This is a genomic window from Acinetobacter sp. ANC 3929, from assembly GCF_000369405.1.
In the GTDB taxonomy this organism is placed as follows: Bacteria; Pseudomonadota; Gammaproteobacteria; order Pseudomonadales; family Moraxellaceae; genus Acinetobacter.
On sequence record NZ_KB849998.1, the window covers coordinates 669,615 to 727,285 of the forward strand.

At 41.1% G+C, this 57,671-nt stretch carries 54 protein-coding genes and 2 pseudogenes (2 of these 56 cut by a window edge); 26 read left to right on the forward strand and 30 right to left on the reverse strand.

The annotated features are described in order from the left end of the window. A protein-coding gene (locus F909_RS13145) for an HPF/RaiA family ribosome-associated protein (protein ID WP_004803557.1) crosses the window boundary here: on the reverse strand, positions 1-160 show its 5' portion. Its footprint begins 215 nt before the window's first position; 160 of the gene's 375 nt are visible here — the first part of the coding sequence; its start codon is at positions 158-160; its stop codon lies off the left edge, out of view. Between the two features lie 370 nt (positions 161-530). Between F909_RS13145 and F909_RS13140 the strand changes: the two genes are divergently transcribed. The 3 genes from F909_RS13140 to F909_RS13130 all read left to right on the forward strand — a co-directional run bounded on the left by F909_RS13140 (position 531) and on the right by F909_RS13130 (position 2,761). Next, positions 531-1,256: an outer membrane protein OmpK gene (locus tag F909_RS13140; protein WP_005147735.1), complete on the forward strand. Its 726-nt coding sequence runs from the start codon at positions 531-533 to the stop codon at positions 1,254-1,256. 135 nt (positions 1,257-1,391) lie between these two features. Then, positions 1,392-1,940 (forward strand): GNAT family N-acetyltransferase, encoded by a 549-nt coding sequence (locus tag F909_RS13135; RefSeq protein ID WP_005147737.1) that lies wholly within the window; start codon positions 1,392-1,394, stop codon positions 1,938-1,940. Between the two features lie 83 nt (positions 1,941-2,023). Then, positions 2,024-2,761: a hypothetical protein gene (locus F909_RS13130; protein WP_005147739.1), complete on the forward strand. Its 738-nt coding sequence runs from the start codon at positions 2,024-2,026 to the stop codon at positions 2,759-2,761. A 299-nt stretch (positions 2,762-3,060) separates the two neighbouring features. Here F909_RS13130 and urtE read toward each other — a convergent pair whose 3' ends face one another. The 7 genes from urtE to F909_RS13095 form a co-directional block, all read right to left on the reverse strand. Further along, positions 3,061-3,759: an urea ABC transporter ATP-binding subunit UrtE gene (gene urtE, locus F909_RS13125; protein WP_004657106.1), complete on the reverse strand. Its 699-nt coding sequence runs from the start codon at positions 3,757-3,759 to the stop codon at positions 3,061-3,063. Positions 3,760-3,768: 9 nt separating this feature from the next. Further along, positions 3,769-4,596: an urea ABC transporter ATP-binding protein UrtD gene (gene urtD, locus F909_RS13120; RefSeq protein ID WP_004657105.1), complete on the reverse strand. Its 828-nt coding sequence runs from the start codon at positions 4,594-4,596 to the stop codon at positions 3,769-3,771. Beyond that, positions 4,597-5,667: an urea ABC transporter permease subunit UrtC gene (urtC, locus tag F909_RS13115; protein WP_004657103.1), complete on the reverse strand. Its 1,071-nt coding sequence runs from the start codon at positions 5,665-5,667 to the stop codon at positions 4,597-4,599. Between the two features lie 4 nt (positions 5,668-5,671). Further along, positions 5,672-7,294, reverse strand: a complete 1,623-nt coding sequence (gene urtB, locus F909_RS13110; protein WP_005147742.1) for an urea ABC transporter permease subunit UrtB — start codon at positions 7,292-7,294, stop codon at positions 5,672-5,674. Positions 7,295-7,381: 87 nt separating this feature from the next. Beyond that, a complete protein-coding gene (gene urtA, locus F909_RS13105) occupies positions 7,382-8,662 on the reverse strand; it encodes an urea ABC transporter substrate-binding protein (RefSeq protein WP_005147750.1) in 1,281 nt (426 codons plus the stop codon). A gap of 259 nt (positions 8,663-8,921) precedes the next feature. Continuing rightward, positions 8,922-10,805: a DNA topoisomerase IV subunit B gene (parE, locus tag F909_RS13100; protein WP_005147751.1), complete on the reverse strand. Its 1,884-nt coding sequence runs from the start codon at positions 10,803-10,805 to the stop codon at positions 8,922-8,924. A 14-nt stretch (positions 10,806-10,819) separates the two neighbouring features. Beyond that, a complete protein-coding gene (locus F909_RS13095) occupies positions 10,820-11,410 on the reverse strand; it encodes a YqiA/YcfP family alpha/beta fold hydrolase (protein ID WP_032877725.1) in 591 nt (196 codons plus the stop codon). Between the two features lie 262 nt (positions 11,411-11,672). Here F909_RS13095 and F909_RS13090 point away from each other — a divergent pair, with 262 nt between their 5' ends. Further along, positions 11,673-13,019, forward strand: a complete 1,347-nt coding sequence (locus F909_RS13090) for a PGAP1-like alpha/beta domain-containing protein (RefSeq protein WP_005147754.1) — start codon at positions 11,673-11,675, stop codon at positions 13,017-13,019. A 53-nt stretch (positions 13,020-13,072) separates the two neighbouring features. On the opposite strand, the gene F909_RS13085 is transcribed toward F909_RS13090, so the two are convergent. From F909_RS13085 to gshA, 6 genes are all read right to left on the reverse strand, one after another. After that, complete coding sequence (locus tag F909_RS13085; RefSeq protein ID WP_005147756.1) at positions 13,073-13,636, reverse strand: hypothetical protein; 564 nt, start codon at positions 13,634-13,636, stop codon at positions 13,073-13,075. Between the two features lie 49 nt (positions 13,637-13,685). Further along, the gene (locus F909_RS13080) at positions 13,686-14,180 is read right to left on the reverse strand and encodes a hypothetical protein (protein WP_005147763.1); all 495 of its coding nucleotides are present in this window, start codon (positions 14,178-14,180) and stop codon (positions 13,686-13,688) included. 64 nt (positions 14,181-14,244) lie between these two features. Continuing rightward, positions 14,245-15,846, reverse strand: a complete 1,602-nt coding sequence (locus F909_RS13075; protein WP_005147764.1) for a glycoside hydrolase family 19 protein — start codon at positions 15,844-15,846, stop codon at positions 14,245-14,247. Beyond that, positions 15,843-18,710 (reverse strand): type VI secretion system Vgr family protein, encoded by a 2,868-nt coding sequence (locus tag F909_RS13070; protein ID WP_005147767.1) that lies wholly within the window; start codon positions 18,708-18,710, stop codon positions 15,843-15,845. Before F909_RS13070 ends, F909_RS13075 begins: the two co-directional genes overlap by 4 nt. A gap of 183 nt (positions 18,711-18,893) precedes the next feature. After that, positions 18,894-19,400, reverse strand: coding sequence for a disulfide bond formation protein B (locus tag F909_RS13065; RefSeq protein WP_005147769.1), 507 nt, complete (start codon positions 19,398-19,400; stop codon positions 18,894-18,896). 18 nt (positions 19,401-19,418) lie between these two features. Then, positions 19,419-20,993, reverse strand: coding sequence for a glutamate--cysteine ligase (gene gshA / locus F909_RS13060; protein WP_005147770.1), 1,575 nt, complete (start codon positions 20,991-20,993; stop codon positions 19,419-19,421). Between the two features lie 268 nt (positions 20,994-21,261). Here gshA and F909_RS13055 point away from each other — a divergent pair, with 268 nt between their 5' ends. The 5 genes and pseudogenes from F909_RS13055 (at position 21,262) to F909_RS13040 (ending at position 26,609) form a co-directional block, all read left to right on the forward strand. Then, a complete protein-coding gene (locus tag F909_RS13055) occupies positions 21,262-21,801 on the forward strand; it encodes a DUF924 family protein (RefSeq protein WP_005147771.1) in 540 nt (179 codons plus the stop codon). 36 nt (positions 21,802-21,837) lie between these two features. Next, positions 21,838-22,395, forward strand: a pseudogene (locus F909_RS0120190) (CC0125/CC1285 family lipoprotein). A 17-nt stretch (positions 22,396-22,412) separates the two neighbouring features. After that, positions 22,413-23,720, forward strand: coding sequence for a DUF445 domain-containing protein (locus F909_RS13050; RefSeq protein ID WP_005147775.1), 1,308 nt, complete (start codon positions 22,413-22,415; stop codon positions 23,718-23,720). Positions 23,721-23,981: 261 nt separating this feature from the next. Further along, positions 23,982-25,136, forward strand: a complete 1,155-nt coding sequence (locus F909_RS13045) for a pyridoxal phosphate-dependent aminotransferase (RefSeq protein WP_005147776.1) — start codon at positions 23,982-23,984, stop codon at positions 25,134-25,136. A 105-nt stretch (positions 25,137-25,241) separates the two neighbouring features. After that, positions 25,242-26,609, forward strand: coding sequence for an MATE family efflux transporter (locus F909_RS13040; RefSeq protein WP_005147778.1), 1,368 nt, complete (start codon positions 25,242-25,244; stop codon positions 26,607-26,609). 437 nt (positions 26,610-27,046) lie between these two features. Here F909_RS13040 and F909_RS13035 read toward each other — a convergent pair whose 3' ends face one another. Continuing rightward, positions 27,047-27,874: an SDR family NAD(P)-dependent oxidoreductase gene (locus tag F909_RS13035; RefSeq protein ID WP_005147782.1), complete on the reverse strand. Its 828-nt coding sequence runs from the start codon at positions 27,872-27,874 to the stop codon at positions 27,047-27,049. A gap of 299 nt (positions 27,875-28,173) precedes the next feature. Here F909_RS13035 and F909_RS13030 point away from each other — a divergent pair, with 299 nt between their 5' ends. The 4 genes from F909_RS13030 to F909_RS13015 all read left to right on the forward strand — a co-directional run bounded on the left by F909_RS13030 (position 28,174) and on the right by F909_RS13015 (position 31,752). Further along, a complete protein-coding gene (locus F909_RS13030; protein ID WP_005147784.1) occupies positions 28,174-28,851 on the forward strand; it encodes a TetR/AcrR family transcriptional regulator in 678 nt (225 codons plus the stop codon). Between the two features lie 251 nt (positions 28,852-29,102). Continuing rightward, positions 29,103-29,813: a phosphate regulon transcriptional regulator PhoB gene (gene phoB / locus F909_RS13025; protein ID WP_005147788.1), complete on the forward strand. Its 711-nt coding sequence runs from the start codon at positions 29,103-29,105 to the stop codon at positions 29,811-29,813. Positions 29,814-29,822: 9 nt separating this feature from the next. Next, a complete protein-coding gene (phoR, locus tag F909_RS13020; protein ID WP_005147790.1) occupies positions 29,823-31,181 on the forward strand; it encodes a phosphate regulon sensor histidine kinase PhoR in 1,359 nt (452 codons plus the stop codon). Positions 31,182-31,284: 103 nt separating this feature from the next. Then, positions 31,285-31,752, forward strand: coding sequence for a DUF2147 domain-containing protein (locus F909_RS13015; RefSeq protein ID WP_032877727.1), 468 nt, complete (start codon positions 31,285-31,287; stop codon positions 31,750-31,752). A gap of 98 nt (positions 31,753-31,850) precedes the next feature. Here F909_RS13015 and F909_RS13010 read toward each other — a convergent pair whose 3' ends face one another. Next, the gene (locus tag F909_RS13010) at positions 31,851-32,303 is read right to left on the reverse strand and encodes a PACE efflux transporter (protein ID WP_005147795.1); all 453 of its coding nucleotides are present in this window, start codon (positions 32,301-32,303) and stop codon (positions 31,851-31,853) included. Between the two features lie 94 nt (positions 32,304-32,397). Here F909_RS13010 and F909_RS13005 point away from each other — a divergent pair, with 94 nt between their 5' ends. After that, on the forward strand, positions 32,398-33,291 hold the full coding sequence (locus F909_RS13005; RefSeq protein WP_005147797.1) for a LysR family transcriptional regulator: 894 nt from the start codon (positions 32,398-32,400) through the stop codon (positions 33,289-33,291). A gap of 264 nt (positions 33,292-33,555) precedes the next feature. On the opposite strand, the gene F909_RS21650 is transcribed toward F909_RS13005, so the two are convergent. Next, positions 33,556-33,681 carry a hypothetical protein gene (locus F909_RS21650; protein ID WP_005147800.1) on the reverse strand — a complete coding sequence of 42 codons (126 nt, stop codon included), beginning with the start codon at positions 33,679-33,681 and terminating at the stop codon, positions 33,556-33,558. A gap of 96 nt (positions 33,682-33,777) precedes the next feature. Between F909_RS21650 and F909_RS13000 the strand changes: the two genes are divergently transcribed. After that, the gene (locus tag F909_RS13000) at positions 33,778-34,695 is read left to right on the forward strand and encodes a LysR family transcriptional regulator (protein ID WP_005147802.1); all 918 of its coding nucleotides are present in this window, start codon (positions 33,778-33,780) and stop codon (positions 34,693-34,695) included. Between the two features lie 240 nt (positions 34,696-34,935). On the opposite strand, the pseudogene F909_RS0120195 reads toward F909_RS13000, so the two are convergent. After that, positions 34,936-35,244 (reverse strand): annotated as a pseudogene (locus F909_RS0120195) (PhzF family phenazine biosynthesis protein); the annotation flags it as partial. 205 nt (positions 35,245-35,449) lie between these two features. Here F909_RS0120195 and F909_RS12995 point away from each other — a divergent pair. Beyond that, complete coding sequence (locus F909_RS12995; RefSeq protein WP_005147804.1) at positions 35,450-36,055, forward strand: LysE family translocator; 606 nt, start codon at positions 35,450-35,452, stop codon at positions 36,053-36,055. Here F909_RS12995 and F909_RS12990 read toward each other — a convergent pair. The 6 genes from F909_RS12990 to F909_RS12965 form a co-directional block, all read right to left on the reverse strand. After that, positions 36,036-36,932 (reverse strand): LysR family transcriptional regulator, encoded by an 897-nt coding sequence (locus F909_RS12990; protein WP_005147805.1) that lies wholly within the window; start codon positions 36,930-36,932, stop codon positions 36,036-36,038. The genes F909_RS12995 and F909_RS12990 overlap by 20 nt on opposite strands. A gap of 355 nt (positions 36,933-37,287) precedes the next feature. Beyond that, positions 37,288-38,139: an archaetidylserine decarboxylase gene (gene asd / locus F909_RS12985; protein WP_005147806.1), complete on the reverse strand. Its 852-nt coding sequence runs from the start codon at positions 38,137-38,139 to the stop codon at positions 37,288-37,290. Further along, entirely contained in the window at positions 38,136-38,984 is an 849-nt protein-coding gene (locus F909_RS12980) for a sulfurtransferase (protein WP_005147811.1), read from the reverse strand. The genes asd and F909_RS12980 overlap by 4 nt, the downstream gene beginning before the upstream one ends. A gap of 424 nt (positions 38,985-39,408) precedes the next feature. After that, positions 39,409-40,632: a nicotinate phosphoribosyltransferase gene (gene pncB, locus F909_RS12975; RefSeq protein ID WP_005147813.1), complete on the reverse strand. Its 1,224-nt coding sequence runs from the start codon at positions 40,630-40,632 to the stop codon at positions 39,409-39,411. Between the two features lie 140 nt (positions 40,633-40,772). Continuing rightward, positions 40,773-41,258 (reverse strand): ankyrin repeat domain-containing protein, encoded by a 486-nt coding sequence (locus F909_RS12970; protein WP_005147814.1) that lies wholly within the window; start codon positions 41,256-41,258, stop codon positions 40,773-40,775. A gap of 126 nt (positions 41,259-41,384) precedes the next feature. After that, positions 41,385-42,908, reverse strand: coding sequence for a catalase (locus F909_RS12965; RefSeq protein ID WP_005147815.1), 1,524 nt, complete (start codon positions 42,906-42,908; stop codon positions 41,385-41,387). 196 nt (positions 42,909-43,104) lie between these two features. Here F909_RS12965 and dtd point away from each other — a divergent pair, with 196 nt between their 5' ends. Further along, positions 43,105-43,545, forward strand: a complete 441-nt coding sequence (gene dtd, locus F909_RS12960) for a D-aminoacyl-tRNA deacylase (RefSeq protein ID WP_005147823.1) — start codon at positions 43,105-43,107, stop codon at positions 43,543-43,545. Between the two features lie 49 nt (positions 43,546-43,594). Here the strand turns inward: dtd and F909_RS12955 are convergent, their stop codons facing one another. The 3 genes from F909_RS12955 to serB all read right to left on the reverse strand — a co-directional run bounded on the left by F909_RS12955 (position 43,595) and on the right by serB (position 46,184). Further along, positions 43,595-44,074: a hypothetical protein gene (locus F909_RS12955; protein WP_005147825.1), complete on the reverse strand. Its 480-nt coding sequence runs from the start codon at positions 44,072-44,074 to the stop codon at positions 43,595-43,597. Between the two features lie 148 nt (positions 44,075-44,222). Beyond that, the gene (gene aciT / locus F909_RS0120200; RefSeq protein ID WP_004803470.1) at positions 44,223-44,558 is read right to left on the reverse strand and encodes a ciprofloxacin tolerance protein AciT; all 336 of its coding nucleotides are present in this window, start codon (positions 44,556-44,558) and stop codon (positions 44,223-44,225) included. Positions 44,559-44,963: 405 nt separating this feature from the next. Beyond that, entirely contained in the window at positions 44,964-46,184 is a 1,221-nt protein-coding gene (gene serB / locus F909_RS12950; protein WP_005147829.1) for a phosphoserine phosphatase SerB, read from the reverse strand. A 61-nt stretch (positions 46,185-46,245) separates the two neighbouring features. Between serB and F909_RS12945 the strand changes: the two genes are divergently transcribed. The 8 genes from F909_RS12945 to glmS all read left to right on the forward strand — a co-directional run bounded on the left by F909_RS12945 (position 46,246) and on the right by glmS (position 54,549). After that, positions 46,246-47,541 carry a hypothetical protein gene (locus F909_RS12945; protein ID WP_171067270.1) on the forward strand — a complete coding sequence of 432 codons (1,296 nt, stop codon included), beginning with the start codon at positions 46,246-46,248 and terminating at the stop codon, positions 47,539-47,541. A 283-nt stretch (positions 47,542-47,824) separates the two neighbouring features. Further along, a complete protein-coding gene (gene ribBA / locus F909_RS12940) occupies positions 47,825-48,946 on the forward strand; it encodes a bifunctional 3,4-dihydroxy-2-butanone-4-phosphate synthase/GTP cyclohydrolase II (protein WP_005147838.1) in 1,122 nt (373 codons plus the stop codon). Between the two features lie 11 nt (positions 48,947-48,957). Next, on the forward strand, positions 48,958-49,428 hold the full coding sequence (ribE, locus tag F909_RS12935) for a 6,7-dimethyl-8-ribityllumazine synthase (RefSeq protein WP_004803462.1): 471 nt from the start codon (positions 48,958-48,960) through the stop codon (positions 49,426-49,428). A gap of 3 nt (positions 49,429-49,431) precedes the next feature. Continuing rightward, positions 49,432-49,881, forward strand: a complete 450-nt coding sequence (gene nusB / locus F909_RS12930; RefSeq protein ID WP_004803459.1) for a transcription antitermination factor NusB — start codon at positions 49,432-49,434, stop codon at positions 49,879-49,881. A gap of 15 nt (positions 49,882-49,896) precedes the next feature. Beyond that, positions 49,897-50,814, forward strand: a complete 918-nt coding sequence (gene thiL / locus F909_RS12925) for a thiamine-phosphate kinase (RefSeq protein ID WP_005147841.1) — start codon at positions 49,897-49,899, stop codon at positions 50,812-50,814. Next, on the forward strand, positions 50,792-51,307 hold the full coding sequence (locus tag F909_RS12920; RefSeq protein ID WP_005147843.1) for a phosphatidylglycerophosphatase A family protein: 516 nt from the start codon (positions 50,792-50,794) through the stop codon (positions 51,305-51,307). Before thiL ends, F909_RS12920 begins: the two co-directional genes overlap by 23 nt. 26 nt (positions 51,308-51,333) lie before the next feature. Further along, positions 51,334-52,698 (forward strand): bifunctional UDP-N-acetylglucosamine diphosphorylase/glucosamine-1-phosphate N-acetyltransferase GlmU, encoded by a 1,365-nt coding sequence (gene glmU / locus F909_RS12915; protein ID WP_005147844.1) that lies wholly within the window; start codon positions 51,334-51,336, stop codon positions 52,696-52,698. Between the two features lie 12 nt (positions 52,699-52,710). Next, on the forward strand, positions 52,711-54,549 hold the full coding sequence (gene glmS / locus F909_RS12910; RefSeq protein WP_005147845.1) for a glutamine--fructose-6-phosphate transaminase (isomerizing): 1,839 nt from the start codon (positions 52,711-52,713) through the stop codon (positions 54,547-54,549). A gap of 79 nt (positions 54,550-54,628) precedes the next feature. Here the strand turns inward: glmS and F909_RS12905 are convergent, their stop codons facing one another. The 3 genes from F909_RS12905 to pncA all read right to left on the reverse strand — a co-directional run bounded on the left by F909_RS12905 (position 54,629) and on the right by pncA (position 56,673). Beyond that, positions 54,629-55,267 carry a YitT family protein gene (locus tag F909_RS12905; protein WP_032877731.1) on the reverse strand — a complete coding sequence of 213 codons (639 nt, stop codon included), beginning with the start codon at positions 55,265-55,267 and terminating at the stop codon, positions 54,629-54,631. Positions 55,268-55,483: 216 nt separating this feature from the next. Beyond that, on the reverse strand, positions 55,484-55,948 hold the full coding sequence (locus tag F909_RS12900; protein WP_005147848.1) for an Lrp/AsnC family transcriptional regulator: 465 nt from the start codon (positions 55,946-55,948) through the stop codon (positions 55,484-55,486). A gap of 92 nt (positions 55,949-56,040) precedes the next feature. Further along, positions 56,041-56,673 carry a bifunctional nicotinamidase/pyrazinamidase gene (gene pncA, locus F909_RS12895; RefSeq protein WP_005147849.1) on the reverse strand — a complete coding sequence of 211 codons (633 nt, stop codon included), beginning with the start codon at positions 56,671-56,673 and terminating at the stop codon, positions 56,041-56,043. A 290-nt stretch (positions 56,674-56,963) separates the two neighbouring features. Between pncA and dapA the strand changes: the two genes are divergently transcribed. Further along, positions 56,964-57,671, forward strand: the 5' portion of a protein-coding gene (dapA, locus tag F909_RS12890) for a 4-hydroxy-tetrahydrodipicolinate synthase (protein ID WP_005147852.1). 186 nt of this gene lie beyond the right edge of the window; only the first 708 of its 894 coding nucleotides appear in the window; its start codon is at positions 56,964-56,966; the stop codon falls past the right edge of the window.

Here is a 57,671-nt window from a genome sequence, read left to right on the forward strand (position 1 = left end):
GATCGCCCGTTTTATCCCCGTTCTCATCACTAATATGAACCGAAAAATGTGTAATACGCTCGCTATAACGTTGGAATTCTTGTGTAAGTTCTGCACGAACATAACTGTTTAAGCGTTCACTACCTTGAATGTTTTTATCTGTACGGATTTCAATATTCATAAATATCTTCCTCTCTTTTCTGTGAGACGGTGCTACAAAACTTTCTTCTTTGCACGCTTTGAGCATGCAGTCATTCAGTGCAGTTGTATATTTTGATTATGTAAATGCTTGTTGTCTCCTCGCTTTGCATCTGTTGCTTTTCAGTATGTAAGAAGATCTTCTATAATTCCAATATCTGTCTTTCCTCCAAAATATGCAAGCTGATTTTTGACATTTTTATTAAAACTTAAAACAAAAATATTTTTAACTTTATAGGCCATTTTACTTTAGCTCGCTATATACAATTCTTTTGTTCATTTGGTCAAATTTGGCTTTATTTTTGCTTAATACCTTGTATCCTTTACACGCCTTTTGGGGGGAGATTTTTTAAATGCAATTGAAGCAACTTGCAGCAACATGTTTATTGGTATCTACAGCAGCTTTCGCTCAGGCGAAGCCAATTTGGCAAGATTTCAGCGTGACGGGTTTGTACGGTGAGAACTATGAAGTTGTTGATGAAAAACAAACAACGGTAACACTTGAATATGCGGCAAAAGTCAAATATGCCGATGTGTTTTTCTTTATGGATCGTATGCGTGGCAGCGATGATCATAAAAGCACATATTTCGAACTCTCTCCACGTTTAAGCTTGGGTGAGATCTCAGGACAAAAACTTGCATTTGGTCCAATTAAAGATGTGCTGATCTCAACAACATGGGAAAGCAACAGTGCTGATGGTAATAATTTTGACAACTTCTTATATGGTGTAGGTTTTGATCTCGCAATTCCATATTTCCAATATGCGAATGTGAATTTCTACCGTGCCAACAACGAAAACACTGCTGATGACTACCAAATGACTATCGCGTATGCCTTGCCATTTAAAGTATCAAACGAAGATTTCTTAGTTGATGGTTTCCTTGACTGGTCGACAGGTGAAAAAGATCACGCCAGTGAACTCAACTGGACCACACAATACAAATGGAATGTAGGTAAACACATTTCACCAGACACTCGCCTTTATTTAGGTGTCGAACATTCGATTTGGAATAACAAATTTGGTCTGAAAAACCGTGACGAAAACAACGTCAGCGCGTTAATCAAATACCACTTCTAAATCATTTAGAGTGTTAAAAAACAGCAAGGAATTCCTTGCTGTTTTTGTTTGTATCGCTGAATATAAATTTGAGATGAACGATCGCCGTATTGAAGATTCATCTTTTATTTTTGTCTGATTTGATGACCTTTGCCCATGTCTGTGAATATTCCGCTTGCACCTTATGCCTTAGCAACCCATTTCAAAATTCGTTTTGCGACGGTGAATGATCTTGATGAGATTCTTGTTATTTATAATGCTGAAATTTTAAATGGAACCGCAAATTGGAATGATCAAGCCGTTTCCCTGACGGATTATCAGCAACGTTTTCTAAGCATGCAACAGCAACAATTCCCAATGATCGTGGTTGAAGACCTGAATACCCATCAAATCGCAGGCTATGCGTATTACACTGATTTTCGGACCATCAGTGGCTATCGCCAAAGTATTGAGCATTCAGTTTTTATTGATCCAAGCTATGCTCGCCAAGGTCTGGGCAAAGCCTTGATGCAACAGCTCATTCATTTAGCCAAACAACAAAACATGCATATTATGGTCGCTGCAATTGATAGTGAAAACAAAGGCTCAATTGTGTTGCATGAGCAACTAGGTTTCCTTCAAACAGGGTATATGCCACAAGTGGGTCAAAAGTTTGGTGCATGGCGTGATCTTGTGTGGATGCAACTGCAACTCACAGAAGCCTAATAAAATATCACTTTTGTAATACGTTTCTAACGGCAATTTTTGATTTAAAATGAAAGATATACTTTATTTCAAAAATAGCCAAAATGATTAAAACATCTCAACTCGGCCTATGCCTTTCCATCGCAATCGCTTCAAGTGCCAGCTTTGCCGAAGTTTCTTTTGAACAAGAGTTGCAACAAGGCTGCGCCAAAGTAAAACAATATGCACAAGCAGGTAAAAAGTTTTACGATCAAAAGCAATATCTCAAAGCCGCCAAACAATTTGAAGATCAAGCCGCATGGGCACATTTCTGTCAGCTTAATGCCGATGAAAGTGGCATTAAGGTCAGTGACCGAGACATCGAAATCGCCAATAATAATGTTGGGTTAAGCTATGCAAAACTGGGAAAACCGCAATGGGCCAGAGTTTGGTTTCTCAGAGATAAAGACGCTAAAACCAGTCAATACAACTTAAAACAATTGCCCAAGCCAAAACTATCTTCTGATCTACAAGGGACTTATGTCCGCGCCAATGGTTTTGGACAATGGGATTACATCAAGGTCAGTAAAAAACAGAATAAATATGCGATTGCATTTGATGGCTATTACTTTGGCCTACGTGGCCTGATCTATGGTCCAAATATGGGGCAATTTGAAACCAGTATGCCAATCACGTCAAAACAGGCTAACTATCGCAATGAAGACTGTCTGATTAAACTTCAATTTGCCAATGATGCAAATCTTGGACAAAAAATTGAAGTTGAACAAAACAATGGTGAGTCCTCATGTGGCTTTGGACACAATGTCTATGCAGGCGGAACGTTTTATAAGGTTGAAGGTTAACAAACCATTAAAAGTCAGCCTCAAATATGAAACTCGGAATGTCATCTACAACCTGAGCAAGCTAAAGCGACTAAAGCTTTAGCGAAGCGCAAGAAGAGTTGCAATGAAGATTGAGCAGCTTTAATCATTGCTTGTATAGTGATAAATGCCTTTGCCCTTACGAAGCTTCAAACGCTTCTCAGGGCGAAACCAAAGTAGGGCGAACCGCAGGTTTATCCTAATATTAGATATAAAACAATAAGATTCCACGATGATCACTATTTAAGCAGGCCGTAGATGAAAAATCTCTTTCGAGTGTTTTAAATCGCCACCAACTCCCGAATCCCCTTCTCAGGCATATCCTCCCCCCGCCCCTGTGCAATCACCTGTCCACGCGCCATCACGGTATACGCATCCGCCAACTCTTCAGCAAAATCATAAAACTGCTCGACCAAAATAATCGCCATTTCACCTTGATCAGCCAGTTTACGAATCACCCGACCAATATCTTTAATAATTGAAGGCTGAATCCCTTCGGTCGGTTCATCTAAAATCAAAACACTCGGCTCCGAAGCCAACGCTCGGGCAATCGCAAGCTGTTGTTGCTGACCACCCGATAAATCTCCGCCACGGCGATGTTTCATTTCATCCAGTACAGGGAAAATTTCATATAAATGGCTTGGCACCTTACGCGTCTTAGCACCTGAAAATTTAGCCATGCCAATTAGAATATTTTCTTCTACCGTTAAAGTCGAAAAGATATCGCGACCTTGGGGCACATAAGCCAACCCCGCACGCACCCGTTGCTCAGGGGACATTTTGGCAATGTCTTTGCCATCTAACAGAATCTGCCCTGACTTAATTGGTAGAATCCCCATCAGACATTTCAACAAGGTGGTTTTGCCCACGCCATTACGCCCCAGCACTACACTACATTCACCCACAGGCGCATTAAAAGACACATCACGCAGGATATGACTGCCACCATAGAACTGATTAATTTGTTTCACTTCTAGCATGTGTCTCTCCTAACGCCCTAAATACTTTTCAATCACATCTTCATTGGCCTGAACCTCTGCCAATGTGCCTTCTGCTAAAATCGCCCCTTGCGCCAATACCGTGACTTTTTCACTGATGGTGTCAATAAAACTCATGTCATGTTCGACCACCACAAGGGTGTGATTTTTTTTCAGCTCCAGACACAGTTCAGCCGTGCGTTCGGTTTCAGCATCAGTCATGCCTGCAACAGGCTCATCCAATAAAATCAACTTCGGTCGTTGCATCAGCAACATACCGATTTCTAACCACTGCTTTTGCCCATGCGACAGTAAGCCCGCTGGCTTGTGTACAAACTCCTTTAAACGAATCTGTTCCAGACTTTCATCCAAAGCCAATTGCGCTTCTGGGTCTAAACGAGAAAAGAAGCTTTTCTTCACCCGTTTATCTCGTGGTGCTGCTAACAGTAGATTTTCCATGACAGTAAAATTTTCAAATACCGTTGGTTTTTGAAATTTGCGACCAATACCTGCTTCGGCAATTTGCTCAGTACTCATTTTGGCCAAATCATAGTTTTGCCCAAAAAATGCCGTACCTGTGGTTGGGCGAGTTTTACCTGTAATCACGTCCATCAAGGTGGTTTTTCCTGCGCCATTCGGCCCGATAATGCAGCGTAACTCACCCTCGGCAATATAGAGCGACAGGTCATTCAAAGCCCGAAATGAGTCAAACCAAACACTGACTTTTTCCAGATATAAGGCAATGCCATGACTAAAATCAGCCCCTTGTGGTTTGGCACGCCCATACCCTTCACCGAGTTGACCGCCATGTTGAGCTGAGTCAATTAATACATCACTCATTTAGTCACGCTCCTTTTTAAAACGGTCAAATAGGCCAATCACACCTTTCGGCAGGAATAAAGTCACCACAATGAAGAGTGCTCCCAAGATCAACAACCAAGCTTCTGGTGCAGCCACAGTGAAATAAGTTTTCACTGCATTGATTAAACCTGCCCCTAAAATCGGACCAATCAAAGTGCCACGTCCACCCGCAGCCACCCACACCGCCATTTCAATTGAATTGACTGGATTCATTTCACTTGGGTTAATGATGCCTGCCTGTGGCACATACAACGCCCCTGCAATACCTGCAATCACCGCAGACAATACCCATGCGGATAGCTTGTACCACAACGTGCGATAGCCGAGATATTGCAAGCGATTTTCACTATCACGAATCGCACCCAATACTCTTCCATAAGGACGATTCATCAACTGGCGTAGACCAAGGAAACACAACATCAACATCAACGCAGTGACAAAGCATAAGGTTGCACGCATTGGTGCTGAGGTAATATCAAAACCGAGAATAGTCTTAAAACCTGTAAAACCATTATTGCCCCCAAAGCCCGTTTCATTGCGGAAGAACAGTAACGCTGCGGCAAAGGTCATGGCTTGGGTAATAATGGAGAAATACACGCCTTTGATTTTGGAACGAAAGGCAAAGAATCCAAAAATAAACGCGATCAAACCTGGTACTAGCACCACCAGTGCTAAAGCCCACGCAATATGCTCGGTCCCGATCCAATACCACGGCAATTCAGTCCAACTGAGGAAGCGCATAAAATCAGGCAGACCATCACCTGCAGATTGACGCATCAGGTACATGCCAAAGGCATAGCCACCTAAAGCAAAATACAAACCATGTCCCAAACTTAGAATCCCGGCATAGCCCCAGACCAGATCCAGTGCAAGAGCCACCAATGCCAAACACATGATCTTACCAATCAAGGTGATCCAATAAGCAGACAGATAAAATGCAGAGTCAGGAGACAACAGGTGTAGCCATGGCAACAACAACAGCACGCCGAAACAAACTGCAATCGCCACCGCGCTATAGGGCTTGTCGGCAAATAAAGAAGTGATTTTCATTGGCTTACTCCACAAAACGGCCTTTGATGGCAAACAAACCTTGTGGACGCTTTTGGATAAACAAAATCACAAGAACCAAGAGAATAATTTTTGCTAAAACCGCACCTAAACCAATTTCCAGCACCGTTCCACTGATGCCCAGTCCGAGTGCTGCAAGTACGGCACCCCACACTTGACCGACCCCACCGACGACGACGACAAGGAAGGCATCAATAATGTAATTCTGACCGAGATCAGGCCCGACATTACCCACTTGTGCCAAGGCACAACCTGCTAAACCTGCCAAGCCAGAACCGAGGCCAAAAGCCATCATGTCAATCCGTGCAGATCGAATGCCAACAGCGCGTGCCATTTGACGATTTTGCGTGACCGCGCGAACAAATAAACCAAAGCGGGTTTTATTGAGTAAGAACACCAACAGCAATAACACAGCAACGGTAAACGCAATAATGGCAATACGGTTATATGGCAGCATCAGGCTTGGCGTAACCGCAATCCCGCCACTTAACCAGCTCACATTAGAGACTTCGACATTCTGTGCACCAAAGACCATGCGTACCAATTGCATCAGAATCAGACTCACTCCAAAAGTAGCGAGTAAGGTTTCCAATTGTCGACCGTATAACGGGCGAATGACGGTGCGCTCAATCAACATCCCAATCAAGGCACTCACTAGAAAAGCTGCAGGAATCGCAGCCACCAGATACCAATCCACCATTCCAGCAAAATGGGTTTTAAAAAAGCTCTGGATCACGTAAGTGGTATAGGCACCGATCATGATGAGCTCGCCATGCGCCATATTAATCACGCCAAGCAGACCATAAGTGATTGCGAGTCCGAGTGCAGCAAGCAATAAAATGCTGGCCGTACTTAAACCTGAAAATACATGACCCGACCATTCACTGATTTGCAAACGGGTTTTAATTTTATTTTGTGCATCCAGCAGAGCTGCCTTCAATGCAGGATTAGTTTGTGGCTGCTCTAAAGTCTGCGTGATCAGCGCGAATTCATCAGGACGATTTGAATCTGCCAATACTTTTACGGCTTCGAGCTTGGTGAACTCATCAGCACTGTTAAAATCCAACCGCGCTTTAAGTTGTGCCAACCGTGCTTTGACCTGATCATTTTTTTCATTCAGGTAGAGTTGTTTGATGGTGGCCAGATCCAACTCAGCCAAATTATTTTCTAAGATATCGACAGCGGCTAATCGCTGTGATGCATCATTGGAGCTGAGTTTGGCTTTTGCTTGTCCAAAATTCAGTGCCTTACGTAACGTATTGACCAAAGTCACTTGGGATAAATCCGCAGGCCATTGCTCCAGTGCTTGCTGTGCAGGGTAGCTGAATAATTTGTCATCATTTTTCAGCAAATAGGTATTGCCCGCACTATCGGTATACAGCTCATTTTCATCGATATACGCCACCAATTGATCCAATTGTTCAATACTGGCAGGCCATTGATTGAGCATGGCACGACGTGTGGCAAAATCAGCTTTTACGAAAGTTTGAATGGCATCTTGAGAAGCTGTAGACGTCACGGTTGCTGTGGATGTGGCCTCTGCCCATGCTGGATTAAACATCAGTTGTGCCATGATGCAGAGCAGTGCCAAAACATAGTGTTTCGCCATAGAACTCCCCTTATTTTGTGGTTTAAATTGATCAAACAAAAAATAGAATGAAAAAGCCTGCTGCTGAAACAACAGGCTGAAGAAAAATTATTTAGGAATATATGGACTCCAAGGCTCTGCCTTGATGGTTTGTGGTGTTTTGTAGACCACATCAAACTGGCCATCACCACGGATTTGCCCAATCATCACTGGTTTATGCAAGTGGTGATTGGTTTCATCCATTTTGAGCGTGTAGCCCGATGGTGCAGCAAAGGTTTGTCCTGCCATGGCATCACGAACTTTGTCGACTTCTGTAGAGCCCGCTTTTTCAACGGCTTGCTTCCACATATTGATGCCCACATAAGTCGCTTCCATTGGATCATTGGTCACCACTTTGTCAGCATTTGGCAGTTTATATTCAACCGCATATTGTTTGAATTTATTCACAAACTCGGTGTTTTTAGGATTCTTCACCGACATGAAATAGTTCCATGACGCTAAATGACCGACCAAGGGTTTGGTATCAATACCACGCAATTCTTCCTCACCTACCGAGAAGGCCATGACTGGAATATCAGAGGCCTTAATGCCTTGGTTGCCCAATTCACGATAGAACGGCACGTTAGAATCACCATTGATGGTTGAGATCACCGCAGTCTTTTTACCAGCAGAGAATTTTTTGATATTGGAAACAATGGTTTGATAGTTGCTATGACCAAATGGCGTATATTCTTCCATGATGTCAGCATCGGCGACGCCTTTAGACTTCAAGAAGGCACGAAGAATTTTATTGGTGGTCCGTGGATAGACGTAATCCGTACCAAGCAACACAAAGCGCTCAGCTTTACCACCTTCATCACCCATCAAATACTCAACCGCAGGAATCGCTTGTTGGTTGGGTGCAGCACCGGTATAGAAGATGTTTTTAGATTGCTCTTGGCCTTCATATTGCACGGGATAGAACAACAAGCCATTCAGTTCTTCGACCACAGGTAGAACAGATTTACGCGAAACAGATGTCCAGCAACCAAAAATAACCGCCACTTTATCTTGGGTAATCAACTGACGTGCTTTTTCTGCAAACAGTGGCCAATCCGAAGCAGGATCGACAATCACGGGTTCTAATTTTTTACCCAATACCCCGCCATTGGCATTAATTTCATTGATAGTCATTAAAGCCGTGTCTTTCAGCGATGTTTCAGAAATCGCCATGGTGCCTGAAAGTGAATGCAGAATTCCGACTTTAATGGTGTCACCACTTGTTGCAGGTGCAGTCTTGGCTTCTGTTTTTGTTTGTTCTGTTTTTTCCGCTGGCTTTGAACAACCGACCAGACCGATCCCCATCATGGCTGCCATCAGTACAGACATCGACATCAATTTATTTTGCATCTTGTTTCTCCACCCATCGATATTGTGATTTTTACTGGGTGGAGTTATTCAATTTCTGTGCCAACACAACAAGCCATTGTTTTTAATTGATTTAAATAAAATTTTGGTCTTGATTCTTAAATCTTGTATACAACATTGCATACAAAAAATACGTCCTGACCTAAAATGATGCAAATTTGTTCATTTCAGATAGACACGCTTCAGGCAAAGAAAAAGCCAAGCTGACGCTTGGCTTTAATTCAATCAGGATATAAGGAACTTAAACGGTAATATCCGCTAAATTGCCTTTTTGCTCTAACCAATGTTTACGATCAGCTGAACGCTTCTTCGCCAGCAATTTATCCAATAAACCTGCGGTTAAATGCGCATCATCTAAGTCTAATTGCACCAAACGACGTGTATTCGGATCCATGGTGGTTTCACGCAACTGACTGGCATTCATCTCACCCAGCCCTTTGAATCGTGTGATTTGCGGATTCTTATTGCCCTTCACCTTTTTCAAAATGCTTTCAAGCTCATCATCATCCAGTGCGTAATACACGTCTTTACCGATATCAATACGATAAAGCGGTGGCATTGCCACAAACAGATGACCTTCTTCAACTAAGGTCGGAAAATGTTTCACAAATAGTGCACATAACAAAGTCGCAATATGCAAACCATCCGAGTCCGCATCGGCCAGAATACAAATTTTACCGTAGCGTAATTCAGACAAATCATCACTGCCTGGGTCAACACCAATCGCAATGGCAATGTCATGAACTTCTTGTGAAGCCAATACTTCATCTGAAGATACTTCCCACGTATTTAAGATTTTTCCGCGAATCGGCATAATCGCTTGGAAATTCTTGTCGCGGGCTTGCTTGGCACTTCCCCCAGCAGAATCCCCTTCGACAATAAATAATTCACTGTCTTCGCGGGTTAAACCAACACAATCGGCTAATTTACCAGGTAATGCTGGACCTGCCACGATCTTCTTACGTTCCACTTTTTTCGCCGCTTTGAGACGACGTCCTGCTTTGGCAATTGCCATTTCAGCCAGCTGTGTCGCAATCTCAGCATGTTGGTTTAACCATAGTGCAAAAGCATCTTTGGCAATATTCAACACGATATTAGACGCTTCACGGCTCGATAAACGTTCTTTAGTTTGTCCTGAGAATTGAGGTTCTTGGAATTTGAGCGATAGAATGAAATTTACGCCATCCCAAACATCTTCCGCAGAAAGTTTTACATTACGTGGCAATAAGCTACGTAACTCACAGAACTCACGCAGTGCTTCCGTCACACCTGAACGTAAACCATTCACATGCGTTCCACCTTGTGCAGTTGGAATCAGGTTGACGTAACTTTCCTGAATCTGCTCGCCACCTTCAACATTCCAGCAAATCGCAAATTCACATGCCGCTCGGTCTGCTTGCCCACTGCTCACGAAAGCAGGATCAGGTAGAATTTCTCGGTCTTGCAGTTCATCCATCAAATAGTCGACCAGACCATTTTCAAACTGCCATTCAATTTTTTCGTTATTAATTTTATCGAGATAAATAATTTTTAAACCTGCAGCTAAAACAGCCTTGGCTTTTAAATTATGTTTGAGGGCTTTTAGCGCAAATTTAGGGCTATCAAAATATTTGGTTTCAGGCCAGAAACGAACGGTAGTCCCTGTGGCACGCTTTGCGACCTTGCCTTCCAAAACCGACAATGGCGCAACGGGCTCACCTTGTTCGAAGGCCATTTGATAAAGATTGCCTTGACGCTGTACCGCTACTTCAACTCGGGTCGATAACGCATTGACGACTGAAATCCCAACCCCGTGCAAACCACCTGAGAACTGATAGTTATCGGTACTGAATTTGCCACCAGCATGTAGTTTAGTCAAAATAATTTCGATACCACTTTGCCCATATTCAGGGTGGATATCGACAGGCATCCCTCGCCCATTATCTTCGACTGACAACGAACCATCTTCATATACGGTGACACAAATTTGATTGGCGTGACCTGCGAGTGCTTCATCGACTGCATTATCAATGACCTCCTGCGCCAAATGGTTTGGCCGTGAGGTATCGGTATACATGCCTGGTCGACGGCGGACAGGATCTAAACCAGAAAGAACTTCAAGGGATTGTGCCGTGTATTGTGTCACTTGTTCTGACTTCCTTATTGGATAGCTGCCGATAAAAATTCGAGAATTAAAGGTAATTTTTCTTCAAAATCATCCATTGCATGATTACCATCTGCGTCAGTTAAAATCAATGATGATGGATGAACTGCACTATAATAGCGTTGAGCTTCGCGATAATCCAAGACTTCGTCGCCTTGTTGCAACAGCACTAGAATTTTATCAGCATGATTGAGCTTCGTGTCAGCAATCGATTGTAATTGCTGCAATTGATCGGCATCAAGTGTCCATGATTCCGTGACTTTGAGCGGGATTTGCTCAATCCCGAATAAATCTTCGAATAACCGCCATGGTTGCATAGCAGGATTAATCAGTACAGCAGGACAAGCATATTTCGCGACAAGATACGTCGTATAAAAGCCACCTAAACTGCTCCCCACCAAAACAACATGATCATGCTGAAAATTTTCGATAAGCTGAGAAAGTTGTATAAGGACTTGGTCGGGCGTACGATTTAAATCGGGTAAGTGCACCTGAATATGATCATACTGTGCACAATATTGTTGCAACTGTTGCCCTTTTATTGACATCGGGCTGCTTCGAAAACCGTGTAAGTAGATAATTTGCATACGCACCAAAATAGGCAATGACTTGACATAAAGTGAAATAAATCACATTATTTTGTTTAATAGTTAAACAAATAACAATATAAATTACATTTAAGCTCGATATTGTCGGACATAAAAAACGATACTGTACTCCGTTCATCAGTATTCTAAAAAAATTACGTATGAAAGACATAAGATGTAAGAGTTTGTTGTAGTTTATCTAAACAATATTCAGAAAAATCACTTCAAACCTTCGGTATATATCAAGGATGGGGAAATCAATATGCCAAGTTTAACGCCTCTGCATGAAACGTATTGTAAGTGGGATCGCACGCCACCGAGTCAGGCAGATGTTTTGGAAGGTTTGGCACAACTCGTCAGTACCAGCTTAAGTGGGGTACACGAATTGGTGCAAGTGGTACAAACAGAGGTGTTAAGGACAACGCTCGGTTTAAGTGCACAAAAAGCCAAACAATTACAAAAGCACCCGCAACTGCAAAAGTTCTATCAGTTTTCTTATGTCGCACTACAGAAGTACGGCAGCCATTTTCTTGCGCCAAATTTGCGCCGCATTATTGAGAAATTTCCAGTCTTACATGACAAACCACTCACACCCACATTACATTTCGTGGTGGGCGCGCTAAATGGGATCTTTGGTGATTTCTTTTTAAAGCAACACAATCCTATGGCCTTGCCAATGGTGCTTTATGATCACTATGGGTCATTACAACAAGGTGAACTCACAGGTCGTGTCGTGATTCTTACGCATGGTTTATGTATGAATCATCTGACGTGGTCAAATCATCGTTATGGCGGGATTGGTGAGCGTCTGCTTGCGCAACGTGATAACAACACCATGTTGTATCTGAATTACAACACAGGTCGCCGAATTTCAGCCAATGGCCGCAGTTTTGCCAATACCCTAGAAGATTTGGTGCAACGCAATCCGCGGATCACCAGTATTGATCTCATTGGACACAGTATGGGGGGGTTGGTTTCTCGAAGCGCACTGTTCTATGGCAAACAAAATCTGTATCAATGGGTACATATGGTCGAAAATCTGGTGTGTATTGGTTCGCCACACCATGGTGCAGTGCTCGAACGCTTTGGTTTCGTATTGCAGGACAAACTCGGTGGATTTCCGTTTATCAACCTGCTTGGTCAATTGGTGAATGTTCGCAGTAACGGCATACTCGATTTGCGTTATGGTAGTGTTCGTGATGATGACTGGGAACATAATGATGCACGTATTGGTTTCGCTGATGACAATCGTAAACCGGCTCCTCTGCCATCACATATCAATACCTTTCTGATTGCAGGAACTTTAGAGTTTGAAAAGTTACGTAATAAAGCACTCTCTGTGATTGGAGATTATCTGGTCAGTGTGAAAAGTGCTTTAGGTGAACACCAGAATCCACGTTTCCAATTGAAGCTGCCTGATACGCATAAAGCGGTTTTCTATGGACTCAATCACTTTGAAATTCAGTATCATTCAAGTGTTGCTGAGCAGATCACCCGCTGGTTGTATCCAGATGCTGGAGAGAAAGTTGAGGCAGGTGTACAAACGCATCTGATCAATGTCCCCAACAATTATACCTTTGATGATTTAGAAGGTATTGTTGAGACCTAAAATAAGCAAGCTCAGCTAAGTTCTAGCTGAGCTTTTTCAATTTATGAAAGCCTTTATTTAACGAAGTCACCTTGTTGATTTAATTTCAGTTTTAACTCTTTCCCATTTTCTTTATATAAGATCTCATATTTTTGATTAATGACAATATTTTTAGATGCATCTAAGGTGATGTGCTTAACTAAGCCCAATTTATTCACTGAGCTAAGATGTATTTCTGGACCTCCACTCTTGCTCGAAGAAGGTGAAGCAATTAATAAAACACCATCACTTGTTTGTGGAAAAACAACGGAATCGCCATAACCTGGATCAATGAAAGTATAAGCTTTGATCAAATGAATGCTATCAATTAATTTGATTGAGCCACAATTGGTTCTTTGTGCGGATAAAATACAGTTGAGATGGGCATTTGAGTTGTAAGGAAGTGAAGTGAAGTGAAGTGAAGTGATCAGGAAACCATCTTTATTTTCTAACTTTACAGGCGCTGATGAGGCCTTTTTTATTTGGCTTTGATAGGAAATTTCATGTTTCTTTTCTGGAACATTCGTACAGGAAGAAGCTAAGATACTTAGGCTGACCAAGCCTAGAATATAGGTATGTTTTTTATAACAATAAGGCATCATCATTCCTTTCATAATCAATTAAAAACTAAAAATCCATGTATTGTAATTAGTAATTTTTATCTAACCATTTTTTAATAGAAGCAATATCTTTAAATTTAAAGTGCATATAGTCATCAGAAACACCTTCTAGTCCTGAATTATTATCACCTAGAATATCAGTAATTGATTTCAAAGTTACACTGTTATTTTCTTTTTTAATTTCATTTAAATCAATAGTATATAATTTACCACTCGGCTGAGGATAGCAGCAGTAAGTTTCAGAGTATAAGGTTATTAAAACTGGATTTTTACTATTTTTCTTATACAAACTAACTGCAATTAATTCAGCTCCCCCTCCATTTCCAACTCGCCCATTGATTTTATTAATATACATTTTTTTATTTTTTAGAATTAAAAAGCTTTCAACATACTGATTATCAGGAGATAAGTCACAGTTTTTTGATATAAACTTAGCATCATTATTACCAAAGATACTTAATTTATATGTTTGATCTACCTTGCAAAAATTCTCTAGTGTTGTTTCGGCATATGTTGTTTTCATGGTGAATATTAAAAAAAATACTATGTAAAATTTACTCAATTTAATCTACCTCAAAATATTGTTTTCAAATGAAAATATTTATAGCTTTCTTAAAATACAATTTCCTTTCTTTTTTATTTGGAGCATACTGATTAATTACCTTAGTGATTTTGTCAACTACTGTATCCGTTGCCCCACTATCTGCCACTGTATACAGGCTTTTATCTAGCCAAAAAACTATTGCCGATCTTGAAGCATATTTAGGCTGTTCTAATAATTCTGGTGTCTCTGTAAAATCTATCTTGCCATCATCAGACCAAATTTTAGGATACATTGCAGTCAAAACTGAGTAATTATACCGACCTGTAGTCTGTTTTAATCCTCTACCAAGAAATTTATAGCCATCTCCATCTTTAATATTGCCTAAAGCTAAATGCTTAGGTCTATTTTTATCCATATACCACTTATTAGTAATAGTTTTAACTTTCAAATCCTTAGGAGAAATCTTAGCATCTATTTTAGCTTCCTCAGGTCGTGCTTTATAATATGATGAAAGTACCATTAAGTTGTTTGCCGTATAATTAGAAATATCTTCTCTAAGACTGAACTTTGCTCCAATCTCACCAAAAACTTGAGCAAAAAAATGAGACTGTCTTAATCTAGTATTTAATTGATATGCTTCTAAATTTGAATTTAACTCATCCATAGTTGGTTGCATTTTAGTTGAAGTAATACCAGGCCACATTTTTTGCATTTGCTCCATTGTGATTAATATATCAGCATTAATTGCTTTATTAATCTCTGGATCATTCGGTGCCGTAGTACCTTTGGTTACATCTACATCCAGATGTAGTTCAACAGGATTATTTTTTATTCGTGTCGCCATGTATGGCTGCGGTTTCAATGGTTTGCCATCAGGTTTATACACTGTAAATTCAAGTTTTTGCCCTACCATACTTTGTAGAGCTAACCTCCCATTGGAGATGCTATATAACTGTTTCTTGCCACTCTCTACAATTACCATTTCTACATTGGTTTTTTCTACAATGTAGTCGCTCCCATCTCGATCTAATATTTTAATCATCGACCGACTTAAAAACTTTGCATAAGGCTCATCTAATTTAATCAGAATCGGTTGTGAACCTCCGCTACCAGAGTTTATTGAACTTTTTAAAACAAATTGATCATTAGATGTCAGCACCAAAACTTCGATATCTCGATGAGGTGAAGACTTCACCTCAACAATCCCCTGATCATTAGTGAGTTTATCAGGTGAATTGCCTTTACATTTCGGTCTAGACTGCACGGGAAAATTTTTCATCACTTTTCCATTACTATCCACTACCTTAAAAAAGGTACTCACAATCCCTTTCGTAGATGTAGGCTGTTTTATCTGTCGATATTCATCAATCGTTTTAGGCAGTTGGACTTTTATAGGATTTGCTTCTGATGAAGATGCCGAAGAATTTATAGTTTTAAATACGCTATATTCTTTTTGATTAGGCGGTTTTGCGAGTATCTCCACTGTTCTATTTGGAGACGCTTGAAAAACAAATAAACCTTTTAGATCAGTTTTTTGAGTATTGGCTTTAGAAGAACCTTGATATCTAGACTGAACATCCAAATTACTAAAATGGTTTCCTGATTTATCATAGAATTTAGCTATAATGGTGACTAAATTGCTCATTGCTCAGAATCCTCTTCCGTATACACCTCATCACTTTCTTCTACTAAAAGTGTCTCTTCTAACAGTTCATCAATATTCTCACTGTCAAGCACATCCTGCTTTAACCATGGAATATCCGAATTAAAAATGAGTGCAGTAAAGTCTGTTGCTTGCGGTGTATGGAACCGTAATGAACTAATCTTATTTTCAGGATCAAGTTGATCCTTTTTTGTTTTTATTAAGCGATTACTCTTCTGATCTATAACAAAAATCTCTTTTTTTCCTTCAGATTTTAGATGCCAGTTATAGTTAACCTGATGGCTAAACAATGTTTTTACAGTCGGCAGACTTATTTTAGGGACAACAACATTCGCCCCACATTGAAACACATGCTGTCCTGCCTTCACCTCAAACTTGCCCCCTGTGGTCGGAAAGATACCAGAGCCATTGAGCTTGAGTTGTGAATTGCCTGCAGTAAATAAAATTTCTTTCGGGCTGGTGATATAAATCGTATCTTCAGTCGAAGTAATCCGAATGTTGCCCTTTGCAAGTAAATCAATTCCATCGGAATGGGTCTGTACTTCAAGTTTCCCTTTCGCTGCAACCTGCTTCATTCCACGTTGTGCGGCAAATAAGCTGATTCTATTCTGAGCATGGATAATCAAATTTTGTTGCGTACTAAAATTGAGACTATCACCCGCAAACTGATTAATTTGTCCGTCCGCAGAAATCTGAATATCTTCATTACTGCTTAGACCAATACCGTTGGGTGAGCTGAGTAACAGCATCGCCTTATTAAATTTAGCGATCTTTTCTTCAATCTGTGCAGCGAATTCTTTTAATTGTTCTAATGATTCAATTTCATCGCTCTGCTGATATTGAGCAACTTTACTGAGTGCTTTGGCATTATTTTGATTAGCTTGTAACTGTTGCTTAGCCGTCTGCGCATCAAGCTGTTCTCCTTGCGCCTGATTCTGCTTTTGACTACTAACAAGCAAGCCTTCTCCCGCCCGCACAGCGCCCCAAGCATCGGTTCTCAACTCAAAGCCTTCACCACGGCCCTGACTGGTTTCCTGCACTTTAGGGTGGCTTAAATTGCCTAAATTCAACTGTGTTGCAGCATGGCTACTTTGTAACTGGGTGCTGATTTGTCCTGTTGTATCATCAAAGCGTAACTGGTTAAAACCACTGCCATTGATTTCCTGACTGCGTATACCACTCAGTTTTTTGGTATCTGGGAGTTGTCCTTTGACATCAAACTTGGTCGGCGCACGTTGTACTTCATGGATTCGTCCAGTCACAAAAGGGCGGTCGATATTGCCATCAAAGAAATCGATGACCACCATCTCACCAATCCGTGGCAAGAAGCGTGCACCATAGCCTTCCCCCGCCCAAGGTGTGAGGACATCGACCCATGCGGAGTCGGTGTCATTATCATTGCTACCCGCACCGCCATCATGTCCATGATCATCACTACGGGTAAACAGAAAGCGCACCTTGATTCGTCCCCATTCATCCACATAAATGGTTTCCCCTTCAGGCCCAACCACTTTGGCGCGTTGCGGGTAAGCAATTGGACGATGCAATTCTGGATCATATTCAGGGGTGATCTTGATCTGACGGCGAATCAAGGTCAGTTCATTACACTGACGCTCTACCTCGTCATAGCCGTGTTGATCCCAGCGGCTTTGGCTGAGCAGCTGATTTACCTGTTGCTGCAGATCTTTCGGTAAATTATTTTGATTATAAAAATGCTTGGCAATAATCAGGAACTCTTGATCAGCCCCTTCATGCTGATCAATTTCGGGATGTCCCCTAAGATTAAACCAATAGCCGACCTGACTATCTCGCACCGTGCTGGAAGCTTTAAAATATTTGGCTTGACTGGCATACATGTCATTGAATTGCTGATTCAGTTTTTCTAACTGAGTATTCCCAGAAGCCGTCGCTTGGTCTTCTCCCTTTAAGTCCTGCATCCATGCCGGACTGATATGCCATGCCTGCTCAAGACTTAAACTGGCAGAGTCGACACTGTCCGAATGGTTATGGCTGGTGATGACTGAACCTGCGCCTTCTTCTTGTGCCAAGGCGTCGGGCTGCCAACGTTGTAGATGCACCACTGTCGGTTGCAAACCACGTACCGCCACAAAACCTGTAATGCTGTCTTGGCGTTCTGTCGCGCTACTGCGGTGATAACCAATGCTACGTCGAGCTAAAGCTTGGTACTGACTATTATCATCAATTAATCTTAGCTTCTGAGCTTTAATAGGCGTACTCGTATGCGGTACAAAAAGTTCAGCTTCATCAATCAGCCAACTGATGCCTTCACTCCGCCATAAACGTGTCAAAAAAGCATATTCAGATTCATTATGAGCCATTACAAAGGGTCGTATATCATAATTCTGGCTTAAACCATTCAGATCCAGACTCAAACTTGCATCAAAAAGTGGGCTTCTTTGCTGCCATTCTTTGAATAAAACTTCAGTGATTTCCACAATGCTTTTATTCATAAAAACACGGCTATTACGACGTTTCTGCCATAAGTGAGTCGCATCTTTGACCGTCAGCTTATACAGGGTGAATGCGCCATCACTTTGCCCGTAACTGGCCTCAGTCACAATCCCCGTGGTGCGAAACAGTTGCCCTGAATCGGTGACCTGATCAACCGCAACTTGAACCCCAATAAATTGTTTGAGGGGAATCTGAGCATTGGTCGACAGGCAGATGAGCTCAGCTTCCAGACCTACATTGAGTTGATGCTGCCCTTGTATGCGTTGTAAGAAAATTTGCTTGTTGAGTAACTCATTAGAAAATTGTACGTGGATAATATGTTTTTGTGCATTTAGCCCTATTTTTTCTAATACATTAAATATATTAAAAAGCATTTTTTATATTCATTAAATAAAGGGATTTCTGCACTTTATAAAAAAATAAATTTAACTGTCTATGATAATGAGTTCATTATTATAAAATTGTCCTATTATGCTTATTATTTTTAATTTTAATAAATAAAAACCCGAAACATACATCCATATTTCGGGTTCTAAAATATTATGAAAACTGTTCCATTATTTTTGAGAGCTATTGTAGTTTCTAAACAGCTGCCATAAGCAAATCAATAAAATCAAACTAAAATAAACGAGAGACCAAACTGGCAATGATTGTCCGAGGAAAGTCCAATCTACCGCGGCACATTCGCCTGAACCCGAAAGTACTTCTTGCAGTACGGTTTTCATCGGTAATGCATCGACCAAATAATCTAAACCAGGTCCACAGCTTGGGACTTTATCTGGTGGTAAACTTTGCAACCAGACATGACGTGCCGCCACACCAACTGACCAGCCAATCGATAAAGTCGCTAAAAAGGCATAAAAACGTTTAAATGCATTAGAAACTGGGTTATGGATAAATGCAATGAGCGCAATGAGCCCCATTCCAATTAAGCCCAGGCGTTGGAAAATACATAATGGACAAGGATCTAAACCTTGCACATGCTCTAAATACAACGCAAATGAGATACCAATGATGCTGGTCAGTACCAGTAATGCACTAACTAAGCGGTAATTCCATCGCATGGGAAGTCCTCTAAAATTTTAGCGATATTGTGCAAGATATTGTTCAAAACTCATGTCGTTATCTTGTTCAAGTTGCGCCTGTTTTTGCAACGAAGTATGCGCCAATTGTGCAAAATATTGTTTACGTTCTTCACTGAGTGGGTGTTGATCATAGTGATCGACATGTTGCTGTGCCATCACACTACCAAAATTCCATGTACCACTGTACTTTAAAGTATCGTCAATCACATGGGCAGACAGGGTGTCTTCCACATGATTTAAACGCTGTTGCATGATTTGAATCGCATCTTGATATAGCTGCGTGCCATCCATTTGATCCAACAACACAGCACAGTTCTGAATTGCATCTAAATGATCCTGCGCCCAATCCTGCAGTGATACGATATTTTGACCTACTGCAATTTTGGCATCTGCCGCACGACCACGATTAACCACTTCCGTTTGGTTATGATCAATCTGCTCTTGTTCTTCTGCAAATAAATCTGGGCTGTCTTTGAGTAAACAGTAGAAGGCCAAACTCTCAAGAAAGCCTGCCGAAATTTGATCAATACCGATCGCACTGTATGGATTCACATCGACTGCACGCAACTCTACATACCCCACACCACGATTCTTTAAAGCTTGTGAAGGTGTTTCACCTGCTTGTGGCACCTGTTTTGGGCGAACTAAGCTGTAGTATTCATTTTCAATTTGAAGTACATGATCATTAATCTGAATTGGCTCACCCTGTTCATCATTTAGGCCTAAATCGGTAAATGCTGCATAAGGTGTGTGCACGGCTTTTTGCAAACCATCCAAATAATCATGCAAATCATTGTAATGAATACCGAGTTCCTTTTGCGCTGTGTTTTGATAACCCAAACGTCCCATACGCAATGCAGTTGCTTCTGGCAGGTATAACGTGCCTTTCACCAACGGCTGTAAATGATGTTCACGACCTGTTAAAAAACAGCGACATACTGAAGGACTTGCACCCAACATATACATGACTAAAGGGATTAAACGAATAAAGTTTCGGATCAAACCAAAATAACGATGGCTACGATAATCTTGCAAACTGAGCTGTTTTAATTCTTGATTGGTCTCATGTTGCTGTAATGCTGCAAATAGTTGGTCAGGGAAAGATAAATTATAATGAACCCCTGAAATAGTCTGCATCCGGCGACCATAACGAACACCCAAACCACGGCGGTAAAGGGTTTTAAAACGACCGATATTGGAGCTACCATACTGGGCAAGTTTAATATTTTCTTCGTTATCATCTAGCATACAGGGCATAGACAACGGCCATAGGCGCTCACCCTCTTCCAACTGCTGATGTACGATACTGTGAATATCACTCAATTCATTCAGCGCAGCCGCAATGGTGCTTTGTGGGGTGGTGATAAACTCCATCAACGCTTCAGAATAATCTGTAGTGATATGTGGATGTGTTAACGCTGAACCCAAAGCTTCTGGATGATTTTTTTGTGATAAAAATCCATTGCTTTGCATGCGTAAGCTTTCACGCTCGATCCCGCGTAACATCCCCTTTAATAGCGAGGCATCTACCCAAGTTGGTATCACAGAGGAGGTAAGGCTGGGTTGATTCATATTATATGCTCGCTTGTTCAAGATCAGCCGACCAAATTCATGGTAGCGACTCCGTCGATTCTACAGACATGATGACATGCCAATCCCTTCGACTCAGCCAATTATAACGACAATTACGATCTAGTCATCTAGGGTCTGTTCACATTTCATAAATCTCTGCGACAGAAACCCCTGTTTAGTTTGGCAATTTTTATCACAATCTTGTTACATAAGACACGCTGAAATTGTGATTTTATTTAAAAATAAATGTTCCAATGGATACTCGCCCATGCAAGCGCAAGACATTCTTAATTTTTGGTTTGACCCTAGTCATCGTTCACTCTGGTTTGCCAAAAGTGATGAATTCGACACAAAAATCCGCGAATCATTTGCAGATATTCATCATCAGGCAGCCCAAGCAGAATTATGGTCGTGGCGTCAAACGCCTGAAGGTCGTTTAGCCGAAATTATTGTGCTTGATCAATTCTCGCGAAACTTATACCGAGACCAAGCACAGGCTTTTGCTTACGACAGTCTTGCACTGGCACTTTCACAAGAAGCGATTAGCTTACAGCTCGATGCGCAACTGAGCCCTGAACAGCGCTCATTCTTATATATGCCCTTTATGCACAGCGAATCTAAAAAAATACATGAATTTGCACTAAAACTGTTTCAACGTTTGGGCAATGAAATTAACCTAAACTTTGAGAAAAAGCATAAAGTGATTATTGATCGCTTTGGACGTTATCCGCATCGCAACGCAATTTTAGGGCGTATCTCCACAGCGGATGAACTAGAATTTTTAACACAACCGAATAGTAGCTTTTAAGTCGATCTCCCTCGACACTGAATATAGGAAAAGCATATGAAATCTTTATTAATATGCACACCGCTCCTTGTCGCACTGACATTTGCAGGATGTGCAACGGTTCCTTCCAAACCCAGAACCTTTGACCAACTCGGTCAATTCACCGCTTATCCGTTAAATAACAAAACTTACCGTGTCGGTTTCCAAGCCGATAATAATTTGAGTTATGGTACAGCTGAAGAAATTACCTTGCTCAAAGCAGCACAAACAACAGTAAAAAATGGTTTCCGCTATTTTAGTGTGGTGGATGATCCAAGTAATGCCCGTCATAAAGCACCACGTCAGGCTGTGATTTATCCGACACCATCGTATTACCCTTATGGCTATTACCGTCGTCATCCAGCCTTTTGGCCTGATCCATTCTAAGATACCCCACAAGTGGTCAATATTGATCCAGTTCAAGTGTCGTATACTATCGAATGTTTCAAGACTCAGCAGCAATCACCAGATGCCTTTGATGCGCAACTGATTTTGCAATCCTTAGGCCCTAAATATGGTCTGAGTCCGACAGGAGAAGTGTTGCAGCCACCTGCACCACCTCAAAACAAAAAGTAAATTAAAAGGATGGCTCAATGAGTTCAGTCGAAGAAATCCACGTCCCAAGCTTACAAAGAAGTAAATACTTCGCCACCATGGCACTGATTATTGCTGTGGTGTCATGGGTTGCTTTAATGGTCGCGGCACATTTTCTCCCTGAATATAAATGGCTCATCCATATTTTTATGCTAGGTGCAGAAGCTGGTGTGGTCGGTGGTTTAGCCGATTGGTATGCGGTAACCGTATTATTTCGCAATCCTTTCGGCAGAATACCGTTACCCAAACTGTTGCGTGATCACACCGAAATTATCCCTCGCAATAAAGCACGTATTGCCGAATCGATGGGGCGCTTTGTACAGGAAAACTTTTTATCACCACAAGTGGTTGAACGTAGTTTAGAAAATGCCGACATTAGTTTGGCGGTGGGTCAATGGTTGGCCAATCCAAAAAACAATCAACATGTGGTGCAGATGATTCAGCACACCGTGCCAAGAATTTTCGAATTTGTTAGCCAAGATCAAATTGCACACTTTGTTCAAAATAATAGTGTGCAATGGGTCAGAAGTACCAAGGTCAATAAATTGGCCAGTGAAATGCTGCGTGCTGTGCTGGAAAACGATTTCCACCAAGATGTGTTACAACGTGGATTAGATTTAGCGCATGAATGGATGGTGTCTCATCCTGAAGAAGCACGCGATTTATCACGTAAACTGTTTCAAGAGCTTGGTGTCTGGAAACTTGCCAAGGGTGCAAGCTGGATCGGTATCGATGTACAGCAACGTACCATTGACTCCTTGATTGAAAAAGTTGAATCCATGTTGGCCAATCCTGAACATCCGTGGCGTCAAGACATTGAAGCAACTACGCATTCACTGATGCTCCAACTGGCAGAAACCGACAGTGAAGCCAGTCAACGTTTGAATCGTGGCAAAGATGCGTTACTCGATAGCCCGCAAGTGTTGAACTTTATTAGTGGTGCTGTGGCGATTCTATGTGATGCCATCAAGACCGATTTAATGCAGGAAGATTCAGGCATTGCCACAAACTTACAGGCTGCGATACAACAACTGGGTGAAAGCCTGATTCAAAATGAAAAAGTTCGTCATGTATTGAATGAAAAAATGGTGGGTTTAGCCACCAATTTTAGTGAACAATACAGCGACAAGATTATTCGTTATATCAGTGAACGTATTCATGAATGGGATTCACGTGAAATGATTGCCAAAATCGAGAGCGAAGTCGGCGGTGATTTGCATATGATTCGCGTCAATGGGGTAATTGTCGGTGCTTTTATTGGTTTAGCACTGGGTGTAATTCGTGCCATTGTTGAAAATGTTTTGTAAATCAATCACGCATTAAGCGAATCTTGCGCTAAATTTCTCTTGTTAAATTTAAGTCAGAATCAGCTATCGTGATAGCGGCATGGATGCCGCCCGTAGTGCTGTGGCCTCAGGGACGGGCCATCAGCACTACAAAGGATTTTTGTTACTTTTCATCCTTGAAAAGTAAAACATGCCTATGCAAATACATATAATTCCTCACAGCATACGAGGCTGTGCAGAATCATCGTACAAAAGAAATGAGATATTAAAAAAGGACATCCAATGTTGCAACTTCAGTCAAAACTCCCAAGCCAAGGCGTTACCATCTTTAGCGTGATGACTGAACTCGCACAACGACTGAATGCACTAAACCTATCCCAAGGCTTCCCCGACTTCCCTGCTCCACCTGCGCTGCTGGAAGCCCTCAGTCAAGCCACACTGTCAGGTTATAACCAATATCCTGCTGGCGATGGTGTACTGGCATTAAGACAGCAACTGGCCGCACAATTTTTACAACGCGACCAACTACAACTTGATCCTGTCACCGAAATCACCATTACCCCAGGCGCAACCATTGCAATTTTCTGTGCGATTCAAGCCTGTATTCATGCAGATGATGAAGTGATTATCTTTGACCCAAGCTATGACAGCTATGCACCTGCGGTACAACTGGCAGGTGGGAAATCGGTTCATATCCATTTAGAAGCACCTAGCTTTCAGGTGAATTGGCAAAAGGTAAAAGACAGCATCAATGCGAAAACCCGCATGATTATTGTCAACACGCCACACAATCCTACAGGTGCCATTTGGTCTGAACAGGACTGGCGCCAACTGATTGAACTCATTCAAGATAAAAATATTGTAGTGTTGTCCGATGAAGTCTATGAACATCTGATCTTTGATGGACAAAAACACTATAGCGCACTGCAATTCCCTGAATTACGTGAGCGTAGTTTTGTGATTGGTTCTTTCGGCAAAACCTACCATGTTACAGGCTGGAAAACAGGCTACTGTGTTGCCTCACCGCAACTCATGCGTCTATTCCGTCAGATTTATCAATTTGCCAATTTCTGCGGTACCACACCTTGTCAAATTGCACTTGCCAATTATATGCAGCAACATCCTGAACATATTCAAGAGCTACCAAACTTTTACCAAGCAAAACGCGACTTATTCAATGCCCAGATTCAAAACTCACGTTTTAACTTTATCCCCTCCCAAGGCACGTATTTTCAAAACTTGGATTACAGCAACATTCGTCCTGATTTGAATGATATCGACATGTGCCAATTCCTGGCTGAACAACACAAAATCGTAGCGATTCCAATTTCAGTGTTTTATCAACAAGCACCTGAGTCCTTACGATTGATTCGATTCTGCTTTGCCAAGACTGATCAAACATTGCAACGTGCAGGTGAAATCCTCGTACAGTGTTGATCAACAAAAATAAACTGAACAATCATGACTTCAACACAACAGATACCGATAATGGTATGTTGAAGAAAACATAGACGTTTCAGGATGAAGCGTGAAGGAAATTGAATGACACCACGCCAACCTTTGGTGATGCAACCAAATCTCTGGAAAACCTTTTTTGTTTTTCTTGTTCCATTGATCGCAACCAATATTTTACAAAACCTATCGGGTACCATTAATACCATCTTTGTCGGTCAAATGATGGGTGTCGATGCGATTGCTGCCGTTTCAGTATTCTTTCCCATCCTGTTCTTTTTACTGGCCTTTGTGATTGGAATTTCTGCGGGCTCCACGGTGCTGATTGGGCAGGCATGGGGTGCACAAAATCTGGAAAAAGTCCGTGCTGTCATTGGCTCTACCGTATTTATGACCTTGATTGGCGGCAGTATTATTGCGGTATTGGGTCTGGTTTTTGCCAAACATATTCTGGAATTGCTGGGTACTGACCCTAAAGTAATGCACCTGTCCTTGCCTTATGTTCAATGGATGCTGGTCGGTAGCCCCTTGCTATTCGTTTATATCATTTACACCTCGATCTTACGTGGCGTTGGCGATAGTGTGACGCCGTTGATTGCGCTAAGCCTCACCAGCTTAATCGGTCTAGGCGTGACACCCGTGTTACTAAAAGGTTATTTTGGTTTCCCGGCTTTAGGCATTGTTGCCCCTGCGATTGCAACCATTATCGGTTATGCCGCTGTGCTAATTTTCTTAGCAATTTATCTAAACTATAAAAATCATCCACTGAAAATTGATAGTTTATTGCTGCAACATATTCGCCATGATGCTGAACTGAGTAAATTAATTTTAAAACTCGGGATTCCGACCGGCATTCAGATGGTCACTACGTCATTGGCAGGTCTGGTGATTATCGGCTTGATTAACCATTATGGGGCACATGCCACTGCAGCCTATGGTGCAGTCAATCAAGTGCTGAACTATATTCAGTTTCCAGCGCTGTCAATTTCGATTGCCGCTTCTATTTTTGCAGCACAAGCCATTGGCGCAGGTAAGCCTGAGTTATTAGCGAAAGTAACACGTACTGCTTTGGGCATGAATTTCTTATTTACAGGTAGCTTGATTACCTTAGCTTATTTGTTCTCAAAATATCTCATGGCATTGTTTATTACCGATCACAGTGTGATTGAATTGGGTCAACAACTGTTATTTATCGTGCTATGGTCGATTTTATTCTTTGGGGCAAGTGCTATTTTTGCGTCGATTATGCGTGCCAGTGGTGCGGTCAATATTCCTATGATGATCAATATTTTGACCATTCTCCTAATCGAAGTCCCTTGCGCCTACTGGTTTAGCTCACTTTGGGGCTTAACAGGCATCTGGATTGCTTACGCACTTTCCTTTGTGAGTCTATGTATATTCCAAGCGTTTTATTATCAGTTCTTCTGGAAAAAAACCAAGATCAAAGTTCTTATTTAACCTGAGTTCGAGGCTGAATATGGTACTTGTAAACGTCATCTACAACCTGAGCAAGCCAAAGCGACTAAAGCTTTGGTGAAGCGCAAGATAAACACAGTGCGTAGTTTATTATTCAAGCATAGCTTTCACCTTGCGGTACGGCAAAGATTATTAATCTTCGCTATTCGTCCCTCATGTTTTGCCCTTACGGAGCATTCGCTCCTCATGCCAAAACAAAAGTAGGTCGAGCCTGAACGAAGTTGAAATATATTTCAGCTGAAGTGCAAGACGTAGCGGCTGATCCTAAAATTGGGTGAGAACATTGTAAGATTCCACCAAGCTAATTATTTTCAATAGCTTAGAGGGTAGTCAAACCGAACTCAGATTGTTTAATATCTGCTTGTTCTGACGCAAATAAAAAAGCCATTCATACAGAATGGCTTTTTTATGATAACAACTTACATCATCTTGGTTGCAAGCGCTGCAATACGTTGATAACCCGTTGGGAATAAACGCTGGAACGAATCGACAATACGTGCATCTGTTCCAATCAATAAACGGCGTTTATCTTTCAATACGGCATTTAAAATTTGACGAGCTGCTTCTTCTGGTGGCGTACGTAGGAACTTGTCGAATTGCTTGATCGACTTGTTTGGATCCATGCCCAAGCTCTTCAAACTGTCATTCATTTTCGCTGCTTTGGCGATATTGGTACGAATCCCGCCTGGGTGTACGCAGAGTGAGCTGACACCGCCCTTCTCAATATCCAACTCTTGACGTAATGATTCGGTAAAGCCACGTACCGCAAATTTGGTTGCGTTATACGCGGATTGTGTTGGTTGCGAGGTTAAACCAAAAATACTGGAGATGTTGATGATATGGCCATCTTTGGTTTGTTTAATGAATGGCAGGAATTCTTTGGTGCCATACACCACACCCCAGAAGTTAATTCCAACGATCCACTCTAAATCTTCGTAGCTTGCACCTTCAACAGTTGAACCTAAGGCTACACCTGCATTGTTGAAGATCAAATTGACTGAACCATGATCTTGTACAGTCTCCTGTGCCCACTGTTTCACTGCATCACGATTTGAAACATCAAGTACTTTGGTGGTCACTGTGACTGGATACTGCTTCACTAATTCAACGGTTTGATTCAAGCCTTTTTCATTGATATCACTCAATGACAAATGACAGCCTTGTTTAGCCAATAAAACAGCTAATTGTTGTCCAATCCCAGAACCTGCACCAGTGATCGCTGCGACTTTATTTTTAAAATTTTTCATTGCCTATCCTTTGTATTACGAATGATCTGCACAGATTCGCCCCAATCATGTGCTGTTTAACCTGTAACCAATATAATTTTGACAATACAGGTTGTCAATATAGTACACTGGTAATTTAAGACAAATGGCAATAACCAACATCCGACATGTCATAATAGGCCTATTTACATTTATGGCCGAAGATGTTTAAAAGAGACAAGTCATATTTTCAAAATATGGTTATGCTAAGTCAGTACAACATGGTTGAAATGCAAAGATTAAGCACACGATTTAAAGACTTTTAGGGAACGGTTTTCTCAATGGCAACTCAAGATCAAGCAACACAGAAGAAAAAGAAGACTGAAGTGAAAGAGCGACAATTCAAAGGTCTCTCTTTAACTGAGCGTAAAGAAGCACGTCGTGAAAAATTAATTGAAGCAGGTATTGCAACCTACGGCACGCATGGCTTTTTCTCTGTGACGGTGAAAGATGTTTGTAATGAAGCCAAGCTGACTGAACGCTACTTTTATGAATCCTTTAAAAAAAGTGAGGAATTATTCCAAACCGTATTTTTAAAAATGATTGAAAAAATGCAAACCTGTTTAACTCAAGCTGTTCTAATGGCGGCGCCTGAACCCCAAAATATGGTGACCGCAGGTTTATCGGCTTTGTTGAGTGCAATTAAAGACGATCCGCGAATGGCGCGAATTATTTATATCGATGCCATGCTGGTTCAAGATCTGCACAATCAAGCCACCATTCAAGAAACCTTGACCCAATTTGACCGTATTATTCAAGGCTTCGTGATGATCACCATGCCCAATGCACCACAAAGTACAGAAGAAGTCTCGCTCATGGCGACAGGCTTAAATGGCTATGTGACACATATTATTATCCGTTGGGTCTCAGAAGGCTTCAAACAGCCCTTAGAAGATGTTTTATCCGCCTGCTGTGCTGTCTTTTTGTCATTTATTCAAACGACATCGCAAAAAAATTAAAATCGTTTTACAGTTTTGTGACAAATAAAGCTGTTAAACTTCGCTTCAGTTAAGCAAATGAATTCATTTGCTTTCTTGATAAAAAATTTGTCATCATTTAGTCACCGCACTGCCCTACAATTGTCACAATTTATTGCTAAATTCGACTTTATTAACTCTTTTGCAATGATATTGTCATAATTAATCTTTGTAATAAGCCTGTCATAACAACAAAACGGTTAAACCGTTACGGATTTTAAGGGTATTGCGCTGTGAAAGATGACTATATTTTAATTGTTGATGATGAGCTACCGATCCGCGAAATGATCCATACCTCTTTGGATATGGCAGGCTTCCAATGTTTACAAGCAGAGGATGCCAAACAAGCGCATCAGATTATTGTCGACCAGCGTCCTGCTCTTATTTTGCTGGATTGGATGCTTCCAGGTGGTGTGAGTGGTGTAGACTTATGCCGTCGCCTCAAACGTGATGAAAATTTGGCAGAAATTCCTGTCATTATGCTGACAGCCCGTGGCGAAGAAGACCATAAAGTACAAGGTCTTGATGCGGGTGCAGATGATTACATGACTAAACCATTTTCAACGCGTGAACTGGTATCTCGTATTAAAGCCGTTTTACGTCGTGCCAATGCACTTAGCGGCGAAAAAGTGATTGATGCCAATGGCTTAATGCTTGATCCTGTCAGTCAGCGTGTCAGCTTTGGCAACAGTATTTTAGAGATGGGTCCAACCGAGTATCGTTTATTGGCCTTCTTTATGACTCACCCAGAACGTGCCTATACACGTGCTCAATTACTGGACCAAGTATGGGGTGGCAATGTCTATATCGAAGACCGTACCATTGACGTACACATCCGTCGTTTACGCAAAGTGTTAGAGCCTTTTGGTGTCGACCGTTTTGTACAAACCGTTCGTGGCACAGGTTATCGCTTCTCGACACGAGCAGATTTAGCAGTAGGTTAAAAATCCTTTATGTATGAACCTTATCCCGTCCCTGAACTGGCACGTGAACACCAACGTTTTCGTTACAGCAGTTTGTGGACCTTTGCAAAACAAGATTTAAGACTGTTACTTTTTTTCTTATTGATTGCGAGCTTAGTCGGATTCGGGGTTGGTTACTTCTGGAGCTGTATTTTTGTTGCCTTTGTGCTGTTCTTCATGCTACAGCTCCGCTCGCTTTATCTGGTTAATGAATGGATTTCCAATCGCCCTTATGATGTCCCCCCAAATCTGAATGGGATCTGGGGTGCATTACTGTTCAATGTCTACCGTGCACAGCGGCAAGAACGTATTGTTCAAGCCGAAATGGTGGGCTTGATTGACCGTGCACAATCCTCTTTGGTGGCGCTGGCGGAAGCCGTTGTTTTAATTGATGATCAACATCAAATCGAATGGTGGAATCCCGCAGCAGAAAAACTGCTAGGCATTAGTCCTTTGGATCGAGGCCGCAACTTACTTTCGATTTTGCGCCAACCCAGTTTTATTGAATATTTTAACCATAGCGATCAAGCGCCAGATGGCATCCGTCTACAAGCACAGATGGATGAAGAACGTTATGTACAAGTCAAACTCACCCGTTTTGGTGGTGAAAGCCGTTTGCTCGTGGCCTATGACACGACTCGCGTACATAACCTCGAACAAATGCGTAAAGACTTTGTCGATAATATTTCCCATGAGCTACGCACACCACTCACCGTACTCAGCGGATATATTGAAACCTTTATTGATCAAGATGATATTACCCCGCGTTGGAAACGTGCTTTCACGCAAATGCAGTCACAAACCAAACGTATGAATGCTTTGGTCAATGATCTATTGTTATTGTCCAATTTAGAAAATAATAAAAAAGTAGCAAAAAATCAGATCATTGATATGGCAAATCTGATGAATCAAATCTTTGACGATGCACGAGCCTACAATCTGGATTATGGTCATACTTTAAACTTGGATATTGATAGTCATTGTGACCTAATTGGTTCTGACATCGAAATTGCCAGTGCATTCAGCAACTTAATTACCAATGCAATTAAGTACACGCCCGCTGGTGGCATCATTACCATTGGCTGGCATGAAGATGGTGACCATGCTTACTTTACTGTACAAGACAATGGAATCGGGATTAATCCAAAACATTTGCCACGCTTAACCGAACGTTTCTACCGAGTCGATAGCGCACGTAGCCGTCAAACTGGTGGTACAGGATTAGGTCTGGCGATTGTGAAGCATGTACTCATGCAACACGGCGCACATTTAGAAATTACCTCTAAAGAAAATGAAGGCTCGACCTTCACCGCAGTATTCCCGAAAGAACGCTTATATCGCATGATTTAAAAATGATAGGGAACTGCCAAGTTCCCTAAAATATGATGTGATTATTCCACTAAAACAATAAAATAAGATGTTGTTTATTTTCCATATCTTAGATGTACCCCTCATGACTCATACACCTTTTTTCCGCGCTTGTGTCCTGTTACTTGGACTGAGTGCTCCTTTGGCTATTCACGCTGCACCGACTGATCCTCTAATTGGTACATGGAAAGTGGTGGATGAACGCACTGGCACTTATCTCTCTGATATTGTGATTCGAAGACATTCTGCGACCGAGCAATACAGTGCAGTGATTGTTAAAATGTATCCTTCAGCGAAGGAGGCGGCCCCGACCTTATGTACTGCATGCTCAGGGACGTTAAAGAATCAACCCATTATCGGAATGGAAGTATTAACAGGTTTGAAAATGCTGAGCCAAAATGAAGAATTTGGACAAGGTGTATGGATCAATCCCTATGATGGCTATAAGTACAGCTTGAATGCGCGTTTAAGTAAGACTGGCAAAATGCTCAGCATTAATGCAAAAAATCCAAGTAATAATAGCTTTCGTAATATGACCTGGATCCGATTGTAAATAGGTCGATTTCATCGATAAAAATAAATCAAAAATCACATAAAAAAGAGTGTATTAACATACACTCTTTTTTATCAGTTCAATCAAGCTGTCCGCGATCAAACACTGTTTTTAGCATTCAGCGCTGTTGGTTCCACCAGATGGCTCGGCAAACCAAAAATATGATCGAAAAAATAATTATAAACAAAGGTATAACATGGGATTAGCACCATCAAACTAAAATCGAGTAAGAACGCTTTAAGTAAACTAATCTGCATCCACCATGCAATCAAGGGAATCAAAATCGTCACCAAGACAATTTGAAAGCCAATGGCATGCGCTACACGTCTGAGTACAGTTCGTTTTTTGGAAACTTGGGTTTTTTCCCATATTTCGAATGCATAGTTATAAAAGAAATTGACCGTCACTGCGATAACTGCAATCAAAATCGACAAAGGTCCTGTATGACTGATGGTCGTGCCCGAAAGCACCGCCAATACCATCGCGCAGATAAAAAAGCTCAAAACTTCATAGAAAAATACGTAAGTGACTCTTCTCTTGGTTCCTTGCATAACCACACCTTAAAATCAATAATGAGTGGATTTTACGCTTAAATTTTGATAAAAAAAGTCAATCGTCATCAGATTTACTGACAAGGGATTTTCCATGAAACTCAGTAGTGAACAGTTAGAACTGATTCTTGAAATTATTGATCGTGGTAATTTCTCTGCAGCAGCACGTGCCTTAAATCGAGTACCTTCAGCAGTGAGTATGGCAATAGCCAACCTAGAAGCAGAATTGAATTTACAATTATTTGAACGCAGCAAAAATCACCTCGCCCCAACCGAGGTTGCACTCTCGATCGAACCACATGCTCGACTGATCGTAACCAAACTGCGTCAACTTGAAATGCATCTGACCGAGCTTTCAACAGGATTGGAGACCAGCCTCTCGATTGGTATCGCTGCCGATGTGAACCAGAAATTTTTATTAGCGGGCATTAAGCAGTTAATTCAACATTATCCACTACTCAATATTGAGATGGTCAGCGCACCACAACAAGAACTCAAAACACGCTTGCACAATAATGAAATCGATCTGTATATCGCCTATAGCTCATCGCAACTGGATAGCAATGAACGTTTCCGCTTACTGCGAATGGAGCAATTTGTTGCAGCAGTTTCCCTCAAAGATGCACAGCAACTCAAAGCGCATAATAAAAATGAGCTCACCATGCTGTCTGAACTCAGACAAATTATTGTGGCCAGTAAGCATTATCCACTGCCTGACAGTCGGGTACTGGTGTCGGATTCCTGCTGGTATAGCGATAGTTTATCGATGGCGATTGATATGGTTGAGAAAGGGCTAGGCTGGGGTAATTTTCCCCTTTCCGTTGTACAAGAACATTTTGCGAAACAACGGCTGGTGCGCCTAGCCTTTCTCGATACCACCAATGGACTGGATATGCCGATTCATGCCATTTGGCCGAGCTATAAACCATTGAGCAAATCCATGCAGTTGTTGATTGAACTGTGGCAAAAGCAAACCGATAGCAAATAAAAAAGCCCGACATCCAAGTCGGGCTTTTTCGTATTCCTTTCACTAGGTACAACTCCTGTCATACCTCACGTCCTGATGCTGAAACTTATCATTCTTGTTTTATGTTTTGGAACTTCCTGTTCCTGATGAGTCCATATTAGGCAATTCGACTGAGGCTGAAAATGGGTCATTGCCCCTAATCGCTGTAAGAAAAAGCGTACACTGCTGAGCTTTCTCATCCTTTAAAAAGTCAGTTATTATATGGAACTGGGTACGGAAAACTTATCAATCTCCCAATAAATCAATAGTCTGCTCTTTCGTCATCACACCCATATACTGATCGTAGCTTTGTGCCAGTAAACAAATCACTACAGCAGCAATCAAGGTCAACATCTTATTTCTCATGGTCATCTTTAGCTACCTGAATCAAGGGTCTATAAAAAAGGTATAAGATTTCTTCCATCTAATCTAATATAGAAAAAATAAGCACTGATCTAATTTTGAGATATGTGGACATTCAAACAATTCAATTATCTAATCACGATTGTGGAAACTGGGGGCTTTATTGCTGCCTCGGAAAAGCTATTTATTGCTCAATCAGCACTCAGCAGACAAATTAAAAATTTAGAAGAAGAATTAGGCTTTGAGATTTTTGATCGTTCAGAGAAGAAAATAAAACTTACGGTTGCTGGTGAAGCACTGTATAAAAGTTTAAAAACCAATATTGATCATTTAAAAAGTTCAATTGTCAGCGCCCAAAGTATTAGTCGGGGTGAAGGTCGGATTATTAAGATTGCCCACTCCAGCAGTATTGTACTTGATCAAAACAAACTCGAAATTTTTGAGCAGTTATGTGATAGCCATAGCATTGATATTGAAATGAATACCTTATCATCTGAGTTACAACTCGAATATTTATTGAATGGCACGATTGATCTGGGTTTTATCCGACCACCGATTTATCATAACTTGAATGACGTGAATGCCATCAGTTTATATATCGCACCTTTATACGTCGCTGCGCATATTTCAGACCCATTTTTAAGTGAAAAAGAAAGTATATCGATTCGTGAATTGGAGTCACTGAATTTTGTTTCTGTGCCGCATAAAGCACGTGGTGGCTTGAGCTATTTGGCCGCCAATTTATGTTTAGTTAACGGCTTTAGTCCAAAAAGAACCAGAATCTATTCAAGAAAAAGATCTCAACTTGAGCTGGTTGCCAATGGTTTTGGAATTTGTATCGTGCCTGAAGAATTTAAAGTCATCCTCCCCAGTAATGTTCGACTCATTCCTCTTCAAGATGAAAATACACTCAGCGAAGTGAAACTCATCTGGAAAAAGGATGATGACCCCATTATCAACAGCTGCGCAGAGGCTATTCATGCCTATTACAGTGCCAAGCAGACGAACTTAAGAAATTACTGAGTTTTAGCTCAAATGAAAAAAGCCCGACATCCAAGTCGGGCTTTTTCGTATTCCTTTCACTAGATACAACTCCTGTCATATCTCACATCCTGATGCCTAAACTTATCGTTTTTGTTTTATGTTTTGGAACTTCCTGTTCCTGATGAGTTCATATTAGGCAATTCCAATGAATCTGGAAATGGGACATTGCCCTGAATTGATGTAAGCAAAAACGTACATGGTTTTTTAGTTTATAAGTTAAATGAAAATTTCACCTAAGTGCGCAACGTGAAAGACCACTGTCTCAATTTCAGGCTGATTTCTAAAAATAATAAAACTGGTCGCTAGCGTGCCATACCCACAAAACTGTACTTCGTTGACAGGTGAAAACCATTTAAGTTCATAATTTTGATCATTAATTTTTCTTGCAAAACTGGTCTCAGACAAATTATTTTCTAATGCAATATTTTGCATTACACGCTCATCTAACTACTGCTCTAGCAACACAACCTCAGCTGGGTTTACTTTAAATAACTGATCACTAAATGCATCGACTTGGTAAATTTTCATTTTTGTTATGACTTTAATTTTTCAATAAGATACTCAATTATCAAAATTCATAATGTAAATTTTTGATAAATAAAATGCATTCCCTGCTATCTTTTAGCTTTAACCTCTAAAAAATCAAAATCTGCTTTTGATAAAACCTGACTAATCTTATTTAAACTATACTGTATTATCTTATTTTAAGATTAATTTCAAAAAGACCAAAATAATGCAACTCTCTATTATTTTAAGTATGTTTATTTTCTCATTCAGCATGTCCATTTCCCCTGGGCCAATCAACATCACCATTCTCTCATCAAGTTTAATTCATGGTTTTAGAAAAACATTTCCCTTTATCTCAGGAGCAACTATTGGCTTTACGCTGTTATTAATATTCTTAGGTTTTGGTTTTAACCAAATAATTAGTCACTATCCTTTTTTCTTCACATTAATCGAATGTATCGGCATTTTATTTATTTTCTATATTGGTCAAAAGATTATCTTTTCAACACCAAGAGTTGATGTCTCAAACAATATTTCTCTTACTAACTTTATGGATGGATTTCTCTTACAATGGCTTAATCCCAAAGCATGGATTGCCTGTCTCTCTGGTATCTCTTTATTTTCTTCACCCGAAAGTTATCATCCATTGCTTCTATTTATTGTGATTTACTTTATCACTTGCTACATCTGTTTAATTCTGTGGGGGATTTCTGGACAGACATTAGCCAAAGTATTAACTCGCCCACATCAGATAAAAATTATGAATACTGCCATGGGAGGATCTTTAATCATGTTATCGATCTATATGCTGATCAAACTATTTTGGGGTTAAAGGATTCATATATTTTTTCAATTAAGGCATGCGCAATTCCATTGATTGGAATATTGGCTGGCCAAACCGCATATACACTCAAAGGTTCAAGTTTCCACTCTGGTAAAACCTCCACAATGTTCTGTTGCTCAATATCTGCTTGGATTAACTCATCAGGAGGTGCTGCCAATCCTGCATTTAATTTTGCCAATCGATACGCGGCTTCAACATTATTCACATAAATATGAGGCTGATAGAAAATTTCGACTTCTTCTCCTGTATGTTGATGCCGCAATATTCTCTTATTTTTTCTCATACTCAAACCAATCCATTTCATCTTGATTAGATCTTGAGGATGAGTAATGGGTTGATGTTGGCTTAAAAATTCAGGTGTTGCAACGATACTTCGGGCTAAAGGAAATAGATAACGAGCTTTAAATGAACTATCTGGAAGCTCACCAATTCGAACAGCAATATCCACATTCTCAGCGATCAAATCGATCCGACTATCATCACAGTTGATATGTACAGTTAAGTCCTTGTGTGTTGCACAAAATGTCGTGATACATTGCATCAACTCACTGTGGATAAAAACTGCTGGAATAGAAATATGCAACTGTGTCTTTCTAAGAATAGAACGTTGCTTAAAATCTGAAATACCTAATTCATAGGTTTCCAACATGACTTGGGCAGTATCTAAAAGTTTTTGTCCGTCATAGGTTAAGGTCATTTTCCGTGTATTTCGATAAAATAAAGCACATTCCAAATTATTTTCTAACTTGGCTAAATGCAGACTGACAGTTGCTGTAGATAAGCCTAATGCTTTAGCACCTTTTGAAATTGAGCCAAACTCAGCAATTTTTGCAAAAATAATTAAATACCTTATATCTTCAATCATATTTTTGATCTACCGAAGATGAGTCCATAAATAAGAATCAAAATTAATCAGAAATGGTTATGTATCTTTTATAACGTATAAAAAAACCTAAAATTGATAATGCGCCTGAAAAACACAATATAGTATAAAAATAGTGATATTGATCAATGGTCGATCCAGAAAATAATTATTTAGTATTGTTGCAAAAGTAAGCATTCCTAAAAACTCAAAAAAGAAAATTTTAGTATTAAAGATTTCATCATTATTTTCCTTAATTTTAAATTATCTAAGACTATTTCACGTAATACAAAATATATAAGATTTAAACTATAAATAAAAAGCCCCAATTTTGGAGCTTTTTAAAATCACATCTAAATTAAAGCGAATGACCTAAACGCTCACCCATGACCACAGTTGAATTGGCTTTAAATTGTTCTTCCCAAACCATTTTATCTTTTTCAAATAAAACCACAGCAGTTGAACCTAAATAGAAGCGACCTAATTCTGCACCTTTATCCAATTTCATTTGATGATGCTGCAATTCAACTTTGCCAGATGGTTTTACTTTGCCTGTAGCAACCGTTTCAATACCAGCCACAATCATTGCACCAACCAGAACCACTGCCATACGACCGAGTTCAGTATCAAATAAACACACCATACGTTCATTACGTGCAAACAAACCTGGTACATTTTCAGCTGTGGTTTGGTTAACTGAGAATAACTCACCTGGAATATATAAAGTTTCAGTTAAAGTGCCCGCCAAAGGCATATGTACACGATGATAATCTTTTGGTGATAAATAAACGGTCGCAAATTGGCCATCTTGGAATGGTTTTGCCAGTTGCGGATCGCCAATCAATTTCTCTACTGAAAAGCTTTGGCCTTTGGCTTGGAAAATATCACCTGCTTCGATTTTACCGAGCTGTGAAATCGCACCATCCGCAGGACACACGATACTATCCGCTTGCTCATCGATACCACGTACACCATCTTTTAATGCACGGGTAAAAAACTCATTAAATGACTTATATTGCAGTGCATTGCTTTGTGCTGCAATACTCATATCAATTCCGTATTTTGCTTTGAATGCTTGAATAACAGCAGTTTTTACCAAAAGATTTTCACTTGCGGCAACCTTACCAACGACACGGCTCAATTGATGTTGCGGCACAAGATTCTGTGCTTTGATAAATAATTGTTTTTTTAAATCTGCTGCAAAACTCAAGACGGTGACTCCCCTGAAATAATAGGACTATCGAGGCGATTGCCCCATTCACTCCACGCACCATCGTAGGCCCTAACTTGCCAGTTGAGCAATCTTGCCAAAATATACGCCAAGCCAGAACGGTGATGAGACTGACAGTACACCACCACAGGTTGTTGTAAATTAAAGCCTAATTGTTCTAAACGTTGTTGTGTGCGTTCAAGCGGGTGTAATTTTAGATGATTTTCACGGTTTAGGGCAGTACTCCATTCAAAATGCAGTGCATTTGGGATGTGACCGCCGCGTCGTGCAGCCAAGCGTAAGCCCGTATATTCCTCATTGGTACGGCAGTCCCAGAGCTGAATATTGTCTTGTTCGACATGTTGTAACAATTCATGATATTCAATGCGGTGCTGCTGCACAGTGTCTAAATCAATCTGAAAAAGATCAGCAACAGGTTTGACCGTGTCGACTTCAGCAGTGGTGGGCAAACCTGCTCCCAACCAGCCATGAATGCCACCATTAATCAAACTGGTACGGTTAAAACCAAGGCAATGTAAATTCCAGATTAAACGTCCAGCCCACGCTCCACCTTCATCGTCATAAACGACGACATGATGTTGAGGTGAAATATTTAACTTCTCAATTAAAGCCTGCAAGCCTGTCAAATCAGGCAATACCCCATTGGCTTGTTCTTGTTGTGCAACCAAGTATTTAGGCTGTAAATGAATCGCATGAGGAATATGCAGTTGTTCATATACCGAAGCTCGGCTTAAATCGACAATACGAATCAACTCACTGCCTAAATACGGCACCAGTTGTTCAGGTTCAATCAGTAAACCCAGTTTAAAATCTACGTCAGTCATGGTTATGCTGTTTTATCATCCGCATTGGGGATGATATTAACATAGCCGACTTTTTATCTTTGTCTGATTTTTTGCATTCGTTTAGCAGAAAAGGAGATATAGGGAAATTAAATCATCGAATTTGATTACAGAGTCTTACTGAGCTCTCACCCTATTTCGGGATAAGCCACTACGTCTTGCACTTCAGTTGAAATATATTTCAACTTTGTTCAGGCTCGACCTACTTTTGTTTCGACATGAGGAGCGAATGCTCCGTAAGGGCAAAACCTGAGGGACGAATAGCGAAGATTAATAATCTTTGCCGTACCGCAAGGTGAAAGCTATGCTTGAATAATAAACCGCGCCCTTCGTTTATTTTGCGCTTCACCAAAGCTTTAGTCGCTTTGGCTTGTGCAGGTTGTGGATGACGTTTACGCGTATCGAATTAAAGGTATAGAGTCTCGCTTGTTTCCTCAATCTCAAACACCTGACGTAAATACGCCAAGAACGTATCATTATCCGTCATGGTCTTACCTGGACTATCCGAAATCTTCGCTACGGATTGACGATTACACTCCACCAATTTCAACACAATATTCAATGGTTTCTGCCCCATATCATTGGTCAAATTGGTGCCGATACCAAAACTCACTTGGAAACGATCTTTAAAATACTGATGCAATGACCACGCCTTGTCTAAATTCAAACCATCACTAAAGGTCAACATTTTGGTCTTGGTATCAATTTTTAATTTCCGATAATGTGCGAAAGCCTTATCACCCCACTCATACGGATCACCACTGTCATGACGCAAACCATCAAACAGCTTGGCAAAATACAAATCAAAATCACGTAAGAAGGCATCCATCCCCACCACATCGGTCAAGGCAATCCCTAAATCTCCGCGATACTCTTGTACCCATGCTTCAAGTGCTGCTTTTTGGAAATTACGCAATCGCACATCAAGTGCCTGAAACGCTTGCAAGAATTCATGTGCCATCGTTCCAATTGGACTAATTCCCAATTGCTTCGCCAATAACACATTACTGGTGCCTCGGAATACTTTAGGTGCAGCGGCATGAAATGCTTGTACTACATGTTTTTGCCACTCAAAACTATAGCGACGACGAGTGCCAAAATCAGATACTAAAAATGGTGGATCATTTTCTTGTTGTTCTTGCTCATATTGTTGCAACTGCATCAACTTTTGCTGCAATCGGCACTCGCCTTCTACCCAGACATCATCATTGCGGATACGACGGAAATACAATTCATTGACGATCGCCAAGACAAAAATCTCAAACATCATCGCCTGAACCATTGGGCCTTCAATGCGGATATCCAAACGTCCTGCATCATCAATACTGGCTTGAATAAAACGACGCTTCAGCTGGAATAATTCCAGATAATCAACGAAATCACTTTTGATAAAACGCAATGAACGCAGGTACTGTAATTCATCTTCTGCAAAACGCAGTTCACACAGCAAATCCAACTGCTGATTTAAATCATCCAAAATTTCAACCAATGGATAAGCCGTATCTTCTAAATTACGACAGCGGAATAAATAAACACTATGCGTTTGCGGAAACTGATGTAACACCACCTGTAACATGGTGAATTTATATAAGTCGGTATCAAGTAATGATTGAATAATTGGTGTAGACATGACTGACTTGGATCTATTCTCGTTTAAGCATTAAAGCATACTTTTACGCAGAAATGAGTCTGTCTACGACGATGGATATTTCCTTATCAACAATCTTGTTTAGAGTCTTTTTAAATTCAAATATTTAAACAGAGGCAAGCTTATTTCGATAGCGAAGGTTGAATCTCTTTTAAACGTTGCTTTTGTCCAAACTGAATCGCGAATTGTTCTGTGGTGAGCTGTCCCGTTTTTTCCGCATGAAGGTCGCAATCCACCTGACGCAACTGTTTGGCAATACTCCATTCGGCTTTCACAATCGCACCCATCAGTGCCGTATGCCCCCGTTTGTCTCGAAGACAACGATTCGCATGATGCTGTAGCAATATTTTTACTGCATCTTTTTGCCCATAGTAACTCGCCATCATCAATGCGCTATAACCAGAATGATCTTGAATATCAATCGGAAATCCGTGCTCTAAAAACTCTTGCAAGACTTCGACATTACCCACTTTGGCTGCGGAGAAAAACAACTCAATTACTTCTTCGGAACCATTGCCCTGTTCAGATGGTATTGCCGCATGAACAGAAACCAAGAAATTGCTACAGATCATACTGATTATAAAAAATACCGAGCGTAAATGGAGCATGGAATATCCTTAAAAATCTGAAATGAGTGCCTGTAACACTCACCCTAGGTGCAGGAAAGGCTATTGAGGTTACAGGACTTTCTGGGGGTAACATTCAGGCACCTGTTACCACATCAACAAAACGTTTTATTGATCTTTCAGTTGAGCTGCTTTGCTTTGCACATTGCTCAGATTCACGTTTAGTGCTTTGGCAAGACGTGTTCCATAATCAGTATCCGCCTTATAGAAGTAAGACACCATAATGGTCTTGGTTTCGATATCTTTGACTGCACCTAAGTCAGCAGCAAGGTTGCGGATTAAGTCATTTTTCTCGACAACTGAATAACTACGGTATAATTCTCCCGCTTGCTTGAATGGCTGCTGTTTCTGAATCGCTTGTTGTAAAACCGTTCCTTGTAGAGGTGTCGCGACGGCTTTGGCAATCTCAGTAGACGGCTTTGGTTCAATCGTACTTGGCTCATAATTCACATGAGACTCCGTTTGTCCCATATTCATAAAGCCTTCCTGATTATTGTTATTCACTGCAACACGAGGACGATTGACTGGAATTTGCTGGTGATTGGCACCTAACCGATACAACTGTGTATCTGAATAAGAGAAGATACGACCTTGTAATAAACGGTCTTCTGAGGGTTCAATTCCAGGAATTAAGTTCCCAGGCGCAAATGCCGATTGTTCTGTTTCTTGAAAGAAATTTTTCGGCATACGATTGAGGGTCAAGGTTCCGACCTTCGTTTCCGGCACCAGATCATTCGGCCAGATTTTGGTCGCATCTAATGGATTGAAATCAAATTTATCCACGTCTTTTGGATCTAGTACCTGAATATACAAATCCCATTTTGGATAATTGCCTGCATAGACATTTTTATACATGTCATTGGTCAAATGATTCCAGTCACGCCCTTGTACTTCGCGAACCTGATCTAAATTCAGGCCTTTGACCCCTTGTTTCGAACGCCAGTTAAATTTGACGTACTTATATTCGCCCTTGTCGTTATAGAGCTTGAAAGCATGTACGCCAAAACCATCCAAAGTACGATAGCTTTCAGGTGTGCCCAAGTTTGAATAGACATAGGTCAACATATTGATTGACCAAGGTTGAGTCTTTAAAAAATCAAAAATTCGGTTTGGATCTTGAACATTGGTGACTGGATTCGGCTTCATGGCATGTACAAAATCAGGAAACTTGATTGCATCGCGAATAAAGAACACAGGTAGATTATTCCCTACCAAGTCCCAGTTACCTTGCTGTGTATAGAACTTTACCGCAAAACCATGTGGATCACGTGCAGTTTCAGGCGAACCTTTAGGATGAATCACTGTTGAAAATCGAACAAAAACAGGCGTGGTTGTGCCTGCTTTAAACATGGAAGCAACCGTTAGATCTGAAAGGTCTTTGGTGGCAATGAAGTCACCATAAATACCTGTACCACGGGCATGTACAACACGCTCAGGAATACGTTCACGGCCAAAGCGTTGTAATTTTTGGATCAACTGGACGTCTTGCAATAAGGTTGCACCATTTGCCCCAGCCGTCATGGAGTTTTGGTTGTCACCAACAGGTGCACCATTGTCTTTTGTTAAAGGTGCTGCATACGCTGTGCTGAGCGTTGCAGCGATAATTGTAAATAAAAAAGTTCGCTTAAACATGCTGTTCAATCCAAAAATCAAAATACCTTTCCTGCATAGCGACTATACAAAGATTCTATCAATAGATAAAAAAGATAATTTTAATAAAATAAATCGAAAAATAAGATCAAAGACAACCAAGTTCCGTGCTGAGGTCGATGCTGAACGAGCAAATCTGTTAGACTGCTGGCCTGATTCAATACTGATCTTCATTTTTATGCGCGCATTAATTCAACGTGTCCTCGAAGCCAAAGTTGTGGTTGAAGGGCAAACCACTGGCGAAATTCGACACGGCTTATTGGTATTTTTAGGTCTAGGTAAGGAAGACACCTTAGAGAAAGGCCAAAAGCTGATTGATAAGATTTTGAAGTATCGTATTTTTGATGATGAACAAGGTAAAATGGGCTGGAATGTTAGCCAAGCGAATGGCGGCATTTTATTGGTTTCACAATTTACTTTAATGGCACACACCCAGAAAGGGTTACGTCCTGACTTTGGGCCAGCGATGCCACCAGCCGAAGCCAAAGCACTTTATGAACAGCTAGTGGAATATGCCCGCCAACAATTTAATAATGTGCAAACAGGTATTTTTGCAGCAGATATGAAAGTTCATTTAATTAATGATGGACCAGTGACCTTTAATCTGGACATTGAATAATTTGAACGCATAAAAAAACTCCCAAATCGGGAGTTTTTTTATGCCATTTTTATTTGCCTGTTTTTTCTTTAATAAATGCACGTGCTTGACGAATTTTTTCTTTGACAGGTTTTGGCACTTTAGGTGGAATCAATTTCGCTGCTTGGTTAAACCAAACTAGCAGGCTAAAGTCGCCTTCCATTTTGATACTGCCATCTTGCATACCCGTCATAAATGCTGTTGGGTCGCCTTTCACTAGCGTTTTCACACCTTGCTCACTCGATGCAAATTGTAAAATAAAATCAGCTTTTTCTGGACTACCTGCCACTGTCTCGATCTTGCCACGATTCACAATAATCTGACGTGCCAAACCTAAATCTGTACCAATCTGAATACGGAATTCACGGTCATGAACCAATTCAATAAACTTTGGGCTCGTACGTGCCAATTGCTTCATACGTAACGCCAAACCTGCCACCAATAAATCAAGTGGATCAGTGCTTACATCAACGATAGGTAACTTAACCACAGGTAAAGAAGAAAGCTTCATGACATTTATGCCTACAGTATTATGATGAAAATTAAGACAACCGTATCCTAGCACAATTGTATCTAGGTCTGTAAAAGCTTTGTTGCAGAAAATTAGTGCAAAAAAGGCATGCTGAGCATGCCTTTGATGTTGTTAAAATTATTATCATTTATCTGCTAGAACATTGCTGTTGGTCGTCCTTATATACAGGAGTATGTTCAATATACTGACGATTTGCCAGCTGTTTTTGTGCTTGTTTGTCTTCACGTAAAAGGATAAATGTAACCGTTATCATCGCAAGGCTCAACGCAGTCAAATAACTATAAGCGACGGACATCTCGAATATGGTTTGCGCACCAAAGCGCACCACTTCTAACAGTCCCCAGCACAGCATACCCGCCAACATAAAACCTAACCAACGACGATAAGGAGAAAAGAAAACAGCAATAACTGCGACAGCGATTAAGCCAAATCCAACCCACATGGTGAAATTCGCTGCTTCCATAGAAACCTCCGTCTTAAAAGGGTGGCCTGTATTTATATTCAGACCTCTATATTGTTCTGTAATCTCTAACAGTACTTCGTGTTGCATTAACGTCTTTATGCATTATGGAGCGTTTTTTTTAGAAAAAAAGAGCCTGAAATTAACCTTACGACACAAGCTGTCGCAATATGCTTTTGTCATTACATTTTAAAAACATATAAAAGTCTTGAATGTCCATATAGCATCGATTACAGCGTGTCATTACAAAAAACTATGCCGCTTTTTTGCCACAAAAAAACTTTTTTCAGAATTTTTTTATCGTTGTTTTTCTATACATTTAGACATAATTATGACGAATAAATGACGTTTTAAAAATGAATAAGGCCGCAATAAAAGCGACCTTATTTGAACTCAATAAACCTTAGGCTAAGCGCGGTTTAAATCCTTATCGTGCATACCCAACAAGTACAGCACACCATCTAAACCAACACTTGAAATGGCTTGATTGGCATTTTGGCGGACCAATGGCTTGGCACGGAATGCAACACCTAAGCCTGCAATTGAAAGCATCGGTAAGTCATTGGCTCCATCACCAACAGCCATCGCCTGCTCTAGCGAAATTCCCATTTTTTCAGCCAATTGACGCAGTAATTCTGCTTTACGGGCACCATCGACAATGGCACCTTTCACTTCACCAGTCACAAAGCCATCTTCAACATCAAGAATATTGGCATGTACTTCATCAATCCCAAGTTTTGCTTGTAAGTACTCAGCAAAGTACTGGAAACCACCTGATAAAATTGCCGTTTTATAACCTAAAGCTTTCAAAGTTGAAATTAAACGCTCTGCCCCTTCGGTGACCGTCAAACGCTCTGCAATTTTCGGCAACACCGAAGCATCCAAACCTTTTAATAACGCCACGCGTGCGCGGAAACTTTGTTGGAAATCAAGTTCCCCCAGCATCGCACGTTCCGTAATTTCAGCAACTTGAGCACCAACGCCGGCTTCTAATGCCAGTTCGTCAATTACCTCTTGCTCAATCAAGGTAGAATCCATATCAAAGCAAACCAATCGACGATTACGACGGTAAGCATTGTCTTCTTGCACAGCGACATCAATATTTAACTCGCCAGATAGGCTTAAACATGCTGCACGCATCGCTTGTGCATCCAACATTTGTCCACTCAGACCAAACTGCACACAGGCACGACGTGGAAATTGGCTTTCTGCATCGAGCTCTAAACGCCCTGATAAACGGGTAACCGTTTCAATATTAAAGCCCTGACTTGATACAATTTTAGTCACGGCCTGCAGGTGTGCAGCGGTAAGTTCAGGCGCAAGCGCAGTCACGATATAGCGAGTTCGGCCGCCTTCACTCACCCATTGATCATATTCTGCGTTGGAGATTGGTTTAAATCGCACAGTTAAGCCAATATCATGTGCTAAAATCAAAATCTCTTTCATTGCTAATGCAGTTGCAGTCTCATTATCCGATGCAACAACGATCCCAAGGGTCAGTTGATTATGGATAACTGCCTGCCCCACATCGAGTATTTGCAAAGAATGTACGGATAGTACCTGCATTAATCGAGTAAACTGATTCGGTTGATCTGGTCCTAGAAAGGATATAAGAATGATTTCTCGCATGAATTGACTCGTGGTTGAGCGACAACTATTGTAAGAATCATAACATAACCCATGAATCTATTTGCCTTGGAAATTTAACTTGAATGCGCCTCGCCAAGGGCTATTTGCTAGCCTACTGATCGTAAGTTTTGCATTGCATACCTTTTTATTGGTGATTGCAACGACACATCAACTCAATGAAAATCGCGCTAGCCAAGGACAACTGATGACTAGTCAGTTAGTGGCAGATAGTCTTGCTGAGTTGGAACCAGCCAATACCGTTTCGCTGGCATTGGTGGCGAATCGTTATGTAACCAATCCGAGTGTTGCATCCATTCGTATTCTCGATGCGAGTAAACAAGTGCTTGCAACCAGCGGCATGGCTAAAACCCGCCAAGGGGAAGTGTTCGTTCGTGATGCACTACAAAATGAAAAGAAAGTCGGTACGGTTGAAATTACCTTAATCCAGCCGAGTATCGGTGAGATTTTGCGGACTCAATGGTTAGCGATTTTAGTTTCACTGTTCATCCATGGGCTGATTTGGTTGGCCTATCGTGCCATCGCACGTCCAACACGTAGTGAATACTTGGCACGTATCAATCAAGAAAATCATCTCAAGCATGAAATTCAACGTTTAACCCAAGCTCTTGCACTTGAAAAACAAAATGCAGTGACTTTGGTTGCCCAAGCACAACAGCAGGCAAAAGCGCAAGCCAAACCACGTGTTGAAAAAAATCCAGCTGAATCCGTATCTCTGGACGATCAAGCTTTGGCGCTCAATATTCAGTTTTATGATCCTAAACAATTATTGAGTAGCGTGAACCAATCTGTTTCTGTGCCTTATTTCAAACTATGCCAATTATTTTTAGATAAAAGTATTGCGCTCTGTGCCAAGCATTACCAGATTGATGCGGCTAAAATTCAAGTTATTCAAGAATTCAATGCAGACGGCGCAAGCTTAGCAACGACAGCTGAAAATAGTCATGCCCTTGAATGTTTAATGATGGTCGGTGCTGTTTTCCAGTTATTGGCCGATGTACTGTATAAACGTTATCGTGAAGATAAACGTTTTGCCTTACAAACCCGTGGTGCAGTTGCAAGTGCAGTCGACGCCATGCAGTTAGATGCAGTTGAAGCAGCAAAACGCTTGGCACAACATTTACATGCCAAAGAAGCCGCTTTACATTTAAATCATGAGCAGCTCAAAAGCATTCAAAACAGTTATGAATTAGTGGCCATGCCAAATCCAAGTAATATCATGACCCGTCATGCTTTTATGATTAATGGTATGAATGAACAATGTGCAACCATTGCTCAAACGTTACGTACCGAAATTTTAATGGGTAAAAAAGCTAAAGCATCGACAGAGCTTGAATAAATAGCACAAAGGCTCCGCTAATAGAGTCATTCTAAACACAAGGCTTTGTCTAGATACAAAGCCTTGTGTTTTTTTGTTTAGCCCATTATATAAAGCTTACAATCGCATCAAACCGCCTTGTAAAGTGGCAAAATTGGGCAGGATAAAGTGTTGCAAGATAATTTGTTTAGTCTGACTTTTTATTGATAAAGAAGCACAGGCGAAATTTTTTAAAATGCGGTAAACTATGCCAGATTTATCGAATACTAGTGCCTAACAAAGGCAAGATAAAAGGTGAAAGCGAATGCCGCTGAGTCATGTTGAAGAGCTTGTTGCAGATATTCGTGCAGGCAAAATGGTCATCCTAATGGATGATGAAGATCGTGAAAATGAAGGTGACTTAGTCATCGCTGCAACGCATGTTCGCCCTGAAGATATTAACTTCATGATTACGCATGCACGTGGCTTGGTCTGTCTGACACTCAGTCGTGACCGCTGTAAACAGCTCAATCTTCCATTGATGGTTGATCAGAACGGCGCACAACATGCAACCAACTTCACGCTTTCGATTGAAGCGGCAGAAGGCATCAGTACAGGTATTTCAGCTGCTGAACGCGCACATACCATTCGTACTGCGGTTGCAGCACATGCAAAACCAAGTGATATCGTACAACCTGGTCATATTTTTCCATTAATGGCACAACCAGGTGGTGTTTTACACCGTGCAGGTCATACCGAGGCAGGTTGTGACCTCACCCGCTTAGCGGGTCTAGAGCCAGCCTCCGTGATCTGCGAAATCATCAATGATGACGGCACCATGGCGCGTCGTCCTGATTTAGAAGTGTTTGCGGAAAAGCACGGCTTAAAAATTGGTACGATTGCGGATCTGATCCATTACCGCATGACCAATGAACAAACCGTTGAACGCTTGTCTCAAGAAACCATTGAGACCGAATACGGTACTTTTGAGCTGTATAAGTACCGTGAAATCGGCAATCCTGATATTCATGTTGCCTTAGTTAAAGGTGAGCCAAAGCAAGGCATCACCACTGTACGTGTCCATGGTTTCAGCCCAATTCGTGATTTATTAAAGCTCAATAAAGCCGATGGTTCTCCTGCTTGGAACTTGGATCTTGCCATGCAAACGATTGCTGCTAGTGATCGCGGAGTACTGGTATGGATTGGTCAGGGTCAATTAGAAGACCTTGGTCCTGCATTGCAGAGTTTGAATCAGCCAAAACCACTCAAATCCAATGCAGCACTGTCTCATCAATACCAAACCATTGGTGTGGGTGCACAGATTTTACGTGATTTAGGCGTTGAGAAAATGAAGTTGTTGAGTTCTCCACTTCGTTTCAATGCTTTATCCGGATTCAATTTAGAGGTAGTGGAATACATCACTGCCGATCAAATCACAGCAAAATAATCGAGGTTGCTATGGCAATTCGCCGAATTGAAGGTTTATTACATCTCGCAAGCGAAGGTCGTTATGCGATCTTAGTGGGTCGTTTCAACAGCTTCGTTGTTGAACATTTACTTGAAGGCGCAATCGATACTTTAAAACGCCATGGCGTTGCAGAAGAAGCGATTACTGTTATTCATGCACCAGGTGCATGGGAACTGCCGATTGTTGCGAAAAAATTAGCAGCTTCAAATAAATTTGATGCCATCATTGCATTAGGTGCAGTGATTCGTGGCAGCACACCTCACTTTGACTTTGTTGCAGGTGAATGTGCAAAAGGCTTAGGCGTGGTTGCTCTTGAAAGCACAATGCCTGTAATCAATGGTGTCTTGACGACAGACAGCATTGAACAAGCAATCGAACGCTCTGGTACGAAAGCAGGAAATAAAGGTAGCGAAGCTGCATTGACTGCAATCGAAATGGTTAACTTATTAAAGGCAATTTAAAGCATGTCGCAAACACTTCAGGCCGCTTATGCAGCGAAACGCAAAGCACGTCGTTTTGCTGTACAAGGGATTTATGAATGGCAAATGAGTCAGAACCCAGTACATGAAATTGAAGCACGCACGCGTGTAGAAAATGCCATGCACAAAGTTGACCTTAACTATTACCATGAATTACTCACTCAAGTGATTGCTCAACATGAAGCTTTAGATGAGTTGCTCATTCCAGTGCTTGATCGTGAATTAAGCGCATTGGATGGTGTCGAGCTTGCAACCCTACGACTTGGTGCTTATGAATTACGAGATCATCTCGAAGTTCCGTACCGTGTTGTACTTGATGAAGCAATTGAGCTAGCTAAACACTTTGGTGGCGCAGATAGTCATAAATACATCAATGGTGTATTAGACCGTCTTTCCTCAAAGCTTCGTGAAGCTGAAAAACAACAAGCAAAATAATAGGCTTGATGTTGCATGGCTGAGTTTTCCATTATTGAACGTTACTTTAAACGTGCATCAAAATCTGATGTCTGTTTAGGGATCGGGGATGACTCAGCCATCGTTACCCCCCCTCCTTCTCAACAATTGGTGATCTGTGCAGATACACTGGTTGCTGGCCGTCATTTCCCCTTAGATACTGCTGCTCATGCCATCGGCTGGAAAAGTGTGGCTGTCAATTTATCGGACTTAGCGGCAATGGGAGCAAAACCGCATAGTATTTTACTCGCGCTTAGTCTCCCGAAGGTTGATCATGACTGGCTGGCTGGATTTAGTCAGGGCTTGTTTGATTGCTGCGATCAGTTTGGTGTCAGCCTAATTGGTGGTGATACCACTCAAAGTGCCCAACTGACCATTAGTGTGACCGCCTTAGGCTGGATTGAACACGGTCAGGCCGTTACTCGCGCAGGTGCTCAAATTGGCGACTATATTTGTGTGAGTGGGCAAGTGGGTGATGCAGCCTTTGGACTACAGCATCTAGGCCATGCACTGCAACAACGCTTAGATTATCCAACCCCACGTTGTCATTTGGGTCAACAACTCAAACGGTTGGCATCAAGTATGATTGATATCTCAGATGGATTGGCCCAAGATTTAGGTCATATTTTAAAAGCATCCGATGTCGGTGCAAAATTACAGCTAGATCAGCTTCCAATAGACGCATCACTCAAGCAGCTCGATTTACAACAAGCTTGGCATTATGCACTTGCGGGTGGTGATGATTACGAATTATGCTTTACAATATCACCGCAAAACTTCAAAGAACTGTCGCGACAACAATTAGATGTTCCGCTTACAATAATCGGCGAAATTACCCAACAAACTGGATTGTTATTTGAGTATATGGGCAAAGCACACCCATTACATGTTCATGGATACCAACACTTTGCATAAACCTTCCATTCACTTTAGCCAAATGACTTGGTTTGACCGCTTCATCGTATTCTGCGGTGTCGGTTTTGGCTCTGGTTTAGCACCTAAAGCACCTGGAACTTTTGGTTCTGCATTTGCGCTGTTATTTGTCCCACTCTGGTTATACCTTGGCTTGTCAGCAAGCGTGATTGCGATCATATTTATGTCCTTAATTGGCATTTATATCTGTGGACATACCGCAAAGGTCATTAATGTTCATGATGACGGGCGTATTGTGTGGGATGAGTTTGCAGGCCAATCGATTACCCTGTTGCCTTTGCTTTATTTACAGCAAATGAATTGGCTATGGGTCATTGTTGGATTCGTCTTATTTCGTATATTTGATGTCTGGAAACCTTTTCCAATTAGTTGGGCAGATCAAAAAGTGTCTGGCGGCCTAGGGATTATGCTGGATGACATCATTGCGGGAATTTGGGCAGCACTCTGTATTTTTATTCTTCATTTTATATTTTGACTTAAGCCATTGAATTAGAGTTAGTTATGTCAACGACTGTTATTATTCTTGCAGCAGGGAAAGGAACGCGAATGCGTTCACAACTACCAAAAGTATTACAACCACTTGCAGGTCGTCCACTGCTTGGACATGTGATTCAAACGGCAAAAAAACTCCATGCCCAAAATATTATTACCATTTATGGACATGGTGGCGAACTGGTTAAACAAAACTTTGCTGCTGAACAAATCGAATGGGTTGAGCAAGCAGAACAACTCGGAACAGGTCACGCCGTGCAAATGACTTTGCCTGTTTTACCGCAGGAAGGTGTTTCACTGATTTTATCAGGTGATGTACCCTGTATTCAGGCAGATACGCTACAAAAATTATTGGATGCATCAACTCAAACAGGCATTGGCTTAGTGACGCTCACTGTCGATGATGCAACTGGTTATGGCCGTATTGTTCGCAAAGATGGTAAAATTCAGGCCATTGTTGAACATAAAGATGCCAACGAAGAACAACGCCAAATTAAAGAATTTAATACAGGCATTTATTGTGTCAGTAATGCAAAACTGCATGAATGGTTGCCTCAACTTTCAAATGAAAATGCACAAGGCGAATATTACCTCACCGATATTGTCGCGATGGCAATTGCAGATGGCCTAGAAGTTGCCTCAGTTGAACCAGAGCTTGCGTTTGAAGTTGAAGGTGTGAATAACCGCTTACAACTTGCTACGTTGGAACGTCAATTCCAGCAGCAGCAAGCCAAGGAATTGATGCTGCAAGGTGTTCACCTGATTGATCCAAATCGTTTTGATTTACGTGGCAGTTTAAAATGCGGACAAGACGTACAAATTGATGTCAACGTCATCATCGAAGGTGACTGTGAACTGGGTGATAACGTACAACTCGGCGCAGGATGTATTCTAAAAAATACTCGTATTGCTGCGGACACTAAAGTTCAAGCCTATAGCATTTTTGAAAATGCAGTGGTTGGTGAAAGTGCTCAAATTGGTCCTTTCGCGCGTTTACGCCCAGGTGCCAATCTTGCAAATGAAGTGCATATTGGCAACTTCGTTGAAGTGAAAAATTCAAATATCGGACTTGGTTCCAAAGCCAATCATTTCACCTATCTAGGTGATGCCGATATTGGTGCGGGCTGTAATATTGGTGCGGGAACCATTACCTGTAATTATGATGGCGCGAATAAACATCGTACTATTATCGAAGACAATGTATTTATTGGGACCAATAACTCATTGGTTGCACCAATCAGAATTGGTCAAAGCGCAACAACAGGTGCAGGATCAACACTCACCCGAGATGTGGCTGAGCATAGTTTAGCTGTCGAACGATCAAAACAGTTTGAAAAAGCAAATTATCAACGTCCCCAAAAGCTGAAAAAATAAGAGGATAAAATTATGTGTGGTATTGTTGGTGGCGTTGCTGAACGTTGTGTAACCGATATTCTTATTGAAGGACTTAAACGTCTTGAATACCGTGGTTATGACTCTGCAGGCTTAGCTTTATTAAATAATCAAAAAATCTTACGTGAACGTCGTGTTGGTAAAGTTGCGAACTTGGCTGAAGCAGTGTCAGAACAGCACTTAACTGGAAATGTCGGGATTGCACACACACGTTGGGCAACACACGGTAAACCGACTGAAAATAATGCGCATCCGCATGTTTCAGGCAACGTAGCTGTGGTTCATAACGGGATTATTGAAAACTACCAAGAGCTTAAAGATGAATTACAAGCTTTAGGCTATGTGTTTAGTTCACAAACAGATACTGAAGTTGTTGCACATCTTGTCAATCATGCGTTGAAGCAAACCGATAGCCTGTTGGAAGCTGTACAGGAAGTGATTCCTCAGTTGAAAGGTGCTTTTGCATTAGGGATTGTTCACACTGCACATCCAGATGAACTGATTACCGTTCGTGAAGGTTCACCACTCGTCATTGGTGTAGGTATTGGTGAGAACTTTATCAGCTCAGACCAATTGGCTTTATTGCCTGTCACTAATCGCTTCGTGTATTTAGAAGAAGGTGATATCGCCCGCCTAACACGTACCAGCATCGAAGTTTTTGCAAAAGGTCAACGTGTTGAACGCCCCGTCAAAGAGTTAGATGCAACGGTTAGCAATGTATCTAAGGGCGAATATAAGCATTTCATGCTCAAAGAAATTTATGAGCAACCAGAAGCAATTCAACAAACCATTTCTCAAGCATTGAATGGCAACAGCTTACGTGAAGATTTCCTCAGCCATGCCAATGCTGATTTTGATAAAATTCAGCAAGTCCAAATCATTGCCTGTGGTACCAGTTATCATGCAGGGATGATTGCCAAATATTGGTTTGAGCAACTGATTGGTGTACCTTGCCAAGTTGAAATTGCCAGTGAATTCCGTTATCGCACGCCTGTAATTGTTGCCAATACCTTGTATATCTGTATTTCACAATCTGGTGAAACCGCAGATACTTTGGCTGCACTACGTGAAACCCAAAAACGTGCTAAGGCAAGCAACATTGACATCAGTACCATGACGATTTGTAACGTTGCAACCTCATCGATGGTACGCGAAACAGATCATCATTTGCTAACCCTTGCTGGTCCTGAAATTGGGGTTGCTTCAACCAAAGCATTCACCACGCAACTTGCGGCATTGATGTTATTAATCTTGAAAGTTGGTCAAGTCAAAAATCGCCTGTCTGATGCCCAACTGAATGAAATCACCACTGCATTATGGCATTGCCCGAAAGTAATTTTAGATACCTTACAAGGTGATACTGAAATTCTACGTTTATCGGCATTGTTCGTTGAGAAAAATCACTGCTTATTCCTAGGTCGTGGTACACACTTCCCAATCGCACTTGAAGGTGCATTGAAACTGAAAGAAATTTCGTATATTCATGCCGAAGGTTATGCAGCAGGTGAGTTGAAGCATGGTCCACTAGCTTTGGTCGATAATGAAATGCCTGTGGTTATTTTGGCACCGCACGATGACATGCTCGATAAACTCAAATCAAATATGGAAGAAGTACAGGCACGTGGTGGTGAACTATTTGTCTTTGCTGATGAGAACAGTGGTATTCACGGTAAAGACCGTCAACATGTTGTACATATTCCAGCGGTAAATGAATGGTTAGCACCAATTGTTTATAGCGTACCAGTACAGCTGTTGTCTTACCATGTTGCTGTTTTACGCGGTACTGATGTCGATCAGCCACGTAATCTCGCGAAGAGTGTAACTGTAGAATAATACTTTAACTCGAAGGAGGGTTCGCCCTTCTTCGAGTTTTTTATTATATTTTTAGTGAATTAGAATAAAAATCTTAGGTTTAAGCCACATATCTTGTGGTTTTATGATTCAGTAAAACAATCGAATTAAGAATAATCACACCTAAAATTGAAATTAGAATTAATTTCCAGTCCACAAAGAACAACGAAGCTAACAAGATGATCAGATCGATACCTAACTGTACTTTTCCTGCTGCGATGTTAAAGCGTTCCTGCAAATACAGCGCCAGTAAATTGATGCCACCTAGGCTAGAACGATGTCTAAATAGAATTAAAAAACTTACCCCCATCAACACATTGGCAAAAATGGTTGCATAAATTGGGTTTACATCCGAAAGGTGAAAAAATTGCGGGATAATTTCAGTAAAACCAGCCAATAATGCAACGGCAATAAAGGTTTTCACCACCAAAGCAATACCCATTTTTTTATAGGCGAAATAGTAAAATGGGATATTAATCAGGAAAAATAAAACACCAAATTTAATGTCGGTAATGTAGTGGAGCAATAAAGATAAGCCTGCTGTACCACCCGTCATAATTCCTGCTTGCTGCAGTAACGTCATTGCAAACGAAAGAATGAATGTTCCAATCAACATCGCCAATGCATCTTCAATTTTGGAGTGCTGGTCAATCACAGGCATGACTGGACTTACCAGAGATACATTTTGCTCGGTATTCATAATGGTACAACTCAATAGGAGAACTGCTAAGGGAGAGACGTCTTTCACAGAAAGACATGGCATATTTGATCATTTTTATTGATATTTCGCAATTTATTCTTATATTTTTGCCATAAATGCAATTTATATTCAAAATACTCCAATTCGAATAATCTATCCCTTTGACTTGATCATCCCTGTTATTTTGAATTTGATTGCAGCAGATCAGGCTTGTTCTTATTTAATCGCAATCCCGTTTTCTTTTAATTTTTCAAGCACGATAGAGGTGTTCAGATTACTCACCCCAAAATTTTGTGAAGACAGAATCCCGATTAGCTTAACCATTTCATCCAAATTTTTAACTGCAACTTTCAGGGCAAAATCATAGCTCCCCGTCAGTTTATGAATATCTTTCACCGCAGGCTCATGCATCAGAAATTCAACAAAACGATCATGCGTTGCATCATGGTAATTCTGCAATTTCACTTCAATAATGCCCATAATCGGCGCTGGATCTGCACTCAATGCGATTTGTGCATAATAGCCTGTAATAATTTTTTTCTGCTCGAGATTAACTCGACGGCGTGAACATTGCGAGGTCGACAAACCCACCAATTCAGCGAGTTCCTGATTGGCCAAACGCCCATTCATTTGTAAATGATGAATAATTTTCTGATCAAAATCATCAAGTTCGACTGTCATAAAACGCTCAATTTTGCCTTAAAGTCACGGTTTTACTAATGCTGCTACATCAGTTTTAGAAGTTTAACGCCTTTAGATCAAGCAGCTCAAGCTTATGGAAAAATTGCAGTCGATTGAATGCGCTGAATCCCTTGTTCTAACATGCTTTGCCATGCATTTTTCAATGAGTCATTTAAGTCAATGGCTTTACAGGCATCTTCGATGACATAGGTTTTAAATCCCATCTGCACAGCATCTAAGGCTGTCCATGCCACACAAAAGTCTGTAGCAATACCCACGATATAGACCGTATCAATTTGATGTTCGGTTAAATAGCCTTTAAGACCCGTCGGTGTTCTGCGATCCGCTTCCATAAAGGCAGAATAACTATCAATCTCGGCATGAAAGCCTTTACGGATAATCAATTGTGCCGTTGGAATATCAAGATCAGGGTGAAATTCTGCATCATGTGTGCCCTGTACACAATGTCTTGGCCATAACACTTGAGTTCCGTATGGCAATTCAATGGTTTCAAATGGCTGTTTATTTTCATGATTATCGGCAAAAGAAATATGCTGATCAGGGTGCCAGTCTTGCGTTAGCACGACTGTTTCAAACTGGCGTGCCAATTGATTAATGAGTGGGATAATCTGATCAGCAGCAGTGACTGCCAAGTTTCCACCAGGTGTAAATCCATTTTGCACGTCGACGACAATTAGGGCACTGTGTTTCGAGTCTGTCTGCATCTCATTATTCAATCTAGATCGCTTCTTGCTACACCATACGCTGCCTATCGTCGTCTGACTAGCCATCCGTCAACTTTTCATAAGATGAAAATCATTCAGGATAAAGATGAATGAAAGTTTTCGGCTGTTTGACTAAAGCATATTGTTCTTATGCCGCTGATCAGTCATAATTTGCATAATTGTCATTCAATCGAATTCATTATTGAACGGCGAATCAAAATACTGCAACCATCCAATATTTCGTTTCAACTAATTCAATCTCGGATGGGAAAATAGGATAGTTTTTTAAAATGACTCAGCTAGCACAGAATATTCAAGGTTCAATTGTCGCACTCGTCACCCCTATGTTTGAAGATGGTCGCGTAGATTGGAAGAGCCTTGAGAAGCTCGTTGAGTGGCACATCCAACAAGGTACACATAGTATTGTTGCTGTTGGCACAACGGGCGAAGCGTCTACATTAAGCATGGACGAACACACACAAGTCATCAAAGAAGTGATTCGTGTAGCCAATAAACGCATCCCAATTATCGCGGGTACAGGTGCAAACTCAACTCACGAAGCAATCGAACTCACTAAAGCAGCCAAAGAACTGGGTGCAGATGCGGCGTTGCTCGTTACGCCATATTATAATAAACCAACACAAGAAGGCTTATATCAACACTACAAAGCTATCGCTGAAGCAGTTGATATTCCACAAATTCTTTATAATGTTCCAGGTCGTACTGGTGTCGACATGCAAAATGAGACCGTGATTCGTCTTGCCGATGTTAAAAACATTGTTGGGATTAAAGATGCAACAGGTGATGTACCCCGTGGTCAAGCCCTCATCGAAGGTTTAAATGGTAAAATCGCAGTTTACTCAGGCGACGACGAAACTGCTTGGGAACTGATTTTACTTGGTGCAAAAGGCAATATCTCGGTTACTGCCAATGTTGCACCAAAACAAATGAGCGACGTTTGTGAAGCTGCCTTGGCAGGTGATAAAGCAAAAGCGCAA

Bases quoted from the DNA above. Each gene is read 5' to 3' on its own strand.
- F909_RS13130 (WP_005147739.1), top strand. From the start codon at position 2,024: ATGATTAAAACATCTCAACTCGGCCTATGCCTTTCCATCGCAATCGCT.
- F909_RS13075 (WP_005147764.1), bottom strand. From the start codon at position 15,846: ATGAGCAATTTAGTCACCATTATAGCTAAATTCTATGATAAATCAGGA.
- F909_RS13030 (WP_005147784.1), top strand. From the start codon at position 28,174: ATGGCAACTCAAGATCAAGCAACACAGAAGAAAAAGAAGACTGAAGTG.
- F909_RS13070 (WP_005147767.1), bottom strand. From the start codon at position 18,710: ATGCTTTTTAATATATTTAATGTATTAGAAAAAATAGGGCTAAATGCA.
- F909_RS13035 (WP_005147782.1), bottom strand. From the start codon at position 27,874: ATGAAAAATTTTAAAAATAAAGTCGCAGCGATCACTGGTGCAGGTTCT.
- F909_RS12900 (WP_005147848.1), bottom strand. From the start codon at position 55,948: ATGACAGTCGAACTTGATGATTTTGATCAGAAAATTATTCATCATTTA.
- dtd (WP_005147823.1), top strand. From the start codon at position 43,105: ATGCGCGCATTAATTCAACGTGTCCTCGAAGCCAAAGTTGTGGTTGAA.
- F909_RS13080 (WP_005147763.1), bottom strand. From the start codon at position 14,180: ATGAAAACAACATATGCCGAAACAACACTAGAGAATTTTTGCAAGGTA.
- F909_RS13085 (WP_005147756.1), bottom strand. From the start codon at position 13,636: ATGCCTTATTGTTATAAAAAACATACCTATATTCTAGGCTTGGTCAGC.
- glmU (WP_005147844.1), top strand. From the start codon at position 51,334: ATGTCAACGACTGTTATTATTCTTGCAGCAGGGAAAGGAACGCGAATG.
- F909_RS13005 (WP_005147797.1), top strand. From the start codon at position 32,398: ATGAAACTCAGTAGTGAACAGTTAGAACTGATTCTTGAAATTATTGAT.
- F909_RS12970 (WP_005147814.1), bottom strand. From the start codon at position 41,258: ATGCTCCATTTACGCTCGGTATTTTTTATAATCAGTATGATCTGTAGC.
- aciT (WP_004803470.1), bottom strand. From the start codon at position 44,558: ATGGAAGCAGCGAATTTCACCATGTGGGTTGGATTTGGCTTAATCGCT.
- F909_RS13045 (WP_005147776.1), top strand. From the start codon at position 23,982: ATGTTGCAACTTCAGTCAAAACTCCCAAGCCAAGGCGTTACCATCTTT.
- pncA (WP_005147849.1), bottom strand. From the start codon at position 56,673: ATGCAGACAGACTCGAAACACAGTGCCCTAATTGTCGTCGACGTGCAA.
- ribE (WP_004803462.1), top strand. From the start codon at position 48,958: ATGGCAATTCGCCGAATTGAAGGTTTATTACATCTCGCAAGCGAAGGT.
- F909_RS13090 (WP_005147754.1), top strand. From the start codon at position 11,673: ATGCCAAGTTTAACGCCTCTGCATGAAACGTATTGTAAGTGGGATCGC.
- F909_RS13000 (WP_005147802.1), top strand. From the start codon at position 33,778: ATGTGGACATTCAAACAATTCAATTATCTAATCACGATTGTGGAAACT.
- F909_RS13095 (WP_032877725.1), bottom strand. From the start codon at position 11,410: ATGCAAATTATCTACTTACACGGTTTTCGAAGCAGCCCGATGTCAATA.
- F909_RS13055 (WP_005147771.1), top strand. From the start codon at position 21,262: ATGCAAGCGCAAGACATTCTTAATTTTTGGTTTGACCCTAGTCATCGT.
- pncB (WP_005147813.1), bottom strand. From the start codon at position 40,632: ATGTCTACACCAATTATTCAATCATTACTTGATACCGACTTATATAAA.
- urtB (WP_005147742.1), bottom strand. From the start codon at position 7,294: ATGGCGAAACACTATGTTTTGGCACTGCTCTGCATCATGGCACAACTG.
- F909_RS13140 (WP_005147735.1), top strand. From the start codon at position 531: ATGCAATTGAAGCAACTTGCAGCAACATGTTTATTGGTATCTACAGCA.
- F909_RS12980 (WP_005147811.1), bottom strand. From the start codon at position 38,984: ATGACTGACGTAGATTTTAAACTGGGTTTACTGATTGAACCTGAACAA.
- urtE (WP_004657106.1), bottom strand. From the start codon at position 3,759: ATGCTAGAAGTGAAACAAATTAATCAGTTCTATGGTGGCAGTCATATC.
- serB (WP_005147829.1), bottom strand. From the start codon at position 46,184: ATGCGAGAAATCATTCTTATATCCTTTCTAGGACCAGATCAACCGAAT.
- F909_RS13050 (WP_005147775.1), top strand. From the start codon at position 22,413: ATGAGTTCAGTCGAAGAAATCCACGTCCCAAGCTTACAAAGAAGTAAA.
- F909_RS13135 (WP_005147737.1), top strand. From the start codon at position 1,392: ATGTCTGTGAATATTCCGCTTGCACCTTATGCCTTAGCAACCCATTTC.
- ribBA (WP_005147838.1), top strand. From the start codon at position 47,825: ATGCCGCTGAGTCATGTTGAAGAGCTTGTTGCAGATATTCGTGCAGGC.
- F909_RS12995 (WP_005147804.1), top strand. From the start codon at position 35,450: ATGCAACTCTCTATTATTTTAAGTATGTTTATTTTCTCATTCAGCATG.
- F909_RS12905 (WP_032877731.1), bottom strand. From the start codon at position 55,267: ATGAATACCGAGCAAAATGTATCTCTGGTAAGTCCAGTCATGCCTGTG.
- gshA (WP_005147770.1), bottom strand. From the start codon at position 20,993: ATGAATCAACCCAGCCTTACCTCCTCTGTGATACCAACTTGGGTAGAT.
- F909_RS12990 (WP_005147805.1), bottom strand. From the start codon at position 36,932: ATGATTGAAGATATAAGGTATTTAATTATTTTTGCAAAAATTGCTGAG.
- nusB (WP_004803459.1), top strand. From the start codon at position 49,432: ATGTCGCAAACACTTCAGGCCGCTTATGCAGCGAAACGCAAAGCACGT.
- urtC (WP_004657103.1), bottom strand. From the start codon at position 5,667: ATGAAAATCACTTCTTTATTTGCCGACAAGCCCTATAGCGCGGTGGCG.
- urtD (WP_004657105.1), bottom strand. From the start codon at position 4,596: ATGAGTGATGTATTAATTGACTCAGCTCAACATGGCGGTCAACTCGGT.
- F909_RS12965 (WP_005147815.1), bottom strand. From the start codon at position 42,908: ATGTTTAAGCGAACTTTTTTATTTACAATTATCGCTGCAACGCTCAGC.
- F909_RS12920 (WP_005147843.1), top strand. From the start codon at position 50,792: ATGGATACCAACACTTTGCATAAACCTTCCATTCACTTTAGCCAAATG.
- glmS (WP_005147845.1), top strand. From the start codon at position 52,711: ATGTGTGGTATTGTTGGTGGCGTTGCTGAACGTTGTGTAACCGATATT.
- F909_RS21650 (WP_005147800.1), bottom strand. From the start codon at position 33,681: ATGACCATGAGAAATAAGATGTTGACCTTGATTGCTGCTGTAGTGATT.
- F909_RS13040 (WP_005147778.1), top strand. From the start codon at position 25,242: ATGACACCACGCCAACCTTTGGTGATGCAACCAAATCTCTGGAAAACC.
- phoR (WP_005147790.1), top strand. From the start codon at position 29,823: ATGTATGAACCTTATCCCGTCCCTGAACTGGCACGTGAACACCAACGT.
- F909_RS12955 (WP_005147825.1), bottom strand. From the start codon at position 44,074: ATGAAGCTTTCTTCTTTACCTGTGGTTAAGTTACCTATCGTTGATGTA.
- F909_RS13065 (WP_005147769.1), bottom strand. From the start codon at position 19,400: ATGCGATGGAATTACCGCTTAGTTAGTGCATTACTGGTACTGACCAGC.
- urtA (WP_005147750.1), bottom strand. From the start codon at position 8,662: ATGCAAAATAAATTGATGTCGATGTCTGTACTGATGGCAGCCATGATG.
- thiL (WP_005147841.1), top strand. From the start codon at position 49,897: ATGGCTGAGTTTTCCATTATTGAACGTTACTTTAAACGTGCATCAAAA.
- F909_RS13015 (WP_032877727.1), top strand. From the start codon at position 31,285: ATGACTCATACACCTTTTTTCCGCGCTTGTGTCCTGTTACTTGGACTG.
- F909_RS13010 (WP_005147795.1), bottom strand. From the start codon at position 32,303: ATGCAAGGAACCAAGAGAAGAGTCACTTACGTATTTTTCTATGAAGTT.